This is a genomic window from Listeria sp. LM90SB2, from assembly GCF_028867355.1.
Classification (GTDB): domain Bacteria; phylum Bacillota; class Bacilli; order Lactobacillales; family Listeriaceae; genus Listeria; species Listeria monocytogenes_B.
In genome coordinates this window covers 1,439,606-1,497,276 of the sequence record NZ_CP046449.1, presented here as the reverse complement: position 1 = coordinate 1,497,276, position 57,671 = coordinate 1,439,606, and the positions used below count along the sequence as shown (strand labels likewise).

The window sequence follows — 57,671 nt, the reverse complement described above, 5'->3', positions numbered from 1 at the left end:
GCGTCATTGAAATAGCTCCTCTGGCTTATATGCGTGGCCGTACACTTGATCATGCCTTTGTCATTTTAGACGAGGCGCAGAATACGACCATTGCCCAAATGAAAATGTTTTTAACACGACTTGGTTATGACTCCAAAATGATTGTCAATGGAGATATGACACAAATTGACTTACCAAAAGGTGCAACTAGCGGTCTTGTCAATGCAGAACAAGTTTTAAAAGATGTAAAAGATATCGGTTTTGTTTACTTTGAACATCATGATGTAGTCAGACACCCACTCGTTGCTGAAATTATTAAAGCTTATGAAGGGAAACAAAATTAGAGAGGAGACAAAGATGTGAAACTAGCCAAGAAATGGAGAGATTGGTACATCGAAAGTGGAAAGAAATACCTTTTTCCGCTGCTCCTTGTTTGCTTTGCAGTTGTAGCTTATTTTCTCGTTTGCCAAATGACGAAACCGGAATCTTACAATGTTAAACTATTCCAGGTGGCTGAAAAAACAATTCGTTCACCTCAAACGGTGGAAGATACAGAAAAAACAAAAGAAGAAAGAACCAAAGCAAGCGATGCTGTAGAAGATGTGTATGTCTACAATCGCGAAACTGGTCAAAACCGAGTAGCACTTATCCAAAGTTTATTTGCCTATGTAAATGAAGTAAACGCAGAAGCGCAAGAAAAAGATACCAAGAATAAAGAGAAAGCAAAAAAAGAGAATAAGCCTGCTCCTGCGCCAACATCAACTGAAGATAAATTAAAAAACTTAAAAGACAAATTATCTAGTAACGTATCTGAAAAAATAACTTCTAACATATCTGACGAAGTTTTCACTACTTTAATCGAAGCGAAAAGTAAAGATTTTAATGTCATGGAAGACGTGGTTACAACAGAAGTTGAAAAATCCATGGAAAATAAAATCCGAGATGAAAACTTGAATTCTGTAAAAATTAGAGCTCGTGATGATATTGAACTTTCAGCGATACCCGCTTACTACAAAAATGTCTCAAAAGCCTTAGTTTCCTATGCTATCGTACCGAATGAAGTTTACGATGAAGAGCAGACCGATGCACGACGTAAAGAAGCTGCGCAATCCGTTGTTCCTGTGAAAATCTTACAAGGGCAAGTTATTGTTCAAGAAGGCCAAATTGTAGATAGAGAAACATATCGTCAGCTAAAAATGCTACATTTACTTGATCAAAAAATGCCTGTAAAACAATACGCTGGATTTGCGATTTTCATTATTGCTTTAGCAGCAATTCTATTCCTTTACACGAAAAAACAAACACAACCTAAAGCGAAAAAAATGCAGACGATGCTTATTTTTTCTTCGGTTTATCTTGTTTCTTTGTTTATGTTATTAATTATTTTATTTTTAGAAACGCAAAATATCGCGAATATTGCTTTCTTATTCCCAGCCGCCTTTGCCCCGATGATACTCAAAATTTTACTCAATGAGAAATATGCCTTTTTAAGCGTCATTTTTATTGCTGTAACTAGTTTGTTAACATTTCAAAATGATGCTACAAGCGGCATAACTATTTTTATTTTATTGAGTGGCGCGACGAGTGTTGTTGTGTTACGCGATTATAGTAGACGTTCGGCTATTATGTTGTCTGGGTTTATGGTTGGTTTAATTAATATGGTTTATGTGTTACTTTTATTATTAATAAATAACAGCACACTGTTGCAAGTTTCTACACTAATGGCCATTGGATATGCCTTTTTAGGTGGATTTGGCGCATTTATTCTCGGAGTAGGAGTTATTCCGTTATTCGAAACGATTTTTGGATTGTTAACAACGAGTCGTTTGGTCGAATTAGCTAATCCAAACCATCCATTATTGAAGAAAATATTAATGAAAGCTCCTGGTACGTATCATCATAGTATGATGGTAGCTAACTTAGCAGAAGCATGCGCTGACAAAATTGGTGCCAATAGTTTACTTGTTCGTGTTGGCTGTTTTTATCATGATATAGGAAAAACATTAAGACCACCTTATTTTGTGGAAAATCAATTGCAAGGAATAAATCCGCACGATAGACTGACACCAGAACAAAGTCGTGATATAATTCTTTCGCATACAAAAGACGGAGCAGAGATTTTAAAAGAAAATCATATGCCACAACCAATTATTGATATCGCACTCCAACATCACGGGACGACACTGCTTAAATATTTCTATTTTAAAGCGAAAGAAACAAATCCAGATGTGAAAGAGGCGGATTATCGTTACAGTGGTCCAAAGCCACAAACGAAAGAAATCGCCATTATCAATATATCGGATAGTGTTGAAGCGGCAGTTCGTTCTTCCACAGAGCCAACCATGGCAAAAATAACAGAAATTATTGACGGAATCATTAAAGATCGTTTCCTTGATGGGCAATTTACAGAATGTGATATTACAATACAAGAAATTAAAATCATTCGTGACACCTTAATCGCCACATTAAATGGAATATATCATCAACGAATTCAATATCCTGATGACAAAGATTGAAATAGGAGGACAAAAGATGACGGTCTTAGAAATTGATTTACTTGACGAAACCAAGAATTTACTTGATGAAGATAAACAGCTAGTTGAAAATATTTTACAATTTGCGGCTGAGTATTTAAAAATCGAACAAGGGACAGAGCTGTCACTCACCTTTACAACGAATGAAGGTATTCGTGAGATTAACCGAGAATATCGGGATAAAGATCAAGCAACCGATGTTATTTCGTTCGCGCTAGAAGAAATGGGCGACGGGGAAACGGAGATTGATTGGGGCGAATTTGATCTTGAAACGCCTCGTATGCTTGGCGATATAATTATTTCGACTGAAAAAGCAGAAGAGCAAGCCAAAGATTACGGACATACAAAAGCAAGAGAATTAGGTTTCTTAGCAGTTCATGGATTGCTGCACTTGCTTGGGTATGATCATATGGAGCCTGACGAAGAGAAAATCATGTTTGGCTTACAAAAAGAAGTGTTGGATGCTTATGGACTTGAAAGATAGAAAATACAAACGTAGTAAAAATTATGCAGAATCTTTTCATCATGCTTTTACTGGACTAAAAACTGCTTTTTTAGAAGAACGTAATATGAGATTTCATACTTTCGCAGCGCTTGCTGTTGTCATCTGTGGCTTTTTCTTTCATGTAACTAAATCTGAGTGGATTTTATTAATCCTTTCTATTTTTGGTGTGTTAACGCTAGAGATGGTGAACACAGCGATTGAACGAGCGGTAGATGTGGCGACAGAACAATACATTGATGAGGCGAAAAAAGCGAAGGATGTAGCTGCCGGAGCGGTACTGTTAGCAGCAATTGTAGCAAGTTTTATTGGACTGATTATATTCATACCATACTTTTGCCAGATGTTTTTATAAAAAGAAGGGATTGTGACTTGGTAAATGAAAGAAAATAATTTTATCTCACTCGCTAAACAAGCAAGAGAATTTGCGTATGTTCCTTACTCGAAATTTCCAGTAGGAGCAGCTCTTGTTACGAAAGATGACGAGGTTGTACTTGGCTGTAATATCGAGAATGCATCATTCGGTTTAACAAACTGCGCAGAACGGACAGCTATTTTTAAAGCTGTATCAGAAGGAAAACGAGATTTTAAACAGTTAGTTGTCGTAGCGGATACAGACGGTCCAGTTTCGCCGTGTGGGGCATGCAGACAAGTCATCAGTGAATTTTGTGCGCCAGATATGCCAGTAATATTAACAAACTTAACAGGGAAAACAGCGACGGTAACGGTGAAAGAACTTTTACCAGGCGCATTCACATCGGAGGATATGTTATGAGTGAACCATTTAAATCAGGATTTGTAGCTATAGTTGGGCGGCCTAACGTTGGGAAATCAACTTTATTAAATCACATCATTGGCCAAAAAATTGCCATTATGAGTGATAAAGCTCAAACAACAAGAAATAAAGTACAAGGTGTTTATACAACAGATGAATCACAAATTATTTTTATTGATACACCAGGTATACATAAACCAAAGCATAAATTAGGCGATTTCATGGTGAAGATTGCGCTAAATACGTTCCAAGAAGTAGACTTAATTTATTTCGTAATCGACGCATCTACCGGATTTGGACGCGGAGATGAATTTATTATTGAAAAACTTAAAAACGTACAAACACCTGTTTTTCTTTTGATTAATAAGATTGATTTAATTGCTCCAGAAGATTTATTCAAGTTAATTGAACAGTACCGCGATTTGATGGACTTTGATGAGATTATTCCTATTTCAGCACTTCAAGGAAATAACGTGCCTAACTTACTAGAACAAACGAATGCTAACTTAGAAATCGGACCAATGTATTATCCAAAAGATCAAATCACGGACCATCCTGAGCGTTTCATCATCTCGGAGTTAATTCGTGAACAGGTTTTACAATTAACACGAGAAGAAGTTCCACATTCTGTAGCAGTGGTTATTGAAGGAATTGAAAAAAACCCTAAAACAGAAAAACTTACAATCAATGCTACAATTATTGTAGAAAGAAGCACGCAAAAAGGAATTATTATTGGTAAACAAGGTCAAATGCTAAAACAAATTGGTATGCGTGCTAGAAAAGAAATTGAACGCTTACTCGGCTCCAAAGTCTTCTTAGAAATTTGGGTAAAAGTTCAAAAAAACTGGCGCGATAAAGAGCATTATTTGCAAGATTACGGTTTCGACCGCGAAGAGTATTAAAAAAGCATCTGGCGCACAATTGGGTTTGTGCGCCAGATGCTTTTAATTATTCTTTATTTGTAGTCCAGCTATAGTTATCATATTCTACATCATATGGTCCAAGGTTATACACTTCATAGTAAAGCGTTAATTCTTTTGTCTCCCCTGGTTGAATTTCTCCAGCAAAACCTTCTTCCGTAATTTGTTGGCCATAATCATCGTCTGCATTATCATAAAGCGCAATGTCTTCGGAATAGAAGCTTATTGGATCAGAACTTGTATTTGCGTATTTCACTTTTACTTTATAAATATCATAGCCTTCCTTCATTTGGGTCAGCTCAGGTTTATAAATGGTAACTGTGCTATTATTTTCTATCTCAACAGATTCTCCGTAACTTACGTCTATGTAGTCGTCATAGTAATCTTCATCATAGTCTTCTGCATAATCATTTGTAGATGGTTCATTGCTCGAATTGTAATTATGAATAGAAAGTGGATTATTAAATCCTTCAAATAATTTAATCGTTGTTATATTAAGTCCAGCTGCTAATACTAAAAAGCCGATTCCCACGGATAATCCCGCAACAATAATGCCCGCCCATTTCTCTTTTCTTACAATAAGCAAAATAATTCCCACAACAACTCCTATGAATGTGAGTATAAATAAGCTGACTAATAATATAAGTAACATACCCAAAGTAAAAAATCCTCTCTGACTTACCGTTTTCTCTATTTTACAATAGGCATCCGTGGAAAGATAGCAAAAAATATAAAAAGACATAATCATTAAGAAAATGTTATAATAAGACGTGTAAAAAGGGAGGCTTACCACATGGAGAAATGCGAAGGAATCGTGATACGGCAAACGAGTTACCGTGAATCAGATAAAATTGTCCGAATGTATACACGTGAATTCGGGAAGATTGGTGTGGTGGCTCGTGGGGCAAAAAAAACGAAAAGCAGATTAGCTGCAGTAACTCAATTATTTACGAATGGTTATTTTACTTTCTTTGGTAGCAATGGCCTTGGTACGCTTCAGCAAGGGGAAGTCATAGAAAATTTTTCTTCTATTCAGCAAGATATTTTTATGACTGCTTATGCGACTTATGTTTGCGAATTGCTTGATAAAGCCACTGAAGAACGCCAACCGAATCCATATCTATATGAATTAACTTTTCAAATTTTGCGAGATATAAATGAAGGATATGATCCGCAAATTCTCACTCAAATTTTTGAAATGAAAATGTTACCGGTGCTTGGTCTTTACCCAACAATGGATAAGTGCGCCATTTGTGGTGAAACAACAGGTCATTTTGATTTTTCAACAAGTAGTAATGGCATTATCTGTCATCGTTGCTTTGAGAAAGACCGTTACAGAATGCATTTGCCAGAAAATGTCGTAAAATTGCTGCGTTTGTTTTTCATCTTCCAATTAGATAGACTAGGAAACATCGATGTGAAGCCAGAAACGAAAGAATGGCTTCAAAAAGCAATTGATACATACTACGATGAATACTCTGGTTTGTATTTAAAAAGCAGGAAATTTTTGCGCGAAATGGACAAATGGGAAAATATGTTAAAAAAAGATAGCGATGATTGACTTTTTAGCAAAAATACAGTATCTTTTAATATATCAACTAATAGGTACGTTGAAGGAAAATAGTAACAAAAAGCTCTATTTTTAGCGAGTCCGGGTTTGGTGTGAGCCGGATATTTAACTTTTTGTGAAGGCGTTCTGGAGTACAGCGAAATCAAGGTGGGAATTGTTTTAATTCCAAATAGGGTGGAACCGCGAGCTAACTCTCGTCCCTATATGCTTTAAATCAGCATATAGGGACGAGAGTTTTTATATTGGCTGAATTATTTTTGGAGGTGGAAGCAATGAATTTACAAACAATGATTAGAACATTACAAGATTATTGGTCCGAACAAGGTTGTATTATGTTGCAATCGTATGATGTGGAAAAAGGTGCTGGCACAATGAGTCCGTATACTTTCTTAAAAGCAATTGGTCCAGAGCCGTGGAAAGCGGGTTACGTAGAGCCGTCGCGTCGTCCTGCTGATGGTCGTTACGGAGAAAATCCAAACAGATTATTCCAACATCACCAATTTCAAGTAGTGATGAAGCCTTCTCCTGACAATATTCAAGAGCTTTACCTAGGTTCTTTAGAAAAATTAGGTATCAATCCGTTAGAACATGATATCCGTTTTGTAGAGGATAACTGGGAGAATCCATCTCTTGGTTGTGCGGGCCTTGGTTGGGAAGTATGGTTAGATGGAATGGAAATCACACAATTCACTTATTTCCAACAAGTAGGTGGCTTAGAATGTTTCCCTGTTACTTCCGAAATCACTTACGGTGTGGAACGTTTAGCAAGCTATATTCAAGATAAAGAGAATGTATTTGATTTAGAATGGACAGAAGGTATTAGCTACCGTGATATTTTCTTCCAAGCAGAATTCGAAAACTCGACATATGCTTTTGAAACTTCGAATACAGATATGCTGTTGACACTTTTTGACACATATGAAAGAGAAGCCACTCGCCAAATGCAAGACGGCCTTGTTTTCCCAGCATATGATTACGTATTGAAATGTTCGCATACGTTTAACTTACTAGATGCTCGCGGCGTTGTTTCAGTAACTGAACGCGCACAGTATATCGGTCGTATCAGAAACTTAGCAAGACGTATCGCCAAAACATTTTATGAATCACGAGAAAAACTTGGCTTCCCATTAGTCAAAGAAGAGGGAGGAAAACGTCATGAGTAAAGACTTTTTATTAGAAATTGGTTTAGAAGAAATGCCAGCAAAATATGTGACTAGCTCTGTACTACAACTGGAAAAACGAGTAACTGATTGGTTAAAAGACAACCAAATCGAATTTAAAGAAATTAAAACTTATTCTACACCAAGACGTTTAACTGTCCTAGTAGAAGAAATGGCTGAAGAACAAGCTAATCGTGTGGAAGAAGCAAAAGGCCCTGCAAAAAAAATCGCTCTAGACGACGAAGGCAACTGGTCAAAAGCAGCATTAGGGTTTGCAAAAAGTCAAAAAGTTGCGCCAGAAGATTTAACTTTCCGCGAAATTAAAGGTGTTGAATATATTTATATTAAAAAAGAAGTAATCGGCGAAAAAACAACGGCGTTACTTCCAAGCTTAGAAAAAGTAGTAACAAGTATGACTTTCCCAGTAAGTATGCACTGGGGTAGTAATGATTTACGTTATATTCGTCCAATCAAATGGCTTATCGCAATGTTTGGCGAAGAAATTATTCCATTTGAAATCACTGGTGTCTCAACTAGTAATACATCCCGTGGACATCGTTTCTTAGGAAAAACAGCTACAATCAACCAACCGAGCGACTATCCAAATGCATTATTAGAACAATTTGTCGTTGTTAATGCTAGTGAACGCAAACAGGCTATTGTAGAACAATTACGTGAACTAGAAACGATGGAAAATTGGCAAATCAGAGAAGATGACGACTTATTAGAAGAAGTAACTAATCTTGTCGAATATCCAACTGTACTAGCAGGTAATTTTGAAAAAGAATATCTGGAACTACCCGAAGAAGTTTTAATTACGACGATGAAAGAACACCAACGTTACTTCCCAGTTTTCAGCCAAGAAGGAGAATTGTTGCCTCATTTTGTAACCGTTCGTAATGGTAACCATGAAAATCTAGATACAGTGGCACGAGGAAACGAAAAAGTACTACGCGCTCGTTTGTCAGATGCTGATTTCTTCTATCAAGAAGATTTAAAAATAACCATTGATGAAGCAGTTGCTAAATTACAAAATATCGTTTTCCATGAAAAATTAGGCACTTTGACAGAAAAAATGAAACGAGTGCAAAAAGTGGCATTAATGCTTGCTGATTATTTAAATTGGCAAGAAGAAGATAAACAAGATATTATCCGCTTAACAAATATTTATAAATTTGATTTAGTAACCAATATCGTTGGTGAATTCCCTGAACTACAAGGTTTAATGGGCGAAAAATATGCATTGTTGCAAGGCGAAAAACCAGCAATCGCAACAGCTATTCGTGAACATTATTTACCAAGCTCAGCAGAAGGCGATTTACCACAAACAGACTTAGGTTCACTTATCGCTATTGCAGATAAATTAGAAACATTAATTGGCTTCTTCTGTGTAAATATTGCACCAACAGGCTCTGCTGATCCATTTGGTTTACGTCGTAGTGCTTTTGGAGCGGTGCGTATTATCCAAGCAAATGGTTGGGACATTCCAATGCTTGAAGTGGTTTCTCGTATTGTGGATATGGAGCGTGCAGAAGGGGCTACAGAACTACCAAGTTCAGATGTAATAAAAGAAGTGCAGACTTTCCTAAAAAATCGTTTGCGTGTTATTTTACAAGGCCATCATATTCGCCATGATATTATTGACGCTGTTATCGGCGGCGATCCTAATATGATTCCTCAATTGATTGATCGTGCTCAAATATTGAATAAGCATGCGGACGCAGAGTGGTTCCGCCCAACTATCGAAGCCTTAACACGAGTAGTTAATATTTCTAAAAAATACGAAGATGGCGTAGAAGTGGATCCGAGCCTATTTGAAAATGAATACGAGCAAGCCCTATTTGATAAATTAGAAAAACTAAAATTTGATTTTGCTGGTTTAAAAATTGTTGACAGACTAAAAGCATTTGCAGATTTACGTACAACAATTGATGCATATTTCGATAACACGCTAGTTATGACTGATAATGATGAATTGAAAAATAATCGTCTTGCACTATTATTCGAACTTGCAAGCTTTATTAAAGAGTTTGCTCAAATGGATGAAATTAATGTAAAATAAAAGGAAGATTTTGAGCAAAGAGGAGGAAGTATGTATGACTCAACCAGCCGTATACGTGGTTTCCGATTCAACAGGAGAAACGGCCGAACTAGTGACAAGAGCAGCACTAAGTCAATTTGGTCAAACACCGAAATTTATCCATCGTTTTCACCACGTCGATTCTTCTCATATGATTGAAGAAATTGTTGACTTAGTGGCAGTGAACAATGGCATAATCGTGCACACCATTGTACTCGAAAGCGTCCGTGAAGAGCTTAATAAAACTGCTCAAGCTTTCGGCGTACCGATAATTGACTTATTTGGGCCGCTTTTAAATCAGTTAGAAGAAACCTACAAAATCAAACCACTTTCTGAACCTGGCCGCGTTCGTTCTATGGATGAAGCTTATTTCAATAAAGTAGCCGCAATCGAATTTGCCGTAGAGAATGACGACGGCCGTAATCCAAGAGGTATTTTACAAGCGGATTATGTTTTAATCGGTATTTCAAGAACTTCAAAAACTCCTTTATCGCAATATTTGGCGCTTAAAGGATTAAAAATCGTCAATATTCCAATCGTTCCAGAAGCACAAATCCCAGATGAACTTTTTGAAATTGACCCTAAAAAAATAATTGGTCTAAAAATTAGTAAACAAAAATTAACGAAGATTAGACAAGAGCGTTTAATTTCGATTGGTTTACCTGGTGCCGGTACTTATGCAAGTAATCAACGAATTGATGAAGAATTAGCGATTTTTAATAAACTAGCCAGTAAATTAAATTGTTTCGTGTTAGATGTGACTAATAAAGCCATTGAAGAGACTGCAAACGAGATTTTAATCCATATTGGTGAAATTGTTGATGAAAATTTAGAATTATAAGAAGGACTTTTGCTTTTTATGGCGAATATATATATTATACGGGGAAAACTGCTTGTAAAAATTAGTTACTTCCCGTATAATCTAAATTCGCGTGTGAAAAAGCCAAATCTACGAATAATATTAAAAAAACGGGTTAAAAACTCGTTTTTTAACTTGCCTTCATAGATTTTAAGAGAGGATGGAATATGTGCCAAAAATTTTAGTTGATGCCGATGCTTGCCCGGTAAAAGCAGAAATAAAACAAGTCGCCGAACATTTTCAGTTAGACGTTATTTTTGTGGCTTCTTTTAACCATTACTCTGTAAATACAAACGGAGAAAATTGGATTTTTGTGGATACTGGAAAAGAATCAGCGGATATGCGAATGATGAATTTAGCCAAAAAAGGCGATATTATCGTAACACAAGATATTGGCCTAGCTAGTATTCTACTTGCAAAGGGCACATTTGTCTTTTCTAATCGCGGCGAACTTTACCGAGAAGAAGAAATGTCATTAATGTTAGATATTCGCTATAGACATGCCAAGGACAGGCAACAAGGTAAATATAGCAAAGGTCCAAAAGCAATGAGCGATCAAGATCGTTCTCTTTTCAAAGACCGATTGACGACATTTTTGCAAAATAAGTAAATAGGAGTTGACTGTCAAAATGGCGCGGATTCCTGAAGAAGTAATTGATCAAGTCCGGAATCAAGCGGATATAGTCGATATTATCGGTAATTATGTTCAGTTAAAAAAACAAGGACGTAATTATTCTGGCTTATGTCCTTTCCACGGTGAAAAAACGCCATCCTTTTCTGTCTCACCAGAAAAACAGATGTTCCATTGTTTTGGTTGTGGTAAGGGAGGGAATGTTTTTTCTTTTCTAATGGAGCATGACGGACTCACTTTTGTTGAATCGGTAAAAAAAGTGGCAGACATGAGTCATTTAGATGTGGCTATCGAGCTCCCTGAAGAACGAGATACAAGTAATTTGCCAAAAGAAACTTCTGAAACAGCAAAAATGGTGGAAATGCACCAGCTTACTGCCAAACTTTACCATTATATTTTAATGGAAACTGAAGAAGGTACAGCAGCATTAACTTATTTAAAAGAGCGTGGTATGTCTGAACAGATGATGACCACTTTCCAAATTGGTTTTGCCCCTAATCACCATGCAACAATTACTGCTTTTCTAGAAAAACGTGGCATGGATTTACAATTAGCTGGCAGGGCTGGACTTTTGTCCGAACGTGATGATGGGCAAATGGTGGATCGTTTTCGTAATCGGATTATGTTTCCAATTACGAATGATCGTGGACAAATTATTGCCTTTTCTGGCCGCTTATTTGATCGTGATGATGGTCCTAAGTATTTAAATAGCCCTGAAACACCTGTTTTCAATAAAAGACGAATATTGTTTCATTTTTCAGAAGCAAGACAAGCTATTAGAAAACAAGAAGAAATTACGCTCATGGAAGGATTTATGGATGTTATTTCCGCAGAAGAAGCAGGTGTTCAAAATGCGGTAGCTTCGATGGGGACAAGCTTAACGGAAGAACATGCAGATTTAATTAAACGGCTTACTAACCGGGCGATTATTTGTTATGACGGTGACAGAGCCGGAATTGAAGCAGCCTATAAGGCGGGCACACTTCTAGTTGAACGGAATCGTTTAGATGTTTTTGTTTTGCAACTTCCAGCTGGAAAAGATCCCGATGACTTTATTCGAGCAAGTGGTCCAGAAAAATTCAAAGAAGTTTATAAGCAACAACGAATGACTTGGACAGCTTTTAAAATTCATTATTTACGTAGAGAACGTAATTTACAGAATGAGACAGATCAAATTGGTTATATTGATGATTGTTTACGCGAAATTGCGAAACTAGATCAAGCCGTCGAACGCGAATTATACTTAAAACAACTAGCAGATGAATTTGAATTAACGATAGAAACATTAAAACAACAACTACAGCAATCACTAAAAAATAGTCAGAAATCACGACAAATGGCTAGTTATAATGAACCACCAATAGATGATTCTTTTATGGGAATGATGCCTCAAGAAGAAACAGAAATGCTATTTTCTTTCGAGCAACCAACCCAAAAACTATCTGCCCATACAACCTCAGAGCAACAACTCATGAAAGCAATGATGGAGAGCCGAGATAATTTTCTTTTAATTAAGCAACTTCTTGGTGACACTACGTTTTATCATGATAATTACAAAGCGCTTTATACCTATCTAATTGGTTATTTTGCAGAAGGTAATGATGCAGATCCAACGAAATTTATGGATAGTGTTCCTGATGCTACAATGAAAGGACTTATCAGTAGCCTCGAAATGGTTATTAGTCCGGACGAACAAGGGAAAACCCAGTTTGAAGACTATATTAGAAGTCTAAAGCGGTTTAAATTAGAACAAAAGAAAAAAGAACTTGAGCAAGAGCTAGCGACTTTAAATCGTGAAAATGACAAAGATAACGAAATTCGTGTCATGCTCGAAATCGTCCAACTCAACCGTCAGTTAAACAGCGGCCAATTGGATTAATAACGTTTTAAAACCGCTAAATGATGGTATTATTACCTAAGAGAAGCCTTTTAATAAGGTTAGCGGCATTTTGGAAGGAGGAATACAGGCAGTTATGAGTGATAAAACAAAAAACACAAAACCAGTTGCTGAACTAAGTGTTGAGCAAGTAAAAGAAGCCCTGATAGAAGAAGGTAAGAAAAAGGGGATTTTAACTTATGCAAAAATCGCTGCCAGATTAGCTCCATTCACTTTGGATTCCGATCAAATGGATGAGTATTTAGAACATGTTGGTGAAGCAGGAATTGAAGTTTCTGACGATGCAGATGATGAGGATCCGGATGAAACAGAACTAGTAAAAGAAGAAACCGAATCCTTTGATTTAACAGATATGAGTGTACCACCAGGCGTAAAAATTAATGACCCTGTTCGCATGTATCTGAAAGAAATTGGTCGAGTAGACTTACTTACAGCGGATGAAGAAATTGCCTTAGCAAAACGTATCGAAGCTGGCGACATTGAAGCCAAAGGACGTCTTGCAGAAGCCAACCTGCGCCTTGTTGTAAGTATTGCAAAACGTTATGTTGGTCGCGGTATGTTATTCCTTGATTTAATTCAAGAAGGTAACATGGGACTAATGAAAGCCGTTGAGAAATTCGACTTCAATAAAGGATTTAAATTCAGTACTTATGCAACGTGGTGGATTCGTCAAGCGATAACCCGTGCGATTGCGGACCAAGCAAGAACTATCCGTATTCCGGTGCATATGGTTGAAACAATCAACAAACTAATCCGTGTACAACGTTCCTTATTGCAAGACTTAGGTCGTGATCCTTCACCAGAAGAAATTGGTGAAGAAATGGACTTACCAACTGAAAAAGTTCGGGAAATCCTTAAAATCGCACAAGAGCCAGTTTCCCTTGAAACACCAATTGGTGAAGAAGACGATTCACATCTAGGCGATTTTATCGAAGACCAAGATGCAACTTCACCGTCCGATCACGCAGCATACGAATTACTAAAAGAACAATTAGAAGATGTGCTTGATACATTAACTGACCGTGAAGAAAATGTACTTCGCTTACGTTTTGGTCTAGATGATGGTCGTACGCGCACTTTAGAAGAAGTTGGTCGTGTATTTGGTGTAACTCGTGAACGGATTCGTCAAATTGAAGCCAAAGCTTTACGTAAATTACGTCATCCGAGCCGCAGCAAACAACTAAAAGACTTCCTGGAATAAAGCACAACCGGGCAGGAGGACAAACCGTTCTCCTGCCTTTTTAATGAAAATGAAAGTAGGGAACCAAATGAACGAAGAGCAATTATCGAAGCGACTCGAAAAAGTGGCTTCTTACATAACAAAAAATGAACGAATCGCAGACATCGGAAGCGATCATGCTTATTTACCTTGTTTTGCAGTTAAAAATCAAACGGCTTCGTTCGCTATTGCTGGCGAAGTGGTTGATGGACCTTTTCAATCTGCACAAAAACAAGTTCGTTCTTCTGGCTTAACAGAACAAATTGACGTTAGAAAAGGGAACGGTTTAGCTGTTATCGAAAAAAAGGATGCGATTGATACAATTGTGATTGCAGGCATGGGTGGCACGTTGATACGTACTATTTTAGAGGAAGGTGCAGCAAAATTAGCCGGTGTAACCAAACTAATTTTACAACCTAATATTGCAGCCTGGCAATTAAGAGAGTGGTCCGAACAAAACAATTGGCTTATTACTTCTGAAGCAATTTTACGCGAAGATAATAAAGTTTATGAAATCATGGTGTTAGCTCCGTCTGAAAAACCAGTTACTTGGACTAAGCAAGAAATATTTTTCGGACCATGCTTATTAAAAGAACAAAGCGCCATTTTCAAAAGCAAGTGGCGCCATGAAGCAAATACATGGCAAAATATTATTCAGACTATTTCTAACAACCAACCAGTTTCAACAGAAAACCAAGCGAAAATTCGTGAATTAGAACATAAAATCGCATTAGTAGAGGATGTGCTAAAATGAAAGTCGCAAATGGCTATGAATACACAGCAATAATGGAAAAAATCGCACCCAAAAAACTTGCAATGGAAGGCGATCCTATTGGTTTGCAAGTAGGAGATTTATCGAGAAAAGTAAGAAAAATCATGTTTACCTTAGATGTATTGGAAGAAGTTGTTGATGAAGCTATTGAGAAAAAAGTTGATTTAATTATTGCTCACCATCCGTTTCTATATCGGCCAACGCAACATATCGATACGACAACTAAACAAGGAAAAATGATTAAAAAATTAATCAAACATGATATTACTGTATTTGCCGCACACACAAACCTAGATATTGCTCAAGGTGGTGTAAACGATATTTTAGCAGATTTACTCCATTTACAAGAAACAACGATGATTGAGGAAACCTATTCAGAACCATATTGCAAAATTGCTGTTTATGTTCCAGAGAATGAATTAGAAAGCATTCGTTTAGCTCTTGTAAATAATGGTGCCGGACAAATAGGGACAGAATATACAGAATGCACATTCCACACGACCGGGATTGGTTCTTTCAAACCAGGAGCAAACGCTAACCCAACTATCGGCGAAAAAGAAGCACTGACTTCTGTTCCTGAAGTTAAAATAGAAGCTATATTCCCACAGTATTTAACCGATACTATCACTAAAGCAGTTAAAATTGCTCATCCATATGAAGAACCTGCGATTGATGTATATACGCTTGAAATGCAGACTTATAAAGAAGGATTAGGTCGCGTTGGAATGCTTCCAAAAAAACTCGGCATGGTTTCATTTATTGATAAATTAAAAACTGCTTTCGCTATTGATAATGTCCGTTTTATTGGGGATTTAAAAACAACAGTCCATAAAGTAGCAATCATTGGTGGCGATGGAAATAAATTTATCCATCAAGCAAAAGCCACTGGTGCAGATGTTTTTATTACCGGTGATGTTTATTATCACACGGGACATGATTTATTAGCTATTAATCTTCCAACTATTGATGCTGGCCATAATATCGAAAAAGTGATGAAAGGCTATCTTAAAAATAAAATGGAAGAACAAGCAAAAATTTTGGATTATGAAGCAGAATTTATTGTATCAGAAGTAAATACAGATCCATTCCAATTTTGTTGATAAAAAAACCGAGTAACTCCCTTAAATAAAGGAGTTGCTCGGTTTTTAGCTTCCGCCATTTTTTAAGTGAGCTAGCCGTTGACGTCTTTTTTCAGCCATGTACTTATTCTTCATTTTGGGAAGAATACGCTCAAAGTCCTTATTATGCGCACGTTTCCAAGTAGTTTTATCTGCCGCATCAAACTGCTCCAAAAACAATAGCACTTCACGAACAAGTTGTGTTGGCGTACTTGCTCCGGCTGTAACTGCTACTTTTTTTGCGTCTTTGATCCACTCTATATCTAATTCCGTAATATCGGCAATTCGGTACGCCTTTGTGCCAGCTTTCTCTATCGAAACTTGGGCTAAACGAGCAGTATTATTACTTCTAGGATCGCCGACAACAATAGTTAGATCAGCACCTTTGGCTTGTACTGCAACAGCTTCTTGCCGCACTTGAGTGGCCATACATATTTCTTGATGTTGAATAGCTTTCGGGAATTTTTCTTTTATATAATCCATTAAATCAGCGACATCCCATTTGCTCATCGTTGTTTGGTTCGTCACAAAAATGTTATCGGAAAGTAATGAAAGAGCATCAATGTCTGCTTTTGTTTCTACTAGGTGAACAACATCAGGCGCTGTTCCGTATGCGCCTTCTGGTTCAGGATGTCCTTTTTTTCCTATATAAATAATTTCATAGCCAGCCGCTTGTTTTTCTAAAATTAAATTATAGGTATGAAGTACATCTGGGCAGGATGCGTCGATTGTCGTTAAGCCTTTTGCTGCTGCCTTCGCTTTGACAGAAGGAGAGACACCATGTGCGGTAAATATAACCGTTCCAGTGGTTATTTTATCTAAAATTTCTTCTCGATTAGCGCCATCTACTGTATAAATACCAATGGATTCAAATGCATCAGTAACATGTTTATTATGAACAATCATACCTAAAATATGAATTGGTCGAGGCAAGTTCGGATCAAGTGATGCATTTTTAGCAATCACCATCGCATCGATGACTCCGTAGCAATAACCACGAGGAGATATTTTGATAATTTCCATTCGAAAACATCCTCATTTCTGTTTTAGATTCTTTATTTAGTATAATAGACTTAGCCTGTTTTGACAAAGTTGTCTTAACACGCGCACGAATGTCCAATTATGTGCTATAATGGCTACTAGGTATAGAACGGAGTGGAAATATTTTATGACGAAGAAATCAAGGTTTGACCAATTTGGCTTTCAACCTTTTATTGGACTTGCAATAGATAAATTAGGATTCTATGAGCCAACAGAAGTACAACAGAAGCTAATTCCAGGCATTTTAAAAGGGGAAAGTATCATTGGCCAATCTCAAACAGGTACAGGGAAAACCCATACTTTTATTTTGCCAATTATTAACAATGTGAATCCTGAAAAAGAGGCAGTACAAGCAGTTATTACGGCACCAAGTCGTGAGCTTGCTACTCAAATTTATAATGAAATTCGCAAAGTAACCAAATACAGTGAAAAAGAAATCGCTGTACAACTTGTTATTGGTGGCACAGACAAACAACGTGCGATTGATAAACTGAAAAAGCAACCACAAATCATTGTCGGAACGCCTGGTCGTATCAATGACTTAATTCGTGAGCAAGCGTTATTTGTTCATACTGCTAAAACATTAGTTATTGACGAAGCAGATATGACACTTGATATGGGCTTCTTAAACGATGTCGACCATATTGCTGGAAAAATGCCGGCTAATTTACAAATGCTTGTTTTTTCCGCTACAATTCCGCAAAAATTAAAACCATTTTTAAGCAAATATATGGAAAATCCACGTTATGAGCATATTCAGCCAAAAGTGGCTGCTTCAAAAACAGTGGAACATCGCATTATGGCCACTCGTAGCCGTAATAAACTTGATTTACTTAAAAATGTTTTAGTTGGTTCACAGCCTTATTTAGCGATTGTTTTTACAAATACAAAAACAACAGCTGATGAAGTAGCAAACGGTTTAATCGAACGTGGGCTAAAAGTAGCGAAAATCCATGGTGATGTAAACCCTCGTGAACGTAAACGGACGATGAAACAAATCGAAAACTTAGATTATCAATATGTTGTTGCGACAGATTTAGCTGCTCGTGGTATTGATATTCAAGGAATTAGTCATGTCGTGAACTATGAGTTGCCCGATGACTTAGATTTCTACATTCACCGTACTGGTCGTACTGGTCGTGCCGGACATTCTGGTATTGCACTTACATTATTTGAACCAGCTGATGAAGACCGCTTAAACCAATTAGAAAAAATGGGAATCGAATTTAAGCACGTTGACTGGAAAAATAAAGAATTTGTTACACTTGAAGACCGCAACCGCCGTGCCAAACGTGAAGCGAAACGCGAAACAGCTGACCCTCGTGAAATCGGTATGCGTAAAAAAGCAAAACAAAAAGGTAAACCAAACTATAAAAAGAAAATTAACTACAAAATGAACGAAATCAAACGTCGTGAAAGACGGAAAAAACGATAAGTGAGGAATGAATTTATGCTAAGATTAGGTTCTCATGTATCAATGAGTGGTAAGAAAATGCTTCTTGGCGCAAGTGAAGAGGCAGCTTCTTATGGCTCAAATACGTTTATGATTTATACTGGCGCTCCGCAAAACACGCGTAGAAAGCCAATTGAAGAATTGAATATTGAAGCCGGCTTAGAACACATGAAAGCACATGATATGGCTGACATCGTCGTTCACGCGCCGTATATCATCAATATTGGCAATTCAGTGAAGCCAGAAACCTTTGAACTAGGTGTTAATTTCTTGCAATCTGAAATTGAACGTACGCGTGCGCTTGGTGCCAAGCAAATCGTACTTCATCCTGGCGCTCATGTTGGCGAAGGGGCAGACAAAGGGATTAAACAAATTATCCAAGGTCTTAACGAAGCATTAATACATGATCAAGATGTACAAATTGCTTTAGAAACAATGGCTGGAAAAGGTTCTGAATGCGGACGTACTTTTGAAGAAATTGCTCAAATTATTGATGGCGTAACGCATAATGAATTATTATCCGTTACTTTCGATACTTGTCACACACATGATGCTGGTTACGATATTGTAAATGATTTTGACGGGGTGTTAAATGAATTCGATAAAATTATCGGTGTTGATCGCTTAAAAGTGTTACATATCAATGATAGCAAGAACGAACGTGGTGCACATAAAGACCGACACGCTAACATTGGTTTCGGTCACATTGGCTTTGACGCACTTCATTATATTGTGCATCATCCGCAATTAGCGGACGTCCCGAAAATCCTTGAAACACCTTATGTTGGTGAAGATAAGGCATCGAAAAAAGCACCATATAAATGGGAAATCGCGATGTTAAGAAATGGCGAATTTGACCCAGATTTATTAAATAAAATCCAAAATAGTTAAAAAGGAGACGAAAATAATGACAAAAACACTTGTATTCGGTCATAAAAATCCAGATACAGATACGATTTGTTCTGCCATTAGTTACGCAGAATTAAAAAAAGCACAAGGAGCAGATATTGAAGCGGTTCGTTTAGGAGAGCTTAATAGTGAAACAGCTTTTGTTCTTGATTATTTCCAAGTAACAGCTCCACGCCTAGTTCAAACAGTTGCAAATGAAGTTTCTGAAGTTGCACTTGTTGATCATAATGAACGCCAACAAAGCGTAGACGATATTGACGATGTAACAGTTACAGCTGTAGTTGACCATCACCGTATCGCAAACTTCGAAACATCTGACCCACTTTATTACCGTGCTGAACCAGTTGGATGTACAACAACAATTCTTCTAAAAATGTTCCGCGAAAATGAAGTAGAAGTAAGTAAAACAGTTGCAGGTCTAATGCTTTCCGCAATTATTTCAGACACACTTCTTTTTCAATCGCCAACGTGCACGCAAGAAGACAAAGTAGCTGCTCAAAAATTGGCGCAGATTGCAGATGTTGATATTCAATCGTACGGCATGGAAATGCTAAAAGCAGGAGCAGATGTTAGCAAAAAAACAGTAGCTGAACTCCTACTTGATGCGAAAGAATTTAACATGAACGATAACAAAGTAGAAATTGCTCAAATCAATGTAGTGGACGTAAACGATGTGCTTAGCCGTCGCGCAGAAGTGGAAGCACTTATGACGCAAAATATTGTGGATAAAGGGCTTGATTTATATCTATTCGTCATCACTAATATCCTTACTAATGACTCTGTTGGAATCGCTATTGGTTCAAAAACAGCAGTCGTAGAAGAAGCATACGGTGTTAAATTTGTTGAAAACCAAGCACCACTTAAAGGCGTTGTATCTCGTAAAAAACAAGTTGTTCCAATTTTAACGGACACATTTGCTAAATAATTATATTAACCTGGAAAAGCTAAGCAACTTTTCCAGGTTTTCTTGTCTAATTTTTTAATTCGAAGTAATTACGATTTACATTTTCTCTATTATTTTATATACTAGTAAAAGCGGCTAGCAAATGCTGTCAAAGGAGAAACATGAATGAACAAAATCATAGAAGTAAATAATGTAAGCTATCATTATGATAAAGAACATGCCTTAGAAAACATTCATTTTCAAGTTGCAAAAGGCAGTTTTACTGGTTTAATTGGCCCTAATGGTTCAGGTAAATCAACTATGTTAAAGCTAATTCTTGGTGTACTCAAAAAACAACAAGGAAGCATCTCCTTATTTGGAGAAAAACAAGCAGATTTCAAAGACTGGGTCAAAATCGGCTTCGTTTCTCAAAAATCGAACGCCTTTAACTCCGCATTCCCAGCCACTGTGAAAGAAGTTGTCGCAAGCGGATTAACAAAGAAAAAAGGCTTATTTAAAACATTAAACAATAAAGATAAAGAAGACATCGATTACGCTTTAAAGCGAGTAGAAATGACAGATTATCTGCATCGCAACATCGGGGAGCTCTCTGGTGGCCAACAGCAACGCGTTTTTATTGCACGTGCGCTAGTTAGCAGACCAGAACTTTTAATTCTAGATGAGCCAACCGTTGGAGTGGATGTCGAAAATGTCAAAGCTTTTTATGAACTTTTGGCCGAATTAAACCGGACAGAAGAAATGACACTTCTACTCGTGACACATGATTTGATGGCAGTGAATACGTATGTCAATCATGTTATTAGCATTAATAAGCGTATTATTTTTGACGGTTCCGCACATGAATATCAACATTATTTGGCTGACCGCGAACTTGAAATATTAGCAGAACAGCGTAGAAGGGAGGATGCTTGCCTTGATTGCGACGCTTCTCCAGTATGATTTTATTCGTAATACATTTATTGTAGGACTTGTGATCGGTATTGTAGCTCCATTACTTGGAAGTTTTATCGTTGTTAGAAAACTTTCTTTAATGGCAGATGCACTGAGTCATGTGACGCTTGGTGGGATTGCAGTAAGTTTATTTTTAAGTAAAACTTATTTACCATTAGCTGCCCTTAATCCGTTATATCTTGGCTTTGGTTTTTCCGTTGTAGGATCTTTATTAATGGAAAAACTTCGCAACGTCTATAAGCATTTTGAGGAACTAGCAATTCCGATTATTATGTCGGCTGGTATGGGTTTCTCTGTTATTTTTATTTCCTTAGCAAATGGCTTTAATACAGATTTGTTTAGTTATTTATTTGGGAGTGTTAGTGCTGTTAGCCGCACGGATATGATTACAATTGTCGTTACTGCGATTATTGTATTTATCGTTATTTTATCTTTATATAAAGAACTATTTCTGTTATCATTTGATGAAGAATATGCCAAAGTTTCAGGTCTAAAAGCCAAAGTATTCGATGTTATATTTATGGTATTAGTCGCTCTTGTAATAGCGTCTTCTATGCGAATCGTTGGTATTTTACTTGTTTCGTCTTTAATGACATTGCCTGTTGCAGCAGCTATTCGTATTGCTAAAGGATTTAAACAAACCATTTTATTATCGATTTTATTTGGTGAAATTGCCGTTATCGGTGGTCTGTTTACCGCTTATTATTTAAATCTAGCGCCTGGTGGAGCTATTGTTATTATATCCGTGCTACTTTTAATCGTCACCATTTTATATCAAAAAATACGTCAAAAAATCTTAATTTCAAAACGAGGTGAGGAAAATGGGACTTACAGCAACTGAAGCACTCATGAAAATGAAGGAAAAAGGCTATAAACACACAGATAAACGTGAATTTCTAATTAACTTACTAGCGAGGAAAAATAAATATTTGACGGCAAAAGATGTCTTAGAAAATATGAAAGATGATTTCCCGGGAATAAGTTTTGATACTATTTACCGCAATCTCTCTTTATTTGTAGAATTAGGTATTTTTGAAGAAACAGATCTTTCTGGTGAACGCAATTTCCGTTTAGCTTGTACACACGAGCATCACCATCATCATTTTATTTGCATGAAATGTGGGAAAACAAAAGAAATTATGATGTGCCCAATGGATTTTTTAACCGAAGCTTTACCTGGTTACCAAATTGACGGTCATAAATTCGAGGTTTACGGCGAATGTCCAGAATGTTTACAAGCCTCTTAATAGCAAAAGGTCCGAATTCCGGGCCTTTTTTATTTTATGCGTAATGTTCACAGTTATTTCATATTTGTTTCTTATTCTGGACACTTTTTATCGCTAAAGTAAGAAGTAGCCGAAAGACGAAGGAGAGGAACAGTTTGACAAAATTAAAAAAAGTGATGATTTCCGTAATAGCAGCTACATTACTACTACTCGCTGGTTGTGGAAGCAGTGCTGTTGTTAAAACAGATGCAGGAAGTGTCACACAAGATGAGCTTTACGAAGCAATGAAAACGACTTATGGAAATGAGGTCGTGCAACAACTTACTTTCAAAAAAATCTTAGAAGATAAATACACCGTAACAGAAAAAGAAGTAAATGCAGAATACAAGAAATATGAAGAACAATACGGTGACTCTTTTGAATCAACGTTATCCTCTAATAATTTAACAAAAACTTCTTTCAAAGAAAATTTAGAGTATAATTTACTTGTTCAAAAAGCAACAGAAGCAAACATGAATGTAAGTGAAAGCAAGCTAAAAACCTACTACAAAACTTGGGAACCAGATATTACTGTGCGCCATATTTTAGTAGACGATGAAGCTACAGCGAAAGAAATTCAAACGAAATTAAAAAATGGTGAAAAATTCACTGATTTAGCTAAAGAATATTCTACAGATACAGCAACTAGTACAAATGGTGGGCTTTTAGATCCATTTGGTCCCGGTGAAATGGACGAAACATTTGAAAAAGCAGCCTATGCATTAGAAAATAAAGATGATGTAAGTGGCATTGTGAAATCTACCTACGGATATCACTTGATCCAATTAGTGAAGAAAACAGAAAAAGGCACTTACGCTAAAGAAAAAGCAAACGTAAAAGCCGCATATATTGAATCTCAATTAACCACAGAAAATATGACAGCTGCACTCAAAAAAGAGTTAAAAGCTGCTAATATTGATATTAAAGATAGTGATTTAAAAGATGCATTTGCAGATTACACAAGTACATCTTCAACAAGTTCCACAACAACATCTAACTAATATTACTTCGGATCCACCTATACAAAAAGCCCTTTACTGGTTTTGATTCCCGTCAAAAACACACTCCAGTAAAGGGCTTTTCTATGCAAATAAACGAATCATTGCCATGGAAATAATTCCAATAATAACAATCCACATTAAATTTTTAGTCAAAATAGCTGTTAGAATGGTAGGAAGTGATGCGAGTAAATTCTCTATATTAATTCCTGGAAAACCATTTTCCCTTGTAATTAATAAACTTTGAACGAACAGCGCAGTGAGGATACAAAGGGGGACATACGATAAATAACGAATCACTACATCTGGAAGCTGTAATTTACGCACAAATATAAACGGCAAGACACGCGGTATAAACGTCACAAGTCCACATCCAACAATGACAAATAAAGTATAGGAACTTAACGCCATCTTTCTATAATCACTCCCATCAAACATCCGAGTAAGGTTGCAGTTAAAATAGCTAGTTCTGGCGTCATCACACGCATAAAGAGAATTAAAAATACAGCGACTAGTATCATGACGAACAAACTCGTACTTATTTTTTTGCTTTTATCACTCACTACTTGTAAATATAGCAAACCGATAAACATTGCAGACAACGCAAAGTCTAAACCAAATTGTTCTGGATTTGGGAGCCAGTTGCCAATAAATGCCCCAACGATACAAGCGACAATCCATGCCAAGTAGGCAGTTACATTTATTCCGTGCATCCATTTAGCACTAACAGGTTTTTTATTACCAATCTGATTCATCGAAACCCCAAACGTTTCATCCGTCAGAAGGGCACCAATCCCAATATTATTCCACAAAGAATACTTCTTAAAATGAGGAGCTTCCGCCATACTCATTAAAAAATGCCTTGAATTAATTAAAAAAGTAGTAAAAATGATTGCTGATATCGGACTTTGTAGTAATAACAAACCAGAAATAATAAATTGCGCCGCACCTGCATAAACAATAATCGCAAGTAGCGTCACTTCTAAAAGGCTTAAATGGGATGCTTTTCCTACTACTCCTGCAGCGATACCAATCCCAGCATAACCAAGGACGGTAGGAAGGCAGGCTCTAACACCATCATAAAAACTAAGCTCATTTTCTTTTTCCAACAAAAATCCCCCTTGAAACAAAAACCCCGATACGATTATCTAAGGCTTTCCAAATCTGTTTTCTTTTCAAAATATTCTTCTGCCAAAATATCAATTTCTTTCTTAAGTTCTTCTACCATAATGGCTTCTGGTACTTTTCGGATGATTTTACCATGTCTAAAAAGAAGGCCTTCTCCATTTGAACCAGCAATTCCGATATCTGCTTCGCGAGCTTCTCCGGGACCGTTGACCGCACAGCCAAGCACGGCTACTTTAATCGGAGCTTTAATCGTTGCTATGTAATTTTCCACTTCATTAGCGATACGAATCAAATCAATCTCTATTCGACCGCAAGTAGGGCAGGAGATAAGCATGGCGGCATTCGAGGAAAGGCCAAACGATTTTAAAACCTCCCGGGCCACTTTTATCTCTTCCACAGGATCAGCACTCAAAGATACCCGTAATGTATTTCCAATGCCCAAACTGAGTATCGCTCCTAAACCAGCAGCACTTTTTATTCCTCCAGCAAACTGCGTACCAGATTCTGTAATTCCAAGATGTAGAGGATAATTAAATGCGCGACTAGCTTTATCATAAGCTTCAATTGCTAAATTCACATCAGAAGCTTTCAAAGAAACAATGATATCATAAAAATCTAAATCTTCGAGAATTTTAATATGGGCAAGTGCACTTTCTACCATTCCTTCAGCAGTAGGGTAACCGTATTTTTGAATAATTTTCTTTTCTAAACTACCAGCATTAACCCCAATACGGATTGGAATATTTTTTGCTTTAGCAGCATTAACCACTTTTTCCACTCGATCACGGCGACCGATGTTACCAGGATTAATCCGGATTTTGTCAACACCTGCATCAATAGCTTTAAGTGCTAGTCGGTAATCAAAATGAATATCTGCCACAAGAGGAATATGAATCCTTTTCTTGATGGCACTAAGAGCATTGGCTGCACGCTCATCAGGACAAGCAACTCGCACAATCTGACAACCCACCTCTTCTAATCGGTGAATTTCCGCTACTGTTGCTTCGACATCATGTGTCTTTGTAGTAGTCATGCTTTGGATAGTTAATTCCTCACTACCACCAATAGTTAAATTACCTACTTGGACTGGCCGAGTGTTTTCGCGAAAGATTCTTTCATTCAAAGAGACCGCTCCTTTAGACTAGCTTTTATTTTTTATCATACCATTTTCATGAAACAAAATCACGTGAATGATGCCACAAAAAAGCCACCTGCGTGAGCAAGTGGCTATCATTTATTTCTCTAAAATTGTAGGCTCGCTTGGAGGAATTGAACGAATCGCAAGGAAAACAAAAATCATACTCACGACCATATTAATTTCCATTCCAAAAGGAACAATAATTTGTAAAGCTTCCATAATCATAGTGAAAACTGCTGCCAGGGTAATACTGTAAGAAGCAATCATCCAATTTTGGCGGAAGGCGATACCAGTTCGGCCAAATCCAGAAAGGATAAATCCGAAAAGTGCATACAGTGCTACTCGGAAGAAGACCGAGCCTAACGTAAAGATAAAGAGCACTAGTAAAGCAATTGGAATAAAGTATTTAGCTAAAGACTCAATCGAATTATATAAATGAACTAAATCTGACTTATCACTAATTCCTGCTGTGTCATAACTAACAGATTGCGAAACACCAGCTGCAGTAATATAAATACTATCTGAAAGAAAAGCTACCGCGCTATCATAAGAAGCGATTTTATTATCTACATCATCCTTATCCAGTGTTCCAGAAGCATCAAAATAAATATGTAGTTCATCTTGATCAATCGAGATAGGTATATTCTTTGCATTTTTATCTGTTAACACTAATTTGCCATCAGTCACTTTAAAATCGGGGATTTCATTGGTGATAGTTTCTTCGCCAACTTTAAGTGCATTTTTTGTTGTAATGTTTGTAAAATATGCTAATGGAAGGAATGTTACAAATGATAAAACAATAATGTACACGATACTTTTCCTAATTTTATCATTTCGAAACGATGCTATATCCGCAGGGGAGTATAAACTCTTCCAGAAGCGTTTAAAAATATTCATTCTTTTTTCAACACCTCGCCTAATGGTTTAACTTTTGAGTTTCAGGGAAAAAGATACATGTATGTGCAAAAGAACGTACTTTTTCCACCTAAACTTAATCATAGCTCGAAATGGTTGCAAAATCAATGTTGAAACATCACTGAGCAGAAAAATTGCAAGCATTTCAGGAGCATGGTAGGCTAAATGGTGTAAGAAGAAACTGTTTTTAAGGTTGATAGTAGTTCTATTGAAATAGGACATGAAACTTTTGCCTTATACGTCATTTCTTTTCACGTAAAAACAATACAAGGAGGAATTTTTAATGACTTACGAATTACCTAAATTACCTTATACTTATGATGCTTTGGAGCCGAATTTTGATAAAGAAACTATGGAAATTCACTATACAAAGCACCACAATACTTATGTGACAAAACTAAATGAAGCGGTTGCTGGTCATCCTGAACTTGCAAGCAAATCTGTGGAAGAATTAGTAGCTAACTTAGATAGCGTTCCTGAAGATATTCGCGGCGCTGTCCGTAACCACGGTGGCGGTCATGCTAACCATACATTATTCTGGTCTATTCTTAGCCCAAATGGTGGCGGCGCTCCAACTGGTAATTTAAAAGCAGCAATCGAAAGCGAATTCGGTACTTTTGACGAATTTAAAGAAAAATTCAATGCAGCTGCTGCAGCACGTTTTGGTTCTGGCTGGGCTTGGCTAGTAGTTAATGATGGCAAATTAGAAATCGTTTCTACAGCTAACCAAGATTCTCCACTAAGCGATGGCAAAACACCTGTTCTTGGCTTAGATGTTTGGGAACATGCTTACTACCTTAAATTCCAAAATCGTCGTCCTGAATATATCGACACATTTTGGAATGTTATTAACTGGGATGAAGCTAACAAACGTTTTGACGCAGCTAAATAATAATCACAAGACTCACTTCGGTGGGTCTTTTTTTATTTCTAATGAATTTCTAATGAACTTACAGTGGAAAAATCATGTTATTTCAGCTACAATAGGGAAAGGTATTATTGAAAAGTGAGGTAACTATGCGTGAAACTAAATTTTAGAAAAAAGAAAAAAGATTCCACTAAGAAGAAACGCGCCATCATTCCACTACGTTTAAATATTCTATTCTTTATTATTTTTATATTATTCTCCGTGTTAATTTTACGTCTTGGTATTGTTCAAATTGTGCAAGGGGATACGTACAAACGTCAATTAGAAGAAACAGATAACGTAACAGTTTCCAAAAACGTACCACGTGGTAGCATTTATGACCGAAATTACAATTTGCTGGTTGGTAATTCAGCGGTTAAATCTATTACTTACACACGTAGTCAACAAACACAGACTGCAGAAACTCTACATGTAGCCCAAACATTAGAAAAGCTAATTACTGTCGAGCCTGAAAAGTTAACTGACCGTGATTTGAAAGATTACTGGATTTTAACGCATCAAACCGAATCGCTAAACCGCTTATCAGCGAAAGAACAAGCGCTTGATTCATCTAAAGCCTACAAAATCCAAGTTGACAAAGTGACAAAAGAAGATATCGCTAGCTTGACCAGTGAAGACTTAAAAGTAGCAACCATCTATAAGAAAATGACAACTGGATATGCTATGACTGAATCTGTTGTGAAAAATAAAGATGTAACAGACGAAGAAATCGCACGTGTCAGTGAAAATATGGACAGTTTACCTGGTGTAGATACTACTACAGACTGGAATCGTTATTACACATATGATGAAACTTTACGCTCAATTTTAGGTTCTGTTTCCACAGCTAAAGAAGGTCTACCAAAAGACAAAGCGGAATACTACTTATCTCAAGGATATAGTCGTAATGATCGCGTTGGTAAAAGCTATCTAGAAGCTCAATATGAAAGTGTGCTCGCTGGATCAAAATCTCAATCAGAAAGCGTACTTGATTCTAAAGGTAATATTATTGAAACTGTCAACAAATACGAAGGCTCCAAAGGGAAAGATTTAGTTCTTTCTGTTGATGTTGAATTTCAAAAAGCAGTAGAAGAAATTCTCAAAAAAAACATCAAACAAGGTAAACAATATGCTGGTTCAGATTTATTTGACCGCGCATTCGTTGTTGCCATGGATCCATATTCCGGAGAAGTCCTTGCACTAGCAGGACAGAAACTAAATGACAAGGGTGAGTTTGAAGATTATTCCCTTGGTACATTTACAACTGCCTACGCAATGGGCTCTGCTGTCAAAGGTTCTACTATCCTTGGTGGTATTATGGACGGTGCTATTACAAACAAAACTGTTTTCACTGACCAACCAATTGTACTAAAAGGAACAAAACCAAAGAGCTCATGGTTTAACAGAACCGGAGCTGGTAATAGACCACTTGATCCTGTAGGAGCTTTAGAAATTTCTTCTAACTCCTATATGTACCAAGTTGCAATGAAAATGGGTGGCGCAAACTATGTACCAAACGGACCTCTTAGAGCACCACTTAGCACCTTTGACGATATGCGTTACTACTACAACCAATTCGGTCTAGGTGTAAAAACTGGCATCGACCTTCCAGGTGAACAAACTGGTTATAAAGGGGACGACCAAACAATCGGTAAAATTCTCGATTTCGCTATCGGACAATATGACTCCTACACACCACTTCAAATGGCTCAATATGTTTCTACTATTGCCAATGGGGGCTCAAGAATCGCTCCTAGTATGGTAAAAGAAATTAGAAATCCAAGTACTAATGGTGACTCTGTCGGAACACTTGCAACAGCTAATGAACCAAAAGTATTAAATAAAATCGGTGTTTCTGAAAGTGATATCAAAACAGTACAACAAGGCTTCTATGAAGTAACACATGGTTCAACAGGTACCGCAAGAACTGTTTTCACTTCAAGTGATTACGATGTCGCTGGTAAAACAGGCACCGCAGATGCGTTCTATGATGGACCAAAAGAAGGTAACAAAATGGCCAGTGTTTGGAATACAACATTCGTCGGTTATGCGCCAGTGGAAAAACCGGAAATAGCAATTTCCGTTGTTGTTCCTTGGATTTATCGTCCATATGGTACGGACCAAAAAACAAATATGAAAATCTCCAAAGAAGTATTCGACAAATACTTCGAACTTAAAAAAGAACGCTCTGAATCGAAAAAAGATATTTCAAAAGTAGAACAACCAATTAACAACAAAGAAGCTGCTGCGAAAGCACAATCAGAACAAACCGAAAATTAATCAAAAACCACTTTCATTTATTTGGAAGTGGTTTTTTTATTTCAAACTAACAAACAATTTAAAAAAATAGTTGCTAATGCGTAGAAAAAACTGCGAAAAGGCTTTGTTTATGGTATGATAAAGTAAGTGTAAAATTAACCAGATTTCTGTTTTTAGGCAGGAATACGAGGATTAAATTGAAGGAGGAATTGTAAACTATGACAAAAAGCTATCATGTCGCAGTTGTAGGTGCAACTGGTGCAGTTGGTACCCAAATGATTGAATTACTAGAAGAGGCGGCGACTTTTAAGATAAAGCAAGTTTCATTCTTGTCTTCTATTCGTTCTGCTGGAAAAAAACTATCCTTCCGCGGTGAAGAAGTAACTATTCAAGAAGCCACACCTGAAAGTTTTGAAGGCGTAGATATCGCTTTATTTAGCGCTGGTGGTTCTGTATCGAAAGCACTTGCGAAAGAAGCAGTTAAACGTGGAGCTATCGTTATTGATAACACGAGTGCATATCGTATGGATCCAACAGTTCCTTTAGTCGTTCCAGAAGTGAATGAAAAAGCACTTTTCTCACATAAGGGTATTATTGCTAATCCTAACTGTTCCACTATTCAGATGGTAGCAGCCCTCGAACCGATTCGAGAAGCATTCGGCTTAAATCGTATTATTGTTTCCACTTATCAAGCTGTTTCTGGCTCTGGTGTAAGCGCGATTCAAGAATTAAAAGATGGTAGCAGAGCAGTTTTAGATAACAAAGAATTCACTCCACAAATCATGCCCGTTAAAGGGGACAAAAAACATTATCCAATTGCTTTTAATGCATTGCCACAAATTGACGTTTTCACAGAGAATGACTATACATACGAAGAAATGAAAATGATCAATGAAACAAAAAAAATCATGGAAGACAACACAATAAAAGTTTCTGCTACGTGCGTTCGTATCCCAGTAGTTAGCGGACACTCTGAAAGTGTTTATATCGAAGTGGATAAAGAAGGCATAACTGCTAAAGAAATCCAAAATGAACTAAAAAACGCACCTGGTATTGTCCTAGAAGATGACCCAGCAAATCAAGTTTACCCACAAGCTGTTCAAGCTGCAGGTAAGAAGGAAGTCTTCGTTGGTCGTATTCGTGCTGACATTGACGATCCTAAAGGTTTTCATATGTGGATTGTTTCTGACAACTTACTAAAAGGTGCCGCATGGAATTCGATTCAAATAGCTGAAAGTTTAGTTAAACTAGCGATTATTTAGAGGTGTAAGTAATGAAAATTATTGTCCAAAAATTTGGCGGAACATCCGTACAAAATGAAAAATCACGTTTGATGGCATTCAATCATATCAAACAAGTACTAAAAGAAGGATATAAAGTTGTTGTTGTCGTTTCAGCCATTGGTAGATACGGAGATCCTTATGCGACAGACACACTATTAGAACTTATTGGTGCTAAAAATACAAAGCTAACAGCAAGAGAACAAGATACTTTACTCTCTGTAGGCGAAACTATTTCAGCATCTGTATTTACCAATATGTTAAAAGAAGCAAATATTAAAGCAGAGGCGTTTTCTGGTGGTCAAGCAGGCATCATTACATCAGACGACCATTTAAATGCAAAAATCACAGAAGTGGATACAGCTCGTTTGAAAGATGCATTAACGAACCTTGATGTAGCTGTAGTTGCTGGCTTCCAAGGTATTACTGCAAATGGGGATATTTCCACATTAGGACGCGGAGGAAGTGATACATCCGCAGCGGCTCTAGGAGTTTCGTTACAAGCAGACTATATTGATATCTTTACAGATGTAGATGGAATGATGACAGCCGATCCACGTATTGTAGAACACGCACGTTCACTACCACGAGTAAGTTACAACGAAGTAAGCAATATGGCGTATCAAGGTGCAAAAGTGATCCATCCACGTGCAGTTGAGATAGCGATGACTGCAAAAATACCAATGCGAATCCGTTCTACTTATTTGGAAAGCACTGGAACACTTGTTACTTCATTAACCAATGATTCAGATCATTTTGACGTGAAAGAACGAATAGTAACCGGTGTAGCACATGTAACCAATTTAACACAAATATCCGTACAAACAGATACGGTAAAAGCGCAACAACTCGCTTTTAAAATATTAGCAGATGCAGGAATCAGCCTTGATTTCATTAACATCTCTACCAACTCTGTCATTTTTACGGTGCCAGAAGAAAAATCTCATGTAGTAAAACAACTATTAGAAGATGCAGACTTACAAACAACTGTACGACAAGCTTGTGCGAAAGTTTCTATTGTTGGCGCCGGAATCACAGGCGTTCCCGGTGTTACTGCAAAAATCGTTGGCGCATTATCTGAAAAAAATATCCCTATTTTACAATCAGCGGATAGTCATACTACTATTTGGGTATTAGTAAAAGAAGAGGACTTAATTTCAGCAGTCAATGCCCTTCATGACGTATTTTGTTTGGAAATTAAGTAAGGAGGAAATGAAAGATGGATTTAGGGAAAGTAATTACAGCAATGGTGACACCAATTCACCCAGAGAAAGATAAAGTATGCAAAAAAAGAATTCATCATCTCGTGAATCACTTAATCAAAAATGGCTCAGACGGTTTAGTAATCGCTGGAACAACTGGCGAATCTCCAACTTTATCCCATGATGAAAAAATAAAATTATTCCGCCAAGTAATTGAAACAAATGACGGACGTGCAAAATTAATTGCTGGAACAGGCTCCAATAACACAGCTGAAACAATTGCTTTTACAAAAGAAGTTGCTGAACTCGGTGGAATTGACGCTGTTTTAATCGTTGCACCGTATTACAATAAACCAAATCAAGATGGGTTATACGCGCACTTTGCTGCGGTTTCTGAAGCTTCTGATTTACCTGTAGTTATCTATAATATTCCGGGTCGTAGTGTTGTTAATATCGAGCCAGAAACAATTATCCGCCTAGCAAAATTACCTAATATTGTTGGTGTAAAAGAATCTAGCGGTAACTTGGATAATATAAGTAAAATCATTGCTGAAACCTCAGACGATTTCCAAGTATACAGTGGGGATGATAGCTTAACTTTACCAATCCTTGCAGTTGGTGGAAACGGCGTTATTTCTGTTGCTAGCCATGTTGTAGGAAATGAAATGCAAGAAATGATTCAAGCATTTGAGCGTGGAGAAGTTCAAAAAGCTGCTCAAATCCACCGAGAATTATTGCCACTCATGAACGGTTTATTCTCTGTACCAAACCCAGCACCGACAAAATATTTACTCAATCAACAAGGCATTAGCGTTGGGCCTGTAAGACTACCACTTGTAGATTTGAATGCTGAACAAGGAACGAAATTACAAGCTATATTAGAAGGACTTTCTAAATAGTTCAAAGGAGGTCTACGCTTTGACAATAAAAAAAGCGAAAAACATAAAAATCATTCCACTCGGCGGTGTCGATGAAAGTGGCAAAAATTTATATGTAGTAGAAATAGACGAAGATATCTTTATATTAGATGCGGGCTTAATGTTCCCAGAAAATGAATTACTAGGAATTGATATTGTTATTCCAGATTTCAAATATTTAGAAGAAAATAAAGATCGTGTAAAAGCTGTTTTCCTAACACACGGTCACGAAGATGCAATTGGAGCATTGCCATACTTGCTTCAAAAAATCAAAGCACCAGTTTATGGTACAGAATTAACGATAGCACTGGCAAAATCAGCACTTAAAGAACACCGTAAACTACGCTTCAAGAATTTCCATGTCGTTAACGAAGAAACAACTTTATCCTTTTCAAAAATTGATGTTTCCTTTTTCCATACAACGCACACTATTCCTGATTCTGTTGGGATTGTTCTTGAAACAAGCGAAGGATCTATTGTTTATACAGGGGATTTCAAATTCGATCAATCAGCGAAGGACGGCTATGCTTCTGATTTAAGCCACATTGCAGAATTTGGCGAAAAAGGGGTACTAGCTTTACTTTCAGATAGTTCAGAGGCTGAGCACCCTGGAACAACGTCTAGCGATAGTTTAATTGAAGAAGAAATTAGACATGCGTTCCGAATGGCAGACGGCAGAATTATCGTCGCTTGTGTAGCTTCTAATTTAATTCGCTTACAACAAGTACTCGATGCATCCGTTGCAACCAAACGTAAAGTCGCTATTGTTGGTAAAGAATTAGAGCGCGTTTTCGAAATTGCTGGCAGTTTAGGTAAAATCGTCATTGAAGAAGACTTAATTGTTCCGTTAAAAGAACTTAAAAAATATAGCGATGACGAAATTACTATTATTGAAACAGGTAATCTAGGAGAACCAATTCAATCATTACAATTAATGACTAAAGGAAATCATCCACAATTCAACATCAAACCTGGTGATACTGTTTACATTACGACGACGCCATCACCATCTCTTGAAACAATGATGGCTAAAACAATGGATATGCTCTATAAAGCAGGTGCGAAAGTGCTAACTATGAGCAATAATCTATTCATCTCTGGTCATGCAAGTCAAGAAGACTTAAAATTAATGATTAACTTATTAAAACCAAGATATTTTGTTCCAGTTCACGGAGAATATCGCATGTTAATCAGTCACGCTAAATTAGCTCATGAAGTTGGTATGGCAAAATCAGAAGTATTTATCGTAGGTAAAGGTGAAATTTTAGAATATAAAAATGATAAAATGACAGCTGGTAATCGCGTATACTCTGGTAATACTTTAATTGATGGTTTAGGTGTTGGTGATGTTGGTAACATCGTGCTACGCGACCGTAAATTGCTCTCAGAAGACGGGATTTTCATTGTTGTAGTAACACTTAATCGTAAATCAAAAACCATTACTTCAGGACCAGAAATCATTTCACGTGGCTTTATTTATGTGAGAGAATCAGAACATTTGATTGAAGAATCTTCCAAAGTTGTTACAAAAATTGTTGAAAAAAATCTTCAAGAAACCGGCTTTGAATGGGCGAAATTAAAACAAGACATTCGTGACCAATTAAATCGCTACTTATTTGAACAAACAAAACGACGTCCAATGATTTTACCAATTATTATGGAAGTCTAGAATGAACTGCTGCACATTCGTGTGTGGCAGTTTTTTTCGTTTGAAAGTGAAATCAGACGGGAAAACAAGCTAGGAAGGAGTGATTTAAATGGCAAAATTTACATATGATGTAGTAATAATCGGAAGTGGCGCAAGTGGTACAACGGTAGCATTTGAAGCACAGGCAGCTGGATTAAAAGTAGCAATTGTAGAGGAGCGGAGTTGGGGTGGAACGTGTGTCCTCAGAGGATGCGACCCTAAAAAAGTTCTCGTCGGAGCAAGAGAAGCAAGAAATCTTTCTACCAGACTTCGTGGCAAAGGTATTAAGCAAGCAGCGACAATTAGCTGGACAGATTTAATGGCATTTAAAGAAACTTTTGTTGAGAATGTGCCAGAAAGTCGTTTGGAAAACTTTCAAGAAGCCGGGATTGAAACATTCTTTGGTGCAGCTAGTTTCCAAGATTCCCATTCCTTACAAGTCGGCGATGATTTAATACAAGCTAATAAAATTGTCATCGCAACAGGAGCAACACCAAGCACGTTAAAAGTAGAAGGGCAAGAATACATTCAAACCAGTGATGATTTTTTATCACTTGAAAAACTCCCTGATTCTGTCGTGTTTATTGGTGGTGGCTATATTTCATTTGAATTTGCTTCCATAGCACTCGCAGCAGGCAGAGAAGTGCATATTATCCATCATAATAGTGAACCTTTAAAGAAATTTGATTCTGATTTTGTGGCGGCATTAGTTACCCATATGAAAGAAGAAGGTATCCATTTCCATTTTGACACAGATATTACGAAGGTTGAAAATAAAGGGGAAAAACTGCATATTCATGGCAAAGATGGATTTTCATTACAGACAGATTTAATTATTGGGGCAACTGGTAGAAAACCAAATATCGCGCATTTATCATTGGAAAATGCCAACATTGACTACACTAAAAAAGGCATTATCGTTAATGAAAAACTTCAAACCACTAATAACCCTCATATCTACGCATGTGGCGATGTCGCGGCAACAAAAGGAGCACCTTTAACACCCGTTGTCAGCATGGAAGCAGCATTTGTTGCTAAAAATGTCATTGGCGGCGACGAAAAAATGATTTATCCAGCAATACCAAGCGTCGTTTTTACGAGCCCCAAACTGGCAAGCATTGGTATAAGCGCAGAAGAAGCAAAAGCGCATCCAGAAAAATATCAAATTAAAAATCACGACACAACAAATTGGTATACTTATAAACGAACCAATGAACAAATTGCGCTCGCAAAAATCATTGAAGATAGAGAGTCGGGGCAAATCAAAGGCGCTCATTTTCTTAGTGAAGAAGCAGATTATATGATAAATTACGTTGCCATCTTAATGAAAGCTAATCTAACTTTGGCTGATTTACAATCTGTTATATTTGCCTATCCATCTCCAGCAAGTGACTTAACTGCTTTGAACTAGAGGCTAAATATGTTATAGTGAGGGAGAAATTCGCATAAAAGGAGCAAATAAGATGGAAATTTGGATCATTGCCGGAATATGTGCTTTCTTAATTTTTATCGCAGGTATCGTAATTTTATTTTTCCCAGCCAGACGGAAGATTGGAGCTATTTTAACTAGTGCAGGGATGTTATTAATGGTTGGCTCCATTATTGGTATCATTGTTAGTTTTTCACATTATCAGCAAGTACAAAATGATGTGTTTAATTATTCTTCTAAAGGAACAAGTCAAGCTACCCCAGAAGAAACGAAGACGTATAAAGTTAACTTTGAAGATTCCGCAGATAATATTAAGAAAAAAATCACTACTGTGACGGTCGAAAAAAAAGAAACTTATTCAACATCCGCAAGTAAGCCAGTAGACGGTAGTATTACTATCGCTTTAGAAATTACCAACAATGCAGTTAAAACTCTCGAAACCTATCCAAACCAAGGACAACTAGAGGCAAACAAGTTAGATTTAAATGGAGGAGACGCTGTTTTATCTAATTTTGATACAACTGAAATTAAGCCTGGCGAAACTGCCAAAGGAAAAATCGTTTTTCCCGTAGATAATTTAGACAAAGTTTCTGATATTTCATGGATTTCTTATAGTTTTCTAAGCTATCTGAAAGATTCATCCACACCAATCACGACAGAAACTGGCAAAATCGAACTAAAATAAAAACAATATCCCGAAAATGGGATATTGTTTTTTTGTCATTATTCTGCTACGTTCATTACTTCTTTTAGATACTCATCATAAGAAATTTCTTTATTGTAAAATTGGTCTTTTGATAAGTTAATGATGCGCGTTGCGATTGTTTGTAATAACTGATGATCATGAGAAGCAAAAATCATTGCGCCTTTAAATGCTTCCAAGCCGTTATTCAATGCTGTAATGGATTCTAAGTCCAAGTGGTTAGTAGGTTCGTCTAGTAAAAGAACGTTAGAACCTGAAAGCATCATTTTGGATAACATACAACGAACTTTTTCTCCACCAGATAAGACGCGTACTTTTTTAAGTACTTCATCGCCACTGAATAGCATACGACCAAGGAAGCCGCGTAAGAATGCTTCACTGTCATCTTCTGGAGAGAATTGACGTAACCATTCTACAAGACTCATGTCGTTTTCTTCAAAGAACTCTGAGTTATCTTTCGGGAAATAGCTTTGGCTTGTTGTAATTCCCCATTTATAACTACCCTCATCAGGTTCCATTTCACCAGCAAGGATTTGGAAAAGAACTGTTTTAGCAACCTCATCATCGCCAACTAAAGCAACTTTGTCATTTCGATTAATCGAGAAAGAAAGATTATCAAGAATCTTCACACCATCGATTGTTTTAGACAAGTTTGTTACTGTTAGAAGGTCATTTCCAACTTCACGGTCTGGTTTGAACTGAATGAAAGGGTAACGACGACTAGAAGGTTGAATATCTTCCAGCGTGATTTTTTCGAGCATTTTTTTACGACTTGTTGCTTGTTTTGATTTCGATGCGTTCGCACTGAAACGAGCAATAAAGTCTTGTAATTCTTTCATTTTTTCTTCTTTTTTCTTGTTACGATCGCCCATCATTGTTTGAGCTAATTGGCTTGATTCATACCAGAAATCATAGTTTCCGACATATAATTTAATTTTGCTGAAATCAAGATCCGCAATGTGCGTACACACTTTATTTAAGAAGTGACGGTCATGGGATACTACGATAACAGTATTATCAAAGTTGATTAAAAATTCTTCTAACCAGTGAATCGCACGGATGTCAAGGTGGTTGGTAGGCTCATCCAGAAGTAAGATATCTGGTTTACCGAATAAAGCTTGTGCAAGAAGCACTTTCACTTTTTCTCCACCAGTTAAATCTTTCATAAGTTTTCCGTGTAAGTCAGTAGGGATACCTAGTCCGTTTAATAAAACAGCAGCGTCAGATTCTGCTTCCCAACCATCTAATTCAGCAAATTCGCCTTCTAGTTCTGCAGCGCGGATACCATCTTCATCACTGAAATCTTCTTTCATATAAATGGCATTTTTTTCGTCCATAATTTTGTATAGACGTTCATGTCCCATGATTACTGTGTTAAGAACTAGTTCATTATCATACTGAAAATGATCTTGGCGAAGGACAGCTAGACGCTCACCTGAACCAATATGCACATTACCACTTTGTGAATCAAGCTCGCCAGAAAGCACTTTTAGGAACGTTGATTTACCAGCACCATTCGCTCCAATAAGACCATAACAGTTACCTGGTAAAAATTTAATCGAAACATCTTCAAATAGCTTTTTATCGCCGTAGCGTAAGCCAACATTATTTACAGTTAACATTTTCTTCCTCCAATACTAAGTTACTTCTTCTTGAAATCAGAAAAAGCACAATTACTACTATTTTAACATGGTTAGTGTAGCAAAGAAAGCATACACACATAAATAAATGTTATAATATCAAAATAAGGAGGAGAGCCGGATGAATTACGAACAAATTTTACAAGAAAAAGTCGCGCTTTGTCTGACTTTGCAAGCTGCCAAAGAAACATTTCCGTTTGATAAAAAAACGCACGCTTTAACAGTTGGTGGGAAGATATTTGCGCTCATACATATGTATCACGGGGATTTATATGTTAGCGTTAAATGTCAGCCTGAAAGAATTGATTTGTTGCGTGATGAATATTTGAGCATAAAACCAGGTTACCATTTAAATAAAAAGCATTGGATTACACTTGTAATAAATGAAAATTACGATGTGGAAGCAGAAACTGAATTTGCCTTAATCAAAAATAGTTATCAGCTTATTTTTGATAAACTACCGAAAAAAGCACAAAATACTGTAAAATTTTCTGCAAATGATTAAAGAAAACAAATAATTCTTTACAAAAAAGAAGTGCATGCTATAATAATTGTTGTACGATAATTTCATAGACGTTACCACAGGGGGGGGCTTCTTAGCTGAGATTGAGTCCACATGTTTTTGGATTCTGACCCTTTGAACCTGTTCGTTAATACGAGCGTAGGGATTGTGGCGATTGCATTTCTAACAATAGAAACTGCTTTCTTCTGGGGTACGTTTTTGACCAAAAAGAAGAGGGGAGTTTATTTTTTATGCAAAACAAACGATTAATCATTTTACTTGAGTGTGCTATCTTTGCTGCAGTTGCGATGGTATTAAGTTTCATCCCGCTAGACATTGGTTCCAGTTTTTCCATCTCGCTTGGAATGATTCCAATGTATGTTATCGCGATTCGACGCGGTTTTTGGGCGGCTGGATTTGCAGGATTGTTATGGGGGTTACTACATTTCTTAACAGGTAAGGCATATATATTAATGCCCTCCCAGGCAATTATTGAGTATATTTTGGCATTCAGTTTTATTGCTTTCAGCGGTGTCTTTAGCAAGCAAGTTCGAAGTAATTTAGCTGCTAATCAACTCAAAAAAGCAATTGAATGGGCGTGGGGAACCATGATTATTGGAGGAGTAGCTCGATATTTTTGGCACTATGTCGCAGGAGTATTATTCTGGGGTGCTTATGCATTTCAAGGTTGGGGAGCACAACTATTTTCAATCGTGATGAATGGAGCTAGTTGCCTTGGTACCGTCCTTGTTTCAGGTATCATTATTTCGATATTATTGAAGACTTCACCAAAATTATTTTTACCAAAATAACCAAAAGGTCCAGAAGCAATTGCTTTTGGGCCTTTTTAAGTGTGTTATAATTAAATAAATACTATATTGCAGCTTATTACAATGCTCATTTTCACGATTACGAGTTTAGCATCGATGTCACACGTGCCACAAGTACGAAATCATCTTGTTTAGTAACTTCCGTTTGAATGTAACACTGTCTTTAAGCTGTTTTTTTGTATTTAAAAAGTTTAAATCTATACTAGTTAGGGAAATTAGTTACCGATTGCCAATTTTTTTGGTATTGGTAAAGAAAAAATGGAGGTGTGTAAGCGTGTTAAAATTCGAACACGTAACAAAGACTTATAAAGGGGGCAAAAAAGCAGTTAATGATCTAACACTAAACATCGATAAAGGAGAATTTGTTTGTTTTATCGGTCCAAGTGGTTGTGGGAAAACGACAACAATGAAGATGATTAACCGGCTTATTGAACCTACAGAAGGAAAAATATTTATTAATGATAAAGACATCATGGCGGAAGATCCCGTCAAACTAAGACGTTCTATTGGTTATGTTATTCAGCAAATTGGCTTGATGCCACATATGACGATTCGTGAAAATATCGTCCTTGTACCAAAATTACTTAAATGGTCCGAAGAGAAAAAACAAGAACGGGCAAAAGAATTAATTAAATTAGTAGATTTACCAGAAGAGTTTTTGGACCGTTACCCTTACGAATTAAGTGGTGGACAGCAGCAACGTATCGGTGTTTTAAGAGCGCTTGCAGCAGAGCAAAACTTAATTCTGATGGATGAACCTTTTGGAGCACTAGATCCAATTACTCGTGATTCCCTACAAGAAGAATTCAAAAATTTGCAAAAAGAACTTGGCAAGACGATTATTTTTGTTACCCATGATATGGATGAAGCGATTAAACTGGCGGACCGTATCGTCATTATGAAAGCTGGTGAAATTGTTCAATTTGATACTCCAGATGAAATTTTGCGTAACCCTGCGAATTCGTTTGTAGAAGATTTCATCGGTAAAGATCGCTTAATTGAAGCGAAACCAGAAGTTACACAAGTAGCACAAATCATGAACACAAATCCAGTCTCTATTACAGCGGACAAATCACTCCAAGCTGCGATTACTGTGATGAAAGAGAAACGAGTAGATACATTACTTGTTGTCGATGAAGGTAACGTGTTGAAAGGATTTATCGATGTAGAGCAAATTGATTTAAATCGTCGTACGGCAACTTCTGTCATGGATATCATCGAGAAAAATGTCTTTTATGTGTATGAAGATACCTTGCTTCGCGATACTGTACAACGGATTCTAAAACGCGGCTATAAATACATTCCTGTAGTGGATAAAGATAAACGACTTGTCGGAATTGTTACTCGTGCCAGCTTAGTGGATATCGTGTATGACTCCATTTGGGGTACGGTAGAAGATGCGACAGAAAATCAGGAGGAACAGGCGGATTCCAAAACGACAGAACCAGAAATGAAGCAGGAGGGATAAGCTATGGACGCAATTGTTACTTTTTTTCAAGAAAACGGCCATAACTTGCTTGTTCAAACATGGCAACATTTATTTATCTCCTTATCTGCTGTTATTTTAGGTATTGCGGTTGCAGTACCAACTGGGATTTTACTTACACGCTCACCAAAAGTAGCAAATTTTGTAATTGGTGTTGTTAGTGTTTTGCAAACCGTTCCTTCTCTTGCCATTTTGGCGTTTATTATTCCGTTTCTTGGTGTTGGTACATTACCAGCGATTATTGCGTTATTTATTTACGCACTTTTACCAATTTTACGAAACACGTTTATTGGTGTTCGAGGAGTCGACAAAAATTTAATTGAATCTGGTCGCGGCATGGGGATGACGAATTGGCAACTAATTATTAATGTCGAAATTCCTAACTCCATTTCCGTTATTATGGCTGGTATTCGTTTATCTGCAGTATATGTTATCGCTTGGGCAACGCTTGCTTCTTACATTGGAGCTGGTGGACTAGGAGACTTTATTTTTAATGGTTTAAACTTATACCGCCCCGATTTAATTCTTGGTGGGGCAATTCCTGTTACCATTTTAGCCCTTGTAGTAGAATTCGCGCTTGGAAAATTAGAATATCGTCTAACTCCAAAAGCCATCCGTGAAGCTCGGGAAGGGGGAGAATAACATGAAGAAAAAATTTATCGCGTTATTCAGCGTATTACTACTAACTAGTTCTCTTTTCTTATCTAGCTGTTCTTTACCAGGACTTGGAGGCAGTTCCAAAGATACTATTCGCATCGGTGCAATGGCAACAACTGAATCTCAAATCGTTTCGAATATTTTAAAAGAATTAATTGAACATGATACTGGCCTAAAAGTAGAAATCGTCAACAACCTTGGATCAACTATCGTTCAGCACCAAGCGATGTTAAATGGGGATGTAGATATTACTGCAACAAGATATACCGGTACAGATTTAGTTGGTCCACTTGGTGAAGAAGCAATTAAAGATCCAGAAAAAGCTTTAGCAGCTGTTAAGAAAGGTTTTGAAGAACGTTTCCACCAAACCTGGTTTGATTCTTACGGCTTTGCTAATACGTATGTGTTTATGGTACGCCAAGACACTGCGAAAAAATACAATTTAAACACCGTAAGTGATATGCGAAAAGTAGAAAATGAGCTCACAGCTGGTGTCGATAATTCTTGGATGGAACGTGAAGGCGATGGCTATAAAGCATTTTCAAAAGCCTATGATATTGAATTCAAGAAAATATTTCCAATGCAAATTGGCTTAATCTACACAGCGCTTAAAAACAATCAAATGGATGTGGCGCTTGGTTATTCAACAGACGGACGTATCCCAACTTACAATTTAAAACTATTAAAAGATGATAAAAAATTCTTCCCACCATATGATGCTTCAGCTCTAGCAACAGATGAAATTTTAAAGAAACATCCAGAATTAAAAACGACTATCAATAAATTAAAAGGTAAAATTTCGACAGAAGAAATGCAAAAACTTAATTATGAAGCGGATGGCAAATTGAAAGAACCGTCCATCGTAGCGCAAGAATTCTTGCAAAAAAATAATTACTTTGAAGGTAAAAACTAAGGAGGTGCCAAAAGATGGACACATTAAAACAATTAATTGATTATTACCAAACAAATGGAAGTTATGTCATGGAAGAGTTCTGGCGGCATTTCTTGATGAGTGCTTACGGAGTTATCTTCGCAGCAATCATCGCAATACCGCTCGGAGTATATATTGCAAGAAAAAAACGCTTAGCTGGCTGGGTTATCCAAATCGCTAATATCATCCAAACAATTCCGGCACTAGCAATGTTAGCCGTACTTATGCTTATAATGGGCTTAGGGACGAATACAGTCGTCTTATCCTTATTCCTATATTCTTTACTACCAATTCTAAAAAACACCTATACGGGCATTAGAAACGTTGATGGCGCACTTTTAGAATCTGGTAAAGCGATGGGGATGACAAAATGGCAAGTACTACGCCTCATAGAAATGCCACTCGCATTATCTGTTATTATGGCAGGTATTCGAAATGCACTTGTTATTGCTATTGGTGTAGCGGCAATTGGGACATTCGTTGGAGCGGGAGGTCTCGGTGATATTATTGTACGCGGAACAAATGCAACAAATGGTACTGCTATCATTTTAGCTGGTGCTATCCCAACCGCAGTTATGGCCATATTAGCCGATGTACTTCTCGGTTGGGTCGAACGCACACTAAACCCAGTTAAAAACAAAAGAAAATCACTAACTGAAGCCTTATAAAAATATACGAAAACACAACCTATCATTTCTATAAAACGGTTGTGTTTTTCGTTTGACAAAGAATGTTTCCCGTAGTAAACTTTTTATCATAAACGAAAGAAGGTCAGGGAGCATGAAAAAGGATAAAACAGAACGTACAAAACAAAGCTGGAGAAAAGCACAGAATGCTCCCAGCTTAAGCGAAGTAAATAATTCCGTAGCTATTCCTAAAAACGCAAAATTTTTCCGTAAATTATTTGCCTTTATGGGGCCAGGTGCACTTATTGCGGTCGGCTATGTCGATCCAGGGAACTGGGCAACTTCTATTGCCGGCGGGTCAGAATTTGGTTACACATTGTTATCCGTTATTTTAATTTCTAATATTCTAGCCGTTTTATTACAATCACTTGCATCAAAATTAGGCATTGTCACCGGTCGCGATTTAGCCCAAGCTTCAAGTGATCACTTTTCTAAACCATTTGGATTCGTTCTTTGGATTTTAGCTGAATTAGCGATTATAGCAACAGATATCGCAGAAGTCATCGGTAGTGCGATTGCGCTTAATTTACTATTTGGGATTCCATTAATTTGGGGAGTTTGTATTACTGCATTAGATATTTTTCTCGTATTATTTTTACAACATAAAGGTTTCCGCTACATAGAAGTTATTGTTATTACTTTAATGGTTACGATTCTTGTATGTTTTGGTGCGGAAATGGTGATGTCTCATCCTGATATGCAAGCAATAGCAAAAGGTTTTATTCCACAATCAGAAATTGTTACTAATCCAGCTATGCTTTATATTGCACTTGGTATTCTTGGGGCAACAGTGATGCCACATAATTTATATTTGCATTCATCTATTGTTCAAACCAGACAATACGCTCGAACAAAAGAAGGGAAGAAAGAAGCGATTCGTTTTTCCTTTATCGATTCCACTTTTTCTTTAACGATTGCATTATTAATCAATGCATCGATTTTAATTTTAGCGGCTGCCGCTTTTTATACGACCGGTCAGCATAATGTCGCTGGTATTGAGGATGCTTACAAATTACTCAATCCAACACTTGGAAGCAGTATCGCCAGCACTGTTTTTGCAGTAGCATTACTCGCATCAGGGCAAAATTCTACTTTAACAGGAACATTAGCTGGTCAAATCGTCATGGAAGGTTTCCTTAATATCCGTTTAAAACCAGTAGTGCGCCGTTTGTTAACACGTGTACTTGCAATCGTTCCAGCTGTTATTATCACAGCACTTTACGGGGCAAATGGTATCAATGAACTACTCATTTTTAGCCAAGTTATTCTATCAATGCAATTATCGTTCGCAGTTATCCCATTAGTTATGTTCACAAGTGATAAACAAAAGATGGGCGAATTCGTCAATCCAACATGGTTAAAAATCATTTCTTGGGCTGTCGCCATTTTTATTGCAGTCTTAAACATCTACTTGTTATTTTATACTTTGACGTCATTATAAATAAGGGAAGAAGACAATAATTATATTATGTAAACAATTAAAAATAATTTTCTCATTTCTTTCCCTCGAAATTTTCATCTTTATACTATATAATTGAATTATATAATACTAATGGCGTAGTAAAGGTGTTGATTAACGATGACGGATAAACTATTAAAACAACATAAAAGGCTTTTAGAACAGCAACATAAACTACCGTACACAATCAATTTGAGCGGAGAAGTTTTCACAATTATTATTTATACTAAATTAAGTAAAGTAGCTGGTGTGACAGTATTAAATTCACAAGAAGAACCAGCCACAGTGAAAGAAGCAGAAGCAGTAGTTAATCGCATTCAAAAGTATAATTTCTATTTTGAATACTTAGGCAAACGCGCACATGTAATCAAAGAACGCGATAGCATTATTGCTGAAAAAATAGAGCAAACACAATTGATTTTAAATGATAATACTATTTTTGGTGAAAAAATGCAGCCAACTATTGATGAACTTAATTTAGCGATGGAGGTTTATAAGCAACAACAACGCAAAATGGATGTTTATCAAGAAGATATTACTCTACTCAATCAAAAAATCAAAATGCAAGGTGAAATTCTAGAAGAAGACTGGGAATCCGCTGAAAATTTATCGATTGCATTTGCTAAAGCAGCTTATGCGCAAAGTATTTATTTAGAAGCAACCCGAAAAAATCGCAAACAATTAGCAAAATGGTTCCATCTTCATCAAAAAGAATTACCTACTGACAAACAAAAAGCGTTAAGTAAAATGGTATCTGTTCTAAGTGACACAAATGCCGGTCTTGTTTTCGATCAAATTATTTCACTTAGACCACTACTTGAAGAAGGCTTGATGCTTGATCACGAGCAATCACTAACCCAAAGAGCTGCTGAATTCAACAAAGAATTTGAAACACATTGTCGTTTTTACAAACCAAACATTAATAAAGTCAAAAACTTAATTAGACAATAAAAAAAGCGAAGTGGCGTAAAAACCACTTCGCTTTTTTATTTAATAATACCTTGATCTTTCAAATAGTCTTTGGCAACTGTATAAGCTGATTTGCCATTTACATTCACTTCATAATTCATTTTACGCATTTCATCATCTGTAATTTTCCCAGCTAGTTTATTTAATGGTTTTTTCAGTTCTGGGTATTTTTCTAATGTTTTTGTCAGCATAAGCGGTGCACCTTGATAAGGAGGGAAGAGCTGCTGATCGTCTTCTAGGACTTTTAATTTATATTGGGCGAGTTCACTATCTGTTGAGTAAGCATCTAGTAAATTGATGTCTCCAGATTTAATTGCATTATATCGCAGTTTTGGCTCCATTGTTTTCAAGTTAGAGAATGTGAGACCATATTTATCTTGAATGCCTTTATAACCATCCGAACGGTCTTTAAACTCCAGTGTGAATCCAGCTTTTACTTGGTCAGATACTGGGCCAAGATCAGATATTTTTTCTAAATTATTTTCTTTTGCAAATTCTGGTGAAACCGCAAGAGCATAGGTGTTATTATATTTCATCGGTTTTAAATAAGACATATTAAAATCTTTTGCCAAACCATCACGTGCTTGCGTATACACTTCTTCAGGATCATGTGTTTTTGCATTTTCTTTTAAGAATGTCTCTAGCACTGTTCCTGTAAATTCAGGATAAATATCAATATCACCTGATTTTAATGCATTAAAAACGAAGCTCGTTTTACCCATATTCGGCTTCACATTAACTTTTAAATCTGTTTCGTCCTCAATAACTAGTTTGTACATATTAATCAAAATTTCTGGTTCTGCACCTAATTTACCTGCAATCGTAATTTCTTTTTTATCAGACGCAAAATAAGGAACGACGATAATTGCGGCAGTTAATAAGATACCTGCTGAAATCGTAATAATCGTGCTTTTAAAAGATGCTTTTTCAAGGAAACGTAGTAAGAAATCAAACAAAATCGCTAGTAACGCTGCTGGAATTGCACCTAATAGAATTAAACTATTATCATTGCGGTCAATCCCTAGTAAAATCAAGTCCCCGAGTCCACCTGCACCAATTAAGGCAGCAAGTGTCGCTGTACCGATGATTAATACCATCGCTGTACGAATACCAGCCATAATTACTGGCATAGCAAGAGGAAGTTGTACTTTGTATAATCTTTTCCATTTGTTCATTCCCATTGCGCGTGAGGCTTCAACAAGGGCTGGGTCGACTTCTTTTATCCCAGTATATGTATTCCTTAAAATAGGTAAGAGGGCGTAAATAACAAGCGCAATAATCGCTGGAACTATCCCAATACCAACGAGCGGAATTAACAAACCAAGTAGTGCCAGAGAAGGAATTGTTTGAAAAATAGCGGCTACTTGAATAATTGGTTCAGCGAGACGCTTATGTCTAGTTAAATAAATCCCAAGAGGTAAGGCAATTAACACCGCTATAAAAAGAGAGACAAAGGAAATTTGAATATGTTGTACTAAAGCTGTGAATAGTTCATCTTTACGGACAGTAAATGTATCTATAAGAGTATTCATACAAGCTCACCTGAACTTTTCAGATGACGCGCTAAGAATTGCATCACATGTTTATTTGAAACTGTACCGATAAAATTACCTGCTTCGTCTGTGACAGGAATTGACTGTTCTTCCGCGATTCGCCGAACAAGGTTTTCGACAGGCTCCGCTGATGAAATTCCAAGTGTGCCATCACTAGTTTGATACGAATAAAACAGGTCAGCTTCTATTAAGTCCTTCACCGTAAAGTTTGCTTCTAAAATTGGCGTATTGAAAGCATGTCCAGATGCTAAGAAATCTTTAACGAAGTCATTTTCTGGATTTTTCATAATTTCTTGTGGTGTTGCTACTTGGACAATTTCACCGCCTTGCATTACGCAAATTCTGTCACCAAGTGCTAAAGCCTCTTGCATATCATGGGTAACAAATACAATCGTTTTCTTGATTTTCTTTTGAAGCGCAGAAATATCTTGTTGCAAACGTTGGCGAGAAATCGGATCAAGTGCACTAAAAGGTTCATCCATCAGAATAATTCCAGGATCTGCTGCAAGGGCACGAACAACACCAACCCGTTGCTGTTCACCACCAGATAATTCAGCTGGTTTGCGATGACGATAACTTTCAGGATCCAAGCCAACACTATCTAATAATTCCGTAATCCGGTCATGAATTTTCTCCTTGCTCCATTTTTTTAATTCCGGAACGATAGCGATATTTTCTTCAATAGTCATGTGAGGAAAGAGCGCAATTTGTTGTAAAACATAGCCGATATCCCAGCGAAGTTCATGAATATCATAATCACTAATTCGCTTTTCATTAATATAAATGGTTCCAGTTGTCAGTGGAATCAAGCGATTAATCATTTTTAGTGTTGTTGTTTTCCCGCAACCACTCGGTCCGATGAAAACAAAGAACTCGCCGTCTTTTATGTCCAAAGTTACATTATTTACTGCTGCTGTTTTATCATCGCTGTATTTTTTGGATACATTATCAAAACGAATCATTTTTTCATCCCTTTCCTTTTTAATCAAACGTATGTTCTACATCATAACATTTTTAATTATATTACTCAAGAACATATCATCCAATTACCCTAAATCATCCCTAAATATTCCTAATTTAAGAAAAAAACTATGGAATTCTTTGTAAAAGAGAGGTTCCATGATAAAATAAAGGAAGTGATTTTTAAACTACAACCATGAAAGGTTTGAAATAAATAATGAATAACTTACAAACACAGTTTCCGCATATAGCGATTAAATTAAATGAACCGTTGTCTAAGTATACCTATACAAAAACAGGCGGCGCGGCAGACGTATTCGTTATGCCAAAAACAATAGAAGAGACGCAAGAAGTGGTGGCCTACTGTCACCAAAATAAAATCCCTCTTACTATTCTCGGAAATGGTTCCAATCTAATCATTAAAGACGGCGGAATTCGCGGCGTTATTTTACATCTTGATTTACTACAAACCATTGAAAGAAACAATACCCAAATTATCGCCATGAGTGGTGCCAAACTCATTGATACAGCAAAATTCGCTTTAGATGAAAGCTTAAGCGGACTTGAATTTGCTTGTGGTATTCCCGGATCTATTGGGGGAGCACTACATATGAATGCAGGAGCATACGGAGGCGAAATTAGTGATGTTTTAGAAGCTGCAACCGTGCTGACACAAACAGGTGAATTAAAAAAACTAAAACGTTCAGAACTAAAAGCAGCTTATCGCTTTAGTACTATTGCAGAAAAAAATTACATCGTATTAGATGCTACTTTTTCTTTGGCCTTAGAAGAAAAAAACCTAATTCAAGCAAAAATGGATGAACTTACTGCAGCACGTGAAGCTAAACAACCATTAGAGTATCCATCTTGTGGTAGTGTATTCAAACGTCCACCAGGTCACTTTGCGGGTAAATTAATTCAAAATAGTGGCTTGCAAGGCCATATTATTGGCGGCGCGCAAGTTTCTTTAAAACATGCTGGATTTATCGTTAATATCGGTGGGGCAACTGCGACTGACTACATGAATTTAATTGCTTACGTCCAACAAACGGTTCGCGAGAAATTTGATGTAGAGTTAGAAACAGAAGTTAAAATCATAGGCGAAGATAAATAGAGGAGGGCATCCATTTTTGAAAGAGCTTAGTTCATTTTTACAAAATCGTAGTGTGCGGCGAGTTGGCGTATTTATATTAATTGCCTTCGTTTTATACTTATTAAGAAGCCAAATGAATATTATTTTACTAACATTCATTTTTTCTTACCTTATTACACGTTTAGAGAATTTTATTTTACGGAGAATCTCCATTTATCGGCAAATTATTGTGTTGTTACTTTATGTTTTAATCGCCGCAGTTATCATCTTCGTATTTGTTAAGTACATTCCTGTCTTAGCGGATCAAATAAATCAACTAGTGAAATTCGGAAATACTTTCTTAACGACAGATAGCAACAATGACTTCATTAATTACATTGTTAGTTTAGCGAATCAATTTGATATTATGAAATACACAGAACAGGGTGTTTCAATGATATTAACTTATTTAACTAATGTGGGAACTGTATTGATGAACGTCTTTATCGCACTAATGTTAAGTCTATTTTTCTCACTAGGAAAAGAACATTTAGTTTCATTCACGAATCAATTTTCTACTAGTAAAATTGGTTTTATCTATGAAGAAGTGAAGTTCTTTGGATCCAAATTTGTTGCTACTTTTGGTAAAGTTATTGAAGCACAATTTATCATTGCGCTTGTGAATGCCATTTTAACGACGATAGCACTTTGGATTTTAGGTTTCCCGCAATTGATGACTTTATCCATAATGGTGTTTTTGCTTGGTTTGATTCCAGTGGCAGGGGTGATTATTTCTCTTGTCCCGTTAACTATCATTGGTTATTCTATCGGCGGCGTGGAATACATTTTCTACATTTTAGTCGTTGTTATTATTATCCATGCACTCGAATCTTATGTCCTTAATCCAAAACTTATGTCAGCGAAAACAAATTTACCAGTTTTTTATACTTTCATTATTCTTATTTTCGGAGAGCATTTCTTCGGTATTTGGGGATTAATCGTTGGTATTCCAGTTGTGATGTTCTTCTTAGATGTGCTCGGCGTTACGAATCAAGAAGAAATCGAACAGCCAAAGGACACAATCAGTCATACGTAATTCACACGGGGGTTCTTCCAGATTTTCTGGAAAATCCCTGTTTTTTTGAAGGGGGAGAAAATAATGGAAAAACATCTTTTTGTGATTTCATTAGACGCACTTGGAGCACTTGATTTAAAAGATACGACAGATTTGCCCGTTTTACGGGAATTAATTAAGACAGGAACTCACATCCAAGAAGTTGAAACCATTTATCCATCACTGACATATCCAGCGCACACAAGTATTATCACGGGGCATTATCCCGCAACTCATGGGATTATTAATAACACAAAAGTTCAACCTGAAAAAGATTCTCCTGATTGGTATTGGTATAAAAAAGCCATTCAAGTACCAACACTTTATGATTTAGCCAAAGAGAAAGGGATGACGACCGCTGCTTTTTTATGGCCGGTTGCAGCAAAAAGTGGAATTGATTATAATATTGCTGAAATTTTTCCAAATCGCTTTTGGTTAACGCAAATGATGGTGTCATTACATGCTAGCTCACCATTATTTTTAATAGATATGGACCGAAAATTTGGTCATCTGCGAAAGGGAATCAACCAACCAGACTTAGATATATTTTTGACAGCTAGCGTAGTTGATACAATTAAAGCGAAAAGGCCAAGATTACTTTTAACACATTTGGTTGATATGGATAGTATGCGACATGCGCACGGAGTAGATTCCCCTGAAGCAAAAGCGGCCTTAAAACGACACGATGAGCGGTTAGCTGCGATTATCCAAGCTACAAAAGAAGCTGGCATTTATGAAAATACTGTCTTTGCTATTCTAGGTGATCATTATCAAATTAATGTAACACACGCCATACGCCTAAATGTCCTTTTTGCCGAACAGGGCTGGATGACCGTAGTGGACGATAAGATTACGGAATGGGATGTCTACGCTAAAAGTTGTGACGGTTCCAGTTATATTTACACAAAAAACAATCAACATAATCAAGAAATCCAGCATTTACTTCAAAACATGGCTGAAATAGAAGAAATTTTGCCGAAAGAAGAAATAGCACTTCGTGGTGCTGATCCTAATGCTACTTTTATGGTTGAAGGGAGGGCTGGTTTTTATTTTATGGATGATTTAGATGGACCGGTTTACGAAAAAGTCACTGATGAAATGCTTGGAAAACCAGGTTACTATAAAGCAGTTCACGGTTATTCTCCTAAAAAGCCAGATTACAAAACCACGATTATTTTTAATGGACCTGGCATTAAAAAAGGAGACAAAATCAGCAATGCTCATTTAGTTGACGAAGCGCCTACATTTGCACACATTTTGGACTTACAATTTCCAAATACTGCTGGCTCTGTCATAGAAGCGATATTTGAATAGAAAAGGGGAGAAACACACTTGGCATATACAAAAGAGGAGAAAAGTTGGATTTTTCAAGATTGGGCGAATTCCGCCTACTCAATCATGATAACAACTGCGATTTTACCAATTTATTTTAAAGGGGTAGCAGCGAGTGCCGGGATTGCTGACACTACATCGACTGCGTACTGGGGATATGCGAACTCTATTGGAACATTACTTATTTCATTATTAGCTCCGATACTCGGAACCATTGCAGATTATCAATTTTTTAAAAAGCGATTTTTCGGAATTTTTACTGCCATCGGGATTGGCTTTACTTTCTTATTAGTTTTCATACCCACAGATGCCTGGCTATTGTTACTGGGGTTCTATGTACTCTCATTAATTGGCTTTTCTGGCGCAAATATTTTTTATGATGCCTTTTTAATTGATGTAACAACGAACGACCGGATGGATAGAGTGTCATCTGCCGGATATGCGTATGGTTATTTAGGAAGTTGTATTCCTTTTATTATCTTTATTATTTTCCAAGCGACAGGTATCTTGCCAATCAGTGATGTGGCACTCGTCAATATTGGTTTTGTGATGACGGCGCTTTGGTGGCTATTTTTCACGATTCCCATGTGGAAAAACGTTCATCAAATTCACTATATTCCAGCGGTGAAACGTCCAGTCAGAACTAGTTTTAAAAGATTGTTTCATACAATTAGCCACATTAGTGAACATAAAAATATTGTTATCTTCTTAATTGCTTATTTTTTCTACATAGATGGGGTTGATACAATTTTCCGCATGGCGACATCATACGGGGTTGATCTTGGGATTTCTCAGACGACATTAATTTTAATTCTTTTAATGACACAACTCGTTGCATTTCCGTTCACTTTATTATACGGATACTTAGCCAAACGTTTCAGTGCAAAACCGCTTATCTTTACCGCGATTTTTGTTTATATTATTATTTGTATTTATGCGGTTTTCATGAAATCTGCACTTGATTTTTGGATATTAGCGATGTTAGTTGGAACTTCGCAAGGTGGTATTCAAGCATTAAGTAGATCATTCTTCGGAAAAATTATTCCTAAAAAGCGTTCGAATGAGTTTTACGGATTTTATAATATTTTCGGGAAATTTTCAGCAATCATGGGGCCCGCACTTATGGGTGTAATCACACAAATTACTGGAAAAACGCAATACGGTGTGGCTAGTTTAATTGTACTTTTCCTCGTTGGCGGTATTTTATTTGTGTTCGTAAAAGAGAAAAACTTAGAAAATCTTTAAACCCTTTTAAGAAAGTCCTTATTTTCACATGTTATCCTTGAGGTAGCCTTTGAAAAGGAGGACGCCAGGATGAAAAGATACTTTATAATTCTTATTTTACCAATCCTTTCTATATTTGCTGCAGTGACGATGTATTTTTCCTGGTTTCAGGGATGGCTTTATTTTTACTTAAAGCACGTAATGGCCACAGTTAGTCATATGGGCTACATTACGGTTGGCATCACGGCGATATTACTCTATTTTGTCACAGTACAATTAGTAAACTGGAAAACAAATAAAGCATTACTTGTTTTTTGCTACATTATTTATTTCAGTATTCTACTCTGTTTGTTATTCGGAAAGGCTTCCGACACGCAAGGATTTTCAAGTGATACTTTTGGGTTTGTTGATACATTTTTATCAGGTAATTTACGCGTCATTATCATAGGAAATGTATTAGCCTTTGTACCAATTGGTTTTTTACTCAAAAAATTAGGTTTTTTCACCGCATTACTATCAGCTGGAATGTTGATATTCGCTGTAGAAGGGGCGCAGTACATGCTACATGTAGGATTCTTTGACACCGGAGATGTATTCCTGAATGTTTGTGGTATCATGCTTGGCTACATTGTGATTCGTTTTTTATCCCCAAGAAAATATAAAGAGCTCAAAGTAAAACCGACTAGCTGATTTAGCCTAGTCGGTTTTTTGATTATTTTTTAATATATTGACGTTTATGCTCTTGAATACCAGTTAATACAATGGTTGCTGGGTCACTAGCAGGATCCACTTCAAACGTCGAACCATCTTTAGGTAATTGTTGTTTGAATTTCGTTTCATAATCTGGAATAGCAAGTTTCGTACGGTTTGCTAACAATTCCGCATGTTCATCTTTACGGATATATTTTTTATAGTCAGGTTGTAGCACTCCATGGAAGAACTCGCCAACAGCACCAGACCCGTAACTAAAGAAGCCAATTTTATCCTCTGCTTGTAAATCTGCTTGATTGTCTAACAAGGAAATAAAGCTTAAATAAAGGGAACCAGTGTAAATATTACCGACATTGCGGCTATAAAGCGTACTTAGACGATAATTTTCTAGCAATCTTTCTTGAACCTCAGTTGGAGCTGTTTCAATAATAGTATCTAACGCTTTTTTACCCATTTTTGTATATGGTAAGTGGAAACAAATAGCTGCAAAATCTTCTAAGTTCTTGCCAAATTTTGCTGAATACTTTTCCCAAATGGTTTGGAAAAAGTGAATGTACTGCTCCGTCGAATATTTACCTTCTACACATGCATACTCAGAGTAAACAGGGCGCCAGAAGTCCATAATATCTTCTGTATAAAACACATTATCGTCTTCAAGTGTGATACAACGTGGATCAGCAGCAATAACCATCGCAACAGCTCCAGCTCCTTGAGTTGCTTCGCCGCCAGTTGCCAAGCCGTAACGAGCAATATCCGATCCGATAACCAGTACTTTACTATCAGGATGTTTCGCAACATAATCTTTCGCTAAATTAATTCCTGCAGTGGCTCCGTAGCAAGCTTCTTTTATTTCAATTGCACGAGAGAACGGCTGAATACCTAGCAAACGGTGAATATAAACCGCGCCAGCCTTTGACTCATCAATTCCTGATTCTGTCGCCAAAATAACTAAATCAATTTTTTTCAAATCTTCTTCATCTAAAATCTGTAAAGCTGCATTTGCGCCCATTGTTACTGAATCTTGCGTAATCGGAGCAAAAGCCATTTTATCTTGGCCAATACCAATAGTAAACTTGTTAGGATCAATATTTCTAGCTTCAGCAAGTTCTACCATATCAACATAAAATGCAGGAGTATAAAAACCTATTTTATCAATTCCAATTTTCATATGTAAGCTCAAGTCCTTTATATTTTATTTGTAAGTACTTTAATTTTAGTAGAAAAATGCACAAAATACAATACATTGGGCTTAATCTAGTGAGTTTTTAGCTAGTTTCATGATATAATACGGATAGATTACATTTAAAGGAGATTGCTATGAAAGAAGTAGTTATAATAGATGCAGTTAGAACACCAATTGGAAAATTTGGTGGTAGTTTGAAAGACATCAGTGCAGTAGACCTTGGCGCTACCGCTCTAAAAGGTGTTTTAGAAAGAGCCAATATTGCTCCAGAACGGGTGGATCAAGTGATTTTTGGTAATGTATTACAAGCTGGACTTGGCCAAAATGTAGCTAGACAAATCGCTATTAAAGCAGGAATTCCTTATAAAGTACCCGGAGTCACAATCAATGAAGTTTGTGGATCTGGCTTAAAATCGGTTATGCTTGGTAGGCAAGCAATTCAGCTAGGGGAGGCTGACATCGTAGCCGTTGGTGGGACCGAAAATATGTCCCAAGCACCACTTTTACTTAATCCCGAGCTAGCTGGCGAAGAAATCGATCCAAAAAAACTAAGAAATAGCATGTTAATTGATGGTTTAACAGATGTTTACGGCGAGTATCACATGGGAATTACTGCAGAAAATGTTGCAGAGAAATTCTCCGTAACCAGAGAAGAACAAGATGAATTTGCCCATAACTCACAAATGAAGGCCGCGAATGCACAAGAAAAAAACCTTTTTGAAGAGGAAATTATTCCTGTAAAGCTTCCAGACGGTTCATTTTTTGAAGCCGATGAAACGATTCGCGCGAATTCAACTCTAGAAAAATTAGCTACTTTGAAAAGCGTATTCAAAGAAGGTGGAACGGTTACAGCCGGCAATGCTTCCGGTATCAATGATGGAGCTTCCGCAATTATTTTAATGTCGAAAGAAAAGGCAGTCGCGGAAAACATTCCTTATATCGCAACAATCAAAGTAACCTCTGAAGTTGGTGTCGATCCAGCACTTATGGGTTACGCGCCATACTATGCAGTAAATGAAGCTTTAACTAAAGGTGGATATTCTATCGATGACATTGATTTATTCCATTTAAACGAAGCTTTTGCATCGCAGTCAGTTGCAGTGGCTCGTGATTTAAAAATTCCAGAAGAGAAACTTAATATTTACGGTGGAGCAATTGCACTAGGCCATCCAATTGGAGCTTCTGGTGCACGCATTATTGCCTCATTGTTAAATGAGTTAAAACATGAAAATAAGCACATCGGTGTCGCTTCCTTGTGTGTTGGTGGTGGTATTGGTATTGCAATTATCCTTGAAAAAGCTTGATAGTAGTACATTTAATGTTAGTAAAAAGCTAAAATCAGCTAATAGTTGATTTTAGCTTTTTATGATTTCGTTTTTGTCTTTTTTGTGAACAAACCGCCAATTTGTTTTGTGAAACTTCTTACAAAAACAAGTATTTGTACGGTTTTGGTGCTAGAATGTAATTATTCTAACAAGCAGGAGGACATTTTGAAGCACACTAAAAAAATTACATTTAGCTTTATTATATTTATGACAATTCTAAGTATCACTTTTAATCCTTTTTCAGCCAAAGCAGCACCTTTAATGCTTAATTTACCTGAACCACAAGTGGATCAACTCTATATTGGAGATGACTATATTACCGGAAAATTACAACAAGAAGTACCTATGCATTATCCCGGCAATGCAGCCTATGTGCTTTTTAACAATAAACAATATAATATCACCGACTATACGGTTGAAAATGACGTGAATTTCCGTCTAAAATTACCTAAAACGCTGGAAGCTGGAGACACACTAAACTATTTTACCATAACTGGTAACGTACTTGATCCAGTTGCTTATCCTGGACAAGAATCATACAAATTAGCCGGACCTTTCACTCCAATTGAAAAGGCAAATATACAAGTTAATTATGTTGACGAAACAAACCAAACACTTGCAACGTCCGACACATTATCCGGAAAACTCGGTGAAACTTATACAACATCTCCAAAAGCAATTGATGGCTACCAAGTAAAAGAAACACCAACAAACGCAACAGGCACCTACACAACAAACACTGAAACAATACAAGTGAATTACGTATATGAAAAAACAGCAGTAGAAGGGGCAAACGTATCTGTAGAATATATAGATGAAGCAACTAATGAATCTATCGCCCCAACCGAAACACTTTCTGGAAAAATAGGCGCGACTTTCCAAGCAGAAGTAAAAGAACTCGACGGCTACGAATTAAGCCAAGTGCCATCAAATCA

55 protein-coding genes, 1 riboswitch and 1 other annotated feature (2 of these 57 running past the window's edge) are annotated in these 57,671 nt (G+C 36.9%); of the genes, 45 read left to right on the top strand and 10 right to left on the bottom strand.

Translation table 11 applies throughout. The annotated features are described in order from the left end of the window. The 6 genes in view from GL301_RS07445 to era are tightly spaced (at most 24 nt apart) and all read left to right on the top strand, a layout consistent with a single transcriptional unit that may run on beyond the window. A protein-coding gene (locus GL301_RS07445) for a PhoH family protein (RefSeq protein WP_003726017.1) crosses the window boundary here: on the top strand, window positions 1-323 show its 3' end. It extends 637 nt beyond the left edge of the window; 323 of the gene's 960 nt are visible here — the last part of the coding sequence; its start codon lies beyond the left edge, outside the window; its stop codon occupies window positions 321-323. A gap of 15 nt (window positions 324-338) precedes the next feature. Next, entirely contained in the window at window positions 339-2,495 is a 2,157-nt protein-coding gene (gene pgpH, locus GL301_RS07440; protein WP_003726016.1) for a cyclic-di-AMP phosphodiesterase PgpH, read from the top strand. Between the two features lie 16 nt (window positions 2,496-2,511). Continuing rightward, on the top strand, window positions 2,512-2,997 hold the full coding sequence (ybeY, locus tag GL301_RS07435; protein ID WP_003726015.1) for an rRNA maturation RNase YbeY: 486 nt from the start codon (window positions 2,512-2,514) through the stop codon (window positions 2,995-2,997). Continuing rightward, window positions 2,975-3,370, top strand: a complete 396-nt coding sequence (locus GL301_RS07430; RefSeq protein ID WP_003727428.1) for a diacylglycerol kinase family protein — start codon at window positions 2,975-2,977, stop codon at window positions 3,368-3,370. Before ybeY ends, GL301_RS07430 begins: the two co-directional genes overlap by 23 nt. Window positions 3,371-3,394: 24 nt before the next feature. Then, window positions 3,395-3,790 carry a cytidine deaminase gene (locus tag GL301_RS07425; protein WP_003721969.1) on the top strand — a complete coding sequence of 132 codons (396 nt, stop codon included), beginning with the start codon at window positions 3,395-3,397 and terminating at the stop codon, window positions 3,788-3,790. Then, window positions 3,787-4,692, top strand: coding sequence for a GTPase Era (gene era / locus GL301_RS07420; protein WP_003721968.1), 906 nt, complete (start codon window positions 3,787-3,789; stop codon window positions 4,690-4,692). The genes GL301_RS07425 and era overlap by 4 nt, the downstream gene beginning before the upstream one ends. Window positions 4,693-4,738: 46 nt before the next feature. Here the strand turns inward: era and GL301_RS07415 are convergent, their stop codons facing one another. Further along, window positions 4,739-5,368 carry a DUF4352 domain-containing protein gene (locus GL301_RS07415; RefSeq protein WP_061108559.1) on the bottom strand — a complete coding sequence of 210 codons (630 nt, stop codon included), beginning with the start codon at window positions 5,366-5,368 and terminating at the stop codon, window positions 4,739-4,741. A 135-nt stretch (window positions 5,369-5,503) separates the two neighbouring features. On the opposite strand from GL301_RS07415, the gene recO reads away from it, so the two are divergent. From recO to GL301_RS07370, 9 genes are all read left to right on the top strand, one after another. Next, window positions 5,504-6,271 (top strand): DNA repair protein RecO, encoded by a 768-nt coding sequence (gene recO / locus GL301_RS07410; protein ID WP_003726013.1) that lies wholly within the window; start codon window positions 5,504-5,506, stop codon window positions 6,269-6,271. Window positions 6,272-6,311: 40 nt separating this feature from the next. Continuing rightward, window positions 6,312-6,485: a binding site (T-box leader), on the top strand. Between the two features lie 67 nt (window positions 6,486-6,552). Then, window positions 6,553-7,443 (top strand): glycine--tRNA ligase subunit alpha, encoded by an 891-nt coding sequence (gene glyQ / locus GL301_RS07405; protein WP_003727430.1) that lies wholly within the window; start codon window positions 6,553-6,555, stop codon window positions 7,441-7,443. Further along, window positions 7,436-9,502: a glycine--tRNA ligase subunit beta gene (gene glyS / locus GL301_RS07400; RefSeq protein WP_003726011.1), complete on the top strand. Its 2,067-nt coding sequence runs from the start codon at window positions 7,436-7,438 to the stop codon at window positions 9,500-9,502. The genes glyQ and glyS overlap by 8 nt, the downstream gene beginning before the upstream one ends. A 34-nt stretch (window positions 9,503-9,536) precedes the next feature. After that, window positions 9,537-10,361 carry a pyruvate, water dikinase regulatory protein gene (locus GL301_RS07395; protein WP_003721963.1) on the top strand — a complete coding sequence of 275 codons (825 nt, stop codon included), beginning with the start codon at window positions 9,537-9,539 and terminating at the stop codon, window positions 10,359-10,361. Between the two features lie 187 nt (window positions 10,362-10,548). Continuing rightward, window positions 10,549-10,989: a YaiI/YqxD family protein gene (locus GL301_RS07390; protein ID WP_003740997.1), complete on the top strand. Its 441-nt coding sequence runs from the start codon at window positions 10,549-10,551 to the stop codon at window positions 10,987-10,989. 19 nt (window positions 10,990-11,008) lie between these two features. Then, window positions 11,009-12,889, top strand: a complete 1,881-nt coding sequence (dnaG, locus tag GL301_RS07385) for a DNA primase (RefSeq protein WP_003727431.1) — start codon at window positions 11,009-11,011, stop codon at window positions 12,887-12,889. A 94-nt stretch (window positions 12,890-12,983) separates the two neighbouring features. After that, entirely contained in the window at window positions 12,984-14,108 is a 1,125-nt protein-coding gene (rpoD, locus tag GL301_RS07380; protein ID WP_003721960.1) for an RNA polymerase sigma factor RpoD, read from the top strand. A 67-nt stretch (window positions 14,109-14,175) separates the two neighbouring features. After that, window positions 14,176-14,880 (top strand): tRNA (adenine(22)-N(1))-methyltransferase, encoded by a 705-nt coding sequence (locus tag GL301_RS07375; protein ID WP_003740996.1) that lies wholly within the window; start codon window positions 14,176-14,178, stop codon window positions 14,878-14,880. Beyond that, a complete protein-coding gene (locus GL301_RS07370; protein WP_003727432.1) occupies window positions 14,877-15,998 on the top strand; it encodes a Nif3-like dinuclear metal center hexameric protein in 1,122 nt (373 codons plus the stop codon). Before GL301_RS07375 ends, GL301_RS07370 begins: the two co-directional genes overlap by 4 nt. Window positions 15,999-16,043: 45 nt before the next feature. Here GL301_RS07370 and GL301_RS07365 read toward each other — a convergent pair whose 3' ends face one another. Continuing rightward, complete coding sequence (locus GL301_RS07365) at window positions 16,044-17,039, bottom strand: 4-hydroxy-3-methylbut-2-enyl diphosphate reductase (protein ID WP_003725393.1); 996 nt, start codon at window positions 17,037-17,039, stop codon at window positions 16,044-16,046. Window positions 17,040-17,184: 145 nt separating this feature from the next. Between GL301_RS07365 and cshB the strand changes: the two genes are divergently transcribed. From cshB to GL301_RS07330, 7 genes are all read left to right on the top strand, one after another. After that, window positions 17,185-18,492, top strand: coding sequence for a DEAD-box ATP-dependent RNA helicase CshB (gene cshB, locus GL301_RS07360; RefSeq protein ID WP_003725392.1), 1,308 nt, complete (start codon window positions 17,185-17,187; stop codon window positions 18,490-18,492). Window positions 18,493-18,507: 15 nt separating this feature from the next. After that, window positions 18,508-19,401, top strand: a complete 894-nt coding sequence (locus tag GL301_RS07355) for a deoxyribonuclease IV (protein ID WP_003725391.1) — start codon at window positions 18,508-18,510, stop codon at window positions 19,399-19,401. Between the two features lie 16 nt (window positions 19,402-19,417). Further along, window positions 19,418-20,344, top strand: a complete 927-nt coding sequence (locus GL301_RS07350; protein ID WP_003725390.1) for a manganese-dependent inorganic pyrophosphatase — start codon at window positions 19,418-19,420, stop codon at window positions 20,342-20,344. Between the two features lie 144 nt (window positions 20,345-20,488). Beyond that, window positions 20,489-21,262, top strand: a complete 774-nt coding sequence (gene zurA, locus GL301_RS07345; RefSeq protein WP_003725389.1) for a zinc ABC transporter ATP-binding protein ZurA — start codon at window positions 20,489-20,491, stop codon at window positions 21,260-21,262. Further along, window positions 21,237-22,115 carry a zinc ABC transporter permease ZurM gene (zurM, locus tag GL301_RS07340; protein ID WP_003740994.1) on the top strand — a complete coding sequence of 293 codons (879 nt, stop codon included), beginning with the start codon at window positions 21,237-21,239 and terminating at the stop codon, window positions 22,113-22,115. The genes zurA and zurM overlap by 26 nt, the downstream gene beginning before the upstream one ends. Next, window positions 22,096-22,521 carry a transcriptional regulator ZurR gene (gene zurR, locus GL301_RS07335; protein ID WP_003721950.1) on the top strand — a complete coding sequence of 142 codons (426 nt, stop codon included), beginning with the start codon at window positions 22,096-22,098 and terminating at the stop codon, window positions 22,519-22,521. The genes zurM and zurR overlap by 20 nt, the downstream gene beginning before the upstream one ends. A gap of 134 nt (window positions 22,522-22,655) precedes the next feature. After that, complete coding sequence (locus tag GL301_RS07330) at window positions 22,656-23,540, top strand: post-translocation chaperone PrsA1 (RefSeq protein ID WP_003727435.1); 885 nt, start codon at window positions 22,656-22,658, stop codon at window positions 23,538-23,540. 81 nt (window positions 23,541-23,621) lie between these two features. On the opposite strand, the gene GL301_RS07325 is transcribed toward GL301_RS07330, so the two are convergent. The 4 genes from GL301_RS07325 to GL301_RS07310 all read right to left on the bottom strand — a co-directional run bounded on the left by GL301_RS07325 (window position 23,622) and on the right by GL301_RS07310 (window position 26,700). After that, window positions 23,622-23,948 (bottom strand): AzlD domain-containing protein, encoded by a 327-nt coding sequence (locus tag GL301_RS07325; protein ID WP_003725386.1) that lies wholly within the window; start codon window positions 23,946-23,948, stop codon window positions 23,622-23,624. Further along, window positions 23,939-24,646, bottom strand: coding sequence for an AzlC family ABC transporter permease (locus GL301_RS07320; RefSeq protein WP_003731380.1), 708 nt, complete (start codon window positions 24,644-24,646; stop codon window positions 23,939-23,941). Before GL301_RS07320 ends, GL301_RS07325 begins: the two co-directional genes overlap by 10 nt. A gap of 35 nt (window positions 24,647-24,681) precedes the next feature. After that, entirely contained in the window at window positions 24,682-25,788 is a 1,107-nt protein-coding gene (ispG, locus tag GL301_RS07315; RefSeq protein WP_003734589.1) for a flavodoxin-dependent (E)-4-hydroxy-3-methylbut-2-enyl-diphosphate synthase, read from the bottom strand. Window positions 25,789-25,899: 111 nt separating this feature from the next. Next, complete coding sequence (locus GL301_RS07310) at window positions 25,900-26,700, bottom strand: DUF1189 domain-containing protein (RefSeq protein ID WP_003727438.1); 801 nt, start codon at window positions 26,698-26,700, stop codon at window positions 25,900-25,902. Between the two features lie 301 nt (window positions 26,701-27,001). Between GL301_RS07310 and GL301_RS07305 the strand changes: the two genes are divergently transcribed. From GL301_RS07305 to GL301_RS07270, 8 genes are all read left to right on the top strand, one after another. Then, complete coding sequence (locus GL301_RS07305) at window positions 27,002-27,610, top strand: superoxide dismutase (RefSeq protein WP_003725382.1); 609 nt, start codon at window positions 27,002-27,004, stop codon at window positions 27,608-27,610. 129 nt (window positions 27,611-27,739) lie between these two features. Then, a complete protein-coding gene (locus GL301_RS07300; RefSeq protein ID WP_070008157.1) occupies window positions 27,740-29,905 on the top strand; it encodes a peptidoglycan D,D-transpeptidase FtsI family protein in 2,166 nt (721 codons plus the stop codon). Window positions 29,906-30,102: 197 nt separating this feature from the next. Continuing rightward, window positions 30,103-31,146, top strand: a complete 1,044-nt coding sequence (locus tag GL301_RS07295; RefSeq protein ID WP_003725380.1) for an aspartate-semialdehyde dehydrogenase — start codon at window positions 30,103-30,105, stop codon at window positions 31,144-31,146. Window positions 31,147-31,157: 11 nt separating this feature from the next. Continuing rightward, window positions 31,158-32,369: an aspartate kinase gene (dapG, locus tag GL301_RS07290; protein ID WP_003727440.1), complete on the top strand. Its 1,212-nt coding sequence runs from the start codon at window positions 31,158-31,160 to the stop codon at window positions 32,367-32,369. A gap of 14 nt (window positions 32,370-32,383) precedes the next feature. Then, window positions 32,384-33,265 carry a 4-hydroxy-tetrahydrodipicolinate synthase gene (gene dapA / locus GL301_RS07285; RefSeq protein WP_003725378.1) on the top strand — a complete coding sequence of 294 codons (882 nt, stop codon included), beginning with the start codon at window positions 32,384-32,386 and terminating at the stop codon, window positions 33,263-33,265. 19 nt (window positions 33,266-33,284) lie between these two features. Beyond that, complete coding sequence (locus tag GL301_RS07280; protein WP_070008156.1) at window positions 33,285-34,952, top strand: ribonuclease J; 1,668 nt, start codon at window positions 33,285-33,287, stop codon at window positions 34,950-34,952. Window positions 34,953-35,040: 88 nt separating this feature from the next. Continuing rightward, window positions 35,041-36,381 carry a dihydrolipoyl dehydrogenase family protein gene (locus GL301_RS07275; protein WP_003727441.1) on the top strand — a complete coding sequence of 447 codons (1,341 nt, stop codon included), beginning with the start codon at window positions 35,041-35,043 and terminating at the stop codon, window positions 36,379-36,381. Window positions 36,382-36,433: 52 nt separating this feature from the next. Continuing rightward, window positions 36,434-37,084: a hypothetical protein gene (locus GL301_RS07270; protein ID WP_003725375.1), complete on the top strand. Its 651-nt coding sequence runs from the start codon at window positions 36,434-36,436 to the stop codon at window positions 37,082-37,084. A 38-nt stretch (window positions 37,085-37,122) separates the two neighbouring features. On the opposite strand, the gene GL301_RS07265 is transcribed toward GL301_RS07270, so the two are convergent. Continuing rightward, window positions 37,123-38,724: an ABC-F family ATP-binding cassette domain-containing protein gene (locus GL301_RS07265; RefSeq protein ID WP_003725374.1), complete on the bottom strand. Its 1,602-nt coding sequence runs from the start codon at window positions 38,722-38,724 to the stop codon at window positions 37,123-37,125. Window positions 38,725-38,863: 139 nt separating this feature from the next. On the opposite strand from GL301_RS07265, the gene GL301_RS07260 reads away from it, so the two are divergent. The 8 genes from GL301_RS07260 to GL301_RS07225 all read left to right on the top strand — a co-directional run bounded on the left by GL301_RS07260 (window position 38,864) and on the right by GL301_RS07225 (window position 46,244). Next, a complete protein-coding gene (locus GL301_RS07260; protein ID WP_003725373.1) occupies window positions 38,864-39,247 on the top strand; it encodes an MmcQ/YjbR family DNA-binding protein in 384 nt (127 codons plus the stop codon). Between the two features lie 70 nt (window positions 39,248-39,317). Beyond that, a riboswitch (TPP riboswitch) is annotated at window positions 39,318-39,427 on the top strand. A 68-nt stretch (window positions 39,428-39,495) separates the two neighbouring features. Continuing rightward, window positions 39,496-40,056 carry an energy-coupled thiamine transporter ThiT gene (gene thiT, locus GL301_RS07255; RefSeq protein ID WP_003725372.1) on the top strand — a complete coding sequence of 187 codons (561 nt, stop codon included), beginning with the start codon at window positions 39,496-39,498 and terminating at the stop codon, window positions 40,054-40,056. A 292-nt stretch (window positions 40,057-40,348) separates the two neighbouring features. Beyond that, on the top strand, window positions 40,349-41,542 hold the full coding sequence (locus GL301_RS07250) for a betaine/proline/choline family ABC transporter ATP-binding protein (RefSeq protein ID WP_070298276.1): 1,194 nt from the start codon (window positions 40,349-40,351) through the stop codon (window positions 41,540-41,542). Between the two features lie 3 nt (window positions 41,543-41,545). Next, window positions 41,546-42,202 (top strand): ABC transporter permease, encoded by a 657-nt coding sequence (locus tag GL301_RS07245; protein WP_003725370.1) that lies wholly within the window; start codon window positions 41,546-41,548, stop codon window positions 42,200-42,202. 1 nt (window position 42,203) lies between these two features. Further along, window positions 42,204-43,130: an osmoprotectant ABC transporter substrate-binding protein gene (locus tag GL301_RS07240; protein ID WP_003721931.1), complete on the top strand. Its 927-nt coding sequence runs from the start codon at window positions 42,204-42,206 to the stop codon at window positions 43,128-43,130. A 14-nt stretch (window positions 43,131-43,144) separates the two neighbouring features. Continuing rightward, the gene (locus GL301_RS07235) at window positions 43,145-43,816 is read left to right on the top strand and encodes an ABC transporter permease (protein WP_003725369.1); all 672 of its coding nucleotides are present in this window, start codon (window positions 43,145-43,147) and stop codon (window positions 43,814-43,816) included. Window positions 43,817-43,928: 112 nt separating this feature from the next. Next, the gene (locus GL301_RS07230; RefSeq protein WP_003721929.1) at window positions 43,929-45,275 is read left to right on the top strand and encodes an Nramp family divalent metal transporter; all 1,347 of its coding nucleotides are present in this window, start codon (window positions 43,929-43,931) and stop codon (window positions 45,273-45,275) included. 138 nt (window positions 45,276-45,413) lie between these two features. After that, on the top strand, window positions 45,414-46,244 hold the full coding sequence (locus tag GL301_RS07225; RefSeq protein WP_003725368.1) for a hypothetical protein: 831 nt from the start codon (window positions 45,414-45,416) through the stop codon (window positions 46,242-46,244). A 35-nt stretch (window positions 46,245-46,279) separates the two neighbouring features. Here the strand turns inward: GL301_RS07225 and GL301_RS07220 are convergent, their stop codons facing one another. After that, window positions 46,280-47,794 (bottom strand): ABC transporter permease/substrate-binding protein, encoded by a 1,515-nt coding sequence (locus tag GL301_RS07220; RefSeq protein ID WP_003725367.1) that lies wholly within the window; start codon window positions 47,792-47,794, stop codon window positions 46,280-46,282. Then, on the bottom strand, window positions 47,791-48,777 hold the full coding sequence (locus GL301_RS07215) for an ABC transporter ATP-binding protein (RefSeq protein ID WP_070298277.1): 987 nt from the start codon (window positions 48,775-48,777) through the stop codon (window positions 47,791-47,793). Before GL301_RS07215 ends, GL301_RS07220 begins: the two co-directional genes overlap by 4 nt. 215 nt (window positions 48,778-48,992) lie before the next feature. Between GL301_RS07215 and murB the strand changes: the two genes are divergently transcribed. The 5 genes from murB (at window position 48,993) to GL301_RS07190 (ending at window position 54,207) form a co-directional block, all read left to right on the top strand. After that, window positions 48,993-49,889, top strand: a complete 897-nt coding sequence (murB, locus tag GL301_RS07210) for a UDP-N-acetylmuramate dehydrogenase (protein WP_021496014.1) — start codon at window positions 48,993-48,995, stop codon at window positions 49,887-49,889. A 16-nt stretch (window positions 49,890-49,905) separates the two neighbouring features. Further along, window positions 49,906-50,943: an AI-2E family transporter gene (locus GL301_RS07205; RefSeq protein ID WP_003727446.1), complete on the top strand. Its 1,038-nt coding sequence runs from the start codon at window positions 49,906-49,908 to the stop codon at window positions 50,941-50,943. A gap of 63 nt (window positions 50,944-51,006) precedes the next feature. Then, window positions 51,007-52,275: an alkaline phosphatase family protein gene (locus GL301_RS07200; protein ID WP_009917891.1), complete on the top strand. Its 1,269-nt coding sequence runs from the start codon at window positions 51,007-51,009 to the stop codon at window positions 52,273-52,275. An 18-nt stretch (window positions 52,276-52,293) separates the two neighbouring features. Continuing rightward, entirely contained in the window at window positions 52,294-53,538 is a 1,245-nt protein-coding gene (locus GL301_RS07195) for an MFS transporter (protein ID WP_070298278.1), read from the top strand. 69 nt (window positions 53,539-53,607) lie between these two features. Next, window positions 53,608-54,207 (top strand): VanZ family protein, encoded by a 600-nt coding sequence (locus tag GL301_RS07190; RefSeq protein ID WP_003727449.1) that lies wholly within the window; start codon window positions 53,608-53,610, stop codon window positions 54,205-54,207. A 22-nt stretch (window positions 54,208-54,229) separates the two neighbouring features. Here the strand turns inward: GL301_RS07190 and GL301_RS07185 are convergent, their stop codons facing one another. Then, window positions 54,230-55,396: a hydroxymethylglutaryl-CoA synthase gene (locus GL301_RS07185; protein WP_003725360.1), complete on the bottom strand. Its 1,167-nt coding sequence runs from the start codon at window positions 55,394-55,396 to the stop codon at window positions 54,230-54,232. Between the two features lie 149 nt (window positions 55,397-55,545). Here GL301_RS07185 and GL301_RS07180 point away from each other — a divergent pair, with 149 nt between their 5' ends. Together GL301_RS07180 and GL301_RS07175 are read left to right on the top strand one after the other, a co-directional pair. Continuing rightward, the gene (locus GL301_RS07180; RefSeq protein WP_003725359.1) at window positions 55,546-56,715 is read left to right on the top strand and encodes a thiolase family protein; all 1,170 of its coding nucleotides are present in this window, start codon (window positions 55,546-55,548) and stop codon (window positions 56,713-56,715) included. A 186-nt stretch (window positions 56,716-56,901) separates the two neighbouring features. After that, window positions 56,902-57,671: the 5' portion of a MucBP domain-containing protein gene (locus tag GL301_RS07175; RefSeq protein WP_003725358.1), read on the top strand. Its footprint extends 553 nt past the window's final position; only the first 770 of its 1,323 coding nucleotides appear in the window; its start codon is at window positions 56,902-56,904; its stop codon lies beyond the right edge, outside the window.

Excerpts from the sequence above, each read along its gene's own strand:
- dapA (WP_003725378.1), top strand. The coding sequence starts at position 32,384 with ATGGATTTAGGGAAAGTAATTACAGCAATGGTGACACCAATTCACCCA.
- GL301_RS07240 (WP_003721931.1), top strand. The coding sequence starts at position 42,204 with ATGAAGAAAAAATTTATCGCGTTATTCAGCGTATTACTACTAACTAGT.
- GL301_RS07325 (WP_003725386.1), bottom strand. The coding sequence starts at position 23,948 with ATGGCGTTAAGTTCCTATACTTTATTTGTCATTGTTGGATGTGGACTT.
- glyS (WP_003726011.1), top strand. The coding sequence starts at position 7,436 with ATGAGTAAAGACTTTTTATTAGAAATTGGTTTAGAAGAAATGCCAGCA.
- GL301_RS07270 (WP_003725375.1), top strand. The coding sequence starts at position 36,434 with ATGGAAATTTGGATCATTGCCGGAATATGTGCTTTCTTAATTTTTATC.
- GL301_RS07375 (WP_003740996.1), top strand. The coding sequence starts at position 14,176 with ATGAACGAAGAGCAATTATCGAAGCGACTCGAAAAAGTGGCTTCTTAC.
- GL301_RS07190 (WP_003727449.1), top strand. The coding sequence starts at position 53,608 with ATGAAAAGATACTTTATAATTCTTATTTTACCAATCCTTTCTATATTT.
- GL301_RS07215 (WP_070298277.1), bottom strand. The coding sequence starts at position 48,777 with ATGATTCGTTTTGATAATGTATCCAAAAAATACAGCGATGATAAAACA.
- GL301_RS07265 (WP_003725374.1), bottom strand. The coding sequence starts at position 38,724 with ATGTTAACTGTAAATAATGTTGGCTTACGCTACGGCGATAAAAAGCTA.
- GL301_RS07305 (WP_003725382.1), top strand. The coding sequence starts at position 27,002 with ATGACTTACGAATTACCTAAATTACCTTATACTTATGATGCTTTGGAG.
- recO (WP_003726013.1), top strand. The coding sequence starts at position 5,504 with ATGGAGAAATGCGAAGGAATCGTGATACGGCAAACGAGTTACCGTGAA.
- zurR (WP_003721950.1), top strand. The coding sequence starts at position 22,096 with ATGGGACTTACAGCAACTGAAGCACTCATGAAAATGAAGGAAAAAGGC.
- GL301_RS07350 (WP_003725390.1), top strand. The coding sequence starts at position 19,418 with ATGACAAAAACACTTGTATTCGGTCATAAAAATCCAGATACAGATACG.
- dapG (WP_003727440.1), top strand. The coding sequence starts at position 31,158 with ATGAAAATTATTGTCCAAAAATTTGGCGGAACATCCGTACAAAATGAA.
- GL301_RS07245 (WP_003725370.1), top strand. The coding sequence starts at position 41,546 with ATGGACGCAATTGTTACTTTTTTTCAAGAAAACGGCCATAACTTGCTT.
- GL301_RS07230 (WP_003721929.1), top strand. The coding sequence starts at position 43,929 with ATGAAAAAGGATAAAACAGAACGTACAAAACAAAGCTGGAGAAAAGCA.
- GL301_RS07395 (WP_003721963.1), top strand. The coding sequence starts at position 9,537 with ATGACTCAACCAGCCGTATACGTGGTTTCCGATTCAACAGGAGAAACG.
- era (WP_003721968.1), top strand. The coding sequence starts at position 3,787 with ATGAGTGAACCATTTAAATCAGGATTTGTAGCTATAGTTGGGCGGCCT.
- ybeY (WP_003726015.1), top strand. The coding sequence starts at position 2,512 with ATGACGGTCTTAGAAATTGATTTACTTGACGAAACCAAGAATTTACTT.
- murB (WP_021496014.1), top strand. The coding sequence starts at position 48,993 with ATGAATAACTTACAAACACAGTTTCCGCATATAGCGATTAAATTAAAT.
- GL301_RS07220 (WP_003725367.1), bottom strand. The coding sequence starts at position 47,794 with ATGAATACTCTTATAGATACATTTACTGTCCGTAAAGATGAACTATTC.
- zurA (WP_003725389.1), top strand. The coding sequence starts at position 20,489 with ATGAACAAAATCATAGAAGTAAATAATGTAAGCTATCATTATGATAAA.
- GL301_RS07225 (WP_003725368.1), top strand. The coding sequence starts at position 45,414 with ATGACGGATAAACTATTAAAACAACATAAAAGGCTTTTAGAACAGCAA.
- GL301_RS07355 (WP_003725391.1), top strand. The coding sequence starts at position 18,508 with ATGCTAAGATTAGGTTCTCATGTATCAATGAGTGGTAAGAAAATGCTT.
- GL301_RS07430 (WP_003727428.1), top strand. The coding sequence starts at position 2,975 with ATGCTTATGGACTTGAAAGATAGAAAATACAAACGTAGTAAAAATTAT.
- GL301_RS07295 (WP_003725380.1), top strand. The coding sequence starts at position 30,103 with ATGACAAAAAGCTATCATGTCGCAGTTGTAGGTGCAACTGGTGCAGTT.
- GL301_RS07185 (WP_003725360.1), bottom strand. The coding sequence starts at position 55,396 with ATGAAAATTGGAATTGATAAAATAGGTTTTTATACTCCTGCATTTTAT.
- GL301_RS07370 (WP_003727432.1), top strand. The coding sequence starts at position 14,877 with ATGAAAGTCGCAAATGGCTATGAATACACAGCAATAATGGAAAAAATC.
- GL301_RS07260 (WP_003725373.1), top strand. The coding sequence starts at position 38,864 with ATGAATTACGAACAAATTTTACAAGAAAAAGTCGCGCTTTGTCTGACT.
- thiT (WP_003725372.1), top strand. The coding sequence starts at position 39,496 with ATGCAAAACAAACGATTAATCATTTTACTTGAGTGTGCTATCTTTGCT.
- GL301_RS07365 (WP_003725393.1), bottom strand. The coding sequence starts at position 17,039 with ATGGAAATTATCAAAATATCTCCTCGTGGTTATTGCTACGGAGTCATC.
- glyQ (WP_003727430.1), top strand. The coding sequence starts at position 6,553 with ATGAATTTACAAACAATGATTAGAACATTACAAGATTATTGGTCCGAA.
- GL301_RS07275 (WP_003727441.1), top strand. The coding sequence starts at position 35,041 with ATGGCAAAATTTACATATGATGTAGTAATAATCGGAAGTGGCGCAAGT.
- GL301_RS07310 (WP_003727438.1), bottom strand. The coding sequence starts at position 26,700 with ATGAATATTTTTAAACGCTTCTGGAAGAGTTTATACTCCCCTGCGGAT.
- GL301_RS07180 (WP_003725359.1), top strand. The coding sequence starts at position 55,546 with ATGAAAGAAGTAGTTATAATAGATGCAGTTAGAACACCAATTGGAAAA.
- cshB (WP_003725392.1), top strand. The coding sequence starts at position 17,185 with ATGACGAAGAAATCAAGGTTTGACCAATTTGGCTTTCAACCTTTTATT.
- GL301_RS07425 (WP_003721969.1), top strand. The coding sequence starts at position 3,395 with ATGAAAGAAAATAATTTTATCTCACTCGCTAAACAAGCAAGAGAATTT.
- GL301_RS07200 (WP_009917891.1), top strand. The coding sequence starts at position 51,007 with ATGGAAAAACATCTTTTTGTGATTTCATTAGACGCACTTGGAGCACTT.
- GL301_RS07235 (WP_003725369.1), top strand. The coding sequence starts at position 43,145 with ATGGACACATTAAAACAATTAATTGATTATTACCAAACAAATGGAAGT.
- rpoD (WP_003721960.1), top strand. The coding sequence starts at position 12,984 with ATGAGTGATAAAACAAAAAACACAAAACCAGTTGCTGAACTAAGTGTT.
- dnaG (WP_003727431.1), top strand. The coding sequence starts at position 11,009 with ATGGCGCGGATTCCTGAAGAAGTAATTGATCAAGTCCGGAATCAAGCG.